The sequence below is a fragment of the Roseibium sp. RKSG952 genome, from assembly GCF_009711355.1.
This window is the reverse complement of sequence record NZ_SMMF01000951.1, coordinates 1-55,345: the sequence shown is the minus strand read 5'-3', so window position 1 is coordinate 55,345 and position 55,345 is coordinate 1. Positions and strand designations below refer to the sequence as shown.

Sequence of the window (55,345 nt, the reverse complement as noted above, 5' to 3'; positions counted from 1 at the left end):
GCAGACGATGCAGTTGCAGGGCAAAACAGTTCTCATTACCGGCGCGAGCAGGGGTATCGGCGCAGAGGCGGGGCGCGTTTTTGCCGCAGCCGGTGCCAATGTCGCTTTGGTGGCTCGCAGCCGCGACCAGATCGAGGCGCTCGCGGCCGCGCTGGGCGATAATGCAATCGCGCTGGCCTGCGACGTCAGCAACTTTGCACAGGTCGAGCAGGCGGTTGCTGATTGTGTTGACCGGTTCGGTGGTCTGGACATCCTGATCGGCAATGCAGGGGTCATCGAGCCGATATTCCATTTATCCAACGCTGATACAGATGCATGGAGTCAGGCGATTGATATCAACCTCAAGGGTGTCTTCTACGGAATGCGTGCTGCTTTACCCATCATGAGAGCGGCAGGCGGAGGTACTGTGTTGACAGTATCTTCGGGTGCGGCATCAAACCCGGTTGAGGCATGGAGCCACTATTGTGCCTCGAAGGCCGGTGCAAAGATGCTGACCGAATGTCTGCATCTGGAAGAAGCACATCACGGGATCCGTGCAATGGGGCTTTCACCCGGAACGGTTGCCACAGAAATGCAGCGTGTGATCAAGGCTAGCGGCATCAACCCCGTCAGCCAGTTGGACTGGGAGGATCACATCCCGGCGGATTGGCCTGCCCGCGCGCTGCTGTGGATGTGTTCTGAAGATGCAGATGAGTTTCTTGGTGCGGAAATCTCGCTGAGGGTGGAAGACATTCGCAAAAGGATCGGACTGTCGTGATCGAACTCACCCAAGACGGTGGTCTGTGGACGGTCACTATCAATAACCCCGACAAGGCGAACGCCTTGACCGAGGCCATGCTGACGGAACTGGCCGAAATCGCCGAGTCGGCGACCGAAGCCAAGGCTTTGATTCTGACCGGTGCTGGCAAAGTGTTCAGCGCCGGCGCAGATCTTGATGAGGCACGTGCCGGGCTTGCGACCTCGGATGTGTGGGAGCGTTTGTCGGGTGCTATTGCAGCCCTGCCGTGCCTGACTGTTGCCGCTCTGAATGGTACATTGGCTGGCGGTGCGAATGGGATGGTACTGGCCTGCGATATTCGTATTGCCGTCCCTTCTGCCAGGTTTTTCTATCCTGTGATGAAACTGGGTTTCCTGCCGCAACCCTCTGATCCTAAACGGATGGCTGCATTGATCGGTCCATCGAGAACCAAAATGATCCTGATGGCAGGGCAGAAAATTTCAGCAGACGAGGCTTATGCCTTCGGACTGGTGGATCGCATCGTTGAACCCGACCTGCTGATGCAAACCGCACGTGACCTCGTTGCTGACAGCGTTGCCGCTGAGCCCAGGATTGCGGCAGGCATTGCGGAGCTATGTGGATGAGGCTTTCCGCATTACACCTGCGTGTTGCCGACCCGGGTCGATTGGCCGATTTCTATCGGGATGTTCTGGGGATGTCGGTATCACACGAGGGGCCAAACCTTCGCGTTGGTTATCCCGGGCAGGATGCAGATCTTTTGTTGATGCCCGGAGGCAACGGGTACAGCCACGACAGGGGGCATCGATATTGGAAGATTGGCATCACGCTGCCGAACGTGGATTTAGCAGCTTCGCATCTACGTCGGATGGGTGTGCCCGTAAGTGAGCCGAACCAGTTTCTGGATATCGGCTATATGTGCCATCTGAGCGACCCCGAAGGCTTTGTCATCGAATTGCTGCAGCATGATTTCGAAAGCAATCGTCCGGTGAAAGCTGGCGATCCGGCTTCACCGTTTTCTGAAGCCTGCATCGGTCAGATCACGCTGCGGACAGGTGATATAGCCTCCGAAGAAACTTTCTGGCGCAAACAGGGAATGCAATTGCTTTCGATACAGGAAGTTGCCCCCTACGGTTTCGATCTGCATTTCTATGCTTTCACCGATGAGAGGCCGCCAAACCCGGATCTCTGGGCCGTTGAAAACCGAGAGTGGCTTTGGAAGCGTCCCTATACAACGCTTGAACTCCAACACGTTCCTGAGGCTCGATTTGTCTCTGTGCCAGAATATCGGGGGATTGAGGTTCAGGGCCTCACCCAGCCGTTGCAGGATGTGCAGGGCGATCCGGTCTTGCCCGGCTGATCATCGCCCGCGTCGCTTGCCCGGAACTTTGGAGCGAAATCCGGGCGGACGTTTGCGAACCCAATTGAGAAATTTCTCGAGGCGAGGGTGGGCGCGCAGGGCATCGACAGTATTGAAACTGCGCGCAAGCTCGGCCTCGGTCAGAGTGGCGTGAACCTCTTTATGACAAATCTGATGTAGCAAAACTGTTGCTCCACCCTTGCCCCCTTTGAGTTTTGGGATCAGATGATGCAGGCTGCCGGTCCCGTCCGGAATGGGGCGGTCGCAAAGTGGGCAGATCGGATCGCTGTTCGTCATGATGACAGCAAATTCGCGCTGAAAACAGAGCAACGCAAGAGGGTGATGATGGCGCAGACCGTGGTGATCGGGGCAGGTCCAGCCGGGCTGATGGCCGCTGAGCAGCTTGCTGATGCTGGTCATTCGGTTCTCGTAGCCGAAGCCAAACCCTCGGTCGCGCGCAAGTTTCTGATGGCCGGGAAGTCCGGTCTGAACCTGACCAAGGATGAGCCGTTCGAGCAATTGATCCAGTCTTACGATCAGGCGCAGAACTGGCTGGGCCCGATCATTGCCGAATTCGACGCACATTCCGTTCAGGGCTGGGCCCAAGATCTGGGGCAGGAGTTGTTTACCGGTTCCACTGGACGAGTATTTCCGAAGGTCATGAAGGCGTCGCCTCTGCTTCGGGCTTGGTTGGCGCGTCTGGGGGAAAAAGGTGTTCAGATCAGAACTCGATGGCGTTGGACTGGCTGGGAGGGTTCTTCTCTGGTGTTTGAGACCTCTGACGACCGCACCGAAGTACAGGCGGATGCGACGATTCTGGCGCTGGGCGGTGCCAGTTGGTCTCGTCTGGGCTCGGATGGTGCATGGGCACCGGTTCTGGCTGACAAAAGTGTTTCGATTGCTCCGTTTGCGCCCGCTAATTCGGCACTCTCAGTAGAATGGAGCGCATATATGCAGGCCCATTTTGGTGCTGCTCTCAAGGCGGTGCGCTGGACCGCCGGAGAATTGGAAAGCCGGGGTGAGGCGACGATATCAGCAAACGGTTTGGAAGGTGGTGGCCTCTACCCTCTGACCCCTGCATTGCGGGACGGGGTGCCGCTTTGTGTTGATCTGTTGCCCGATATAACTCGGGACGAATTGAAGGCCAGATTTGCCAGGAAAAAATCAAAAACTACTCTTTCCCAATGGCTTAAGAATGGGTTGCGCCTTTCGCCGCAAAAGATTGCCCTTTTTCATGAGATGTCAAAGGGCGATCCACAAATGCAGGAAGACCCGGTCAGGATGCTGAAAAAGCTTCCAATCCGCCATGCGGGATTGCGGCCCTTGGACGAGGCTATCTCAACAGCTGGTGGCGTAAAACGATCAGTCATGGATGACGGGCTGATGCTACGCGACTTGCCGGGCGTGTTCTGTGCCGGTGAGATGCTGGATTGGGAGGCCCCGACCGGGGGGTATCTGTTGACTGCGTGTCTCGCGACCGGTCGGTGGGCTGGCAGGTCTGCTGCGGAATGGTTGCAGCAGACCGGTAACGATTAGGCGGCTTGAGCCAGCTCTCCCAACTTGAGATAGGCAGGGCGATTGCGTACCTCTTTGCCGTAGGCTTTCAACACGTCCGAATTCAGCGGGAAACCGGCGGACTTTGCCCAGCTCATGCAATGGATGCACAGGATGTCGGCAATGGTCATGGTATCACCTTGCAGGAAGGGACCTTTGAACCGATCACCCATACGCTGAAAGTTTCGGTCGAATTCCCATTTCGCTGAATCCGAGATCTGCGGTACACGTTTTTCTTCGGGCAAAGCGAACCCGTGGCGCGCAGCGACCCACAAAACTGCGTCAAATTCATCCAGAAGCGCGTGAAACAGAGAATCTTGCGTAGCACGCTCTTTGGTGCCGGCCGGGAAGGTAAATGCACCATGCTTGTCGGCCAGATAGGTCATGATCGCCGAGCTGTCCGAAAATACAGTGTTCCCGTCCACAAGAACCGGAATTTTACCCGACGGGTTCAAAGCCAGCACCTGAGGATCATGCGGTCCGACATTGATGAACTCGTAGTCCTGTCCCAGCTCCTCCAGCAACCAGATTACCCGCGATGCGCGGCTTTGGATGCGACCATAAACTTTGTACATGAGAATCTCCCGGCTGACATGTCTGCGTCCAATCTGAAGTTCAATTGGGAGGCGTCAAGTCAAACGGGAGGTCACCTCAGCGTGAACGGGCCAGCATGGCGATCCGGATCATCGCGCGTTCGACCAACGCCATAGCGGGCGCAGTTTGTCCGGCTGACCGCAGAGACAGGTCCGTATCGGTCAGAACCGTAAGTGCGGTTTGTAGCTTGGGTGCACCCCAACCCTGCGCCTGTCGCAGAATGCGGTCACGCCGTTTGCCATAAACGGGCGGGCGCAGTTTGCCGATGCCTTGTGCAGCCCCACCTGGATCAGAGGCACAGGCATAAAGTGTACGGAAATGCCGGGTTGCACCGATGCATAGGGTTACACCATTGGTCCCCTGCGCCTGCAGGCGCCGGATCAGCGGCCCGATCTCTCCGGCGCGACCTTCGGCCACTACGTTCAGCACATCGTCCAATGCCGCCTCGGTCGAGCGGGGTGCGCAAGCCTCGATATCTTCGACCGTCAATTCCGATTCGTCACCGCGCTTGTAAAGCGACAGTTTTTCAACGGTTTGGGTGAAATCTCCCGGACTTAACCCTGTCGCCAACTCGCTGAGAGCAGACATGGAATCACGTGGGGTGTTCTGCAATCCGGCTTGGTTGAGTACCCGCTCAACCTCGGCCCGCGATGGCGGATCGTCATAGATACCAACCGCATAGGCTGCAGGATTCGCCTCAAACGCCTTGCGGATTTTGGAACTTGGTTTGAGCTGCCCAGCCGTGATGATGATCTGTGCGTCACCGGCTGCCCAGTCTTCAAGCGCCGAGATGATCGCCGGTGCGGCAGCATCTGTTGTGTCTTCGACGAAAACGGCCCGGGGACCAGGGAAAAAGCCAACTGCTTTGACCGCATCCAACAAAAGTGCCGGATCACCGCGCAATTCTGCACCGGGCATTCGGGTCAGGCGCATCTCTTCTTCGGCATTCGGGCCGAGCAGAGATGCCAAGACTTGTTGACGCTTGAGTGCGACGCGCATGGCGTCCGACCCGTAGATCAACAATCCAATCTTGTCCGCGTCAGGCTTAGCGAAATAGCCTTCTGCCTCACGCGGGCTTAATTTCATGTGGCCAGACCGGGATTGGCGTAAAGCTGCGTGACAATCTGATCCGCGAGAATCGTCATCAACCGATCCTTTGCATCGCGTTCATCCGCAAGTGTAGACACGGTTGAACCTGCAGCAGAGTAGGCGACGAAATCAGTCACCGTGCCCGAAGCCAAGATTTGACCGGTTTCCGCTGATTTCAGCGAGTAATCCGCCCGACCATCAATCGTGTAGCGCGTAGTTTCGTTGGTAGGGGTGATAGCGGCACCCCGGACAACGGCCGAAACCTGCACATCCAGATTGTAGTCACTGCCCGATGTCGCACTACGTCCGAGCCGTTGCTCGAGATTCTGGACCAGCAAATAGCTGTCGACCGTATTGGGGGCAGAAACGGCGACCTTTCCGTAAAGGTTCGATCCCGCCCCACCCGGAGCATATACGGGTTGAAAACCGCACGCGGCGATTGCCAGCGGCATCAGCAACAAGGTTCTGCGATCAAACGACGACATTGACGATCCGGCCCGGCACAACGATCACTTTCTTGGGCGCCTTACCATCCAGCGCCTTTTGCACAGCTTCGGTGCTGAGCGCGATTTTTTCAACCTTATCCTTGGCCAGATCCTTGGCCACGCTGATTTCTGCGCGGCGCTTGCCGTTGATCTGGATCGGCAGGGTGACGGTGTCATCAACCAGCATTGCCTCGTCAGCGACCGGCCAAGGAGCGACGGCCACCAGACCTTCGCCGCCCTGATGTGCCCAGATATCCTCGGCCAGATGCGGGGTCATTGGCGACATCAGCTGCGCCAGTGTCTTGATCGCCTGCTTTTGAGCGGCTGCACCTGCTTTGGATTTCGCAAGCGTATTGGTGAATGCATAGAGTTTCGCGATAGCAGCGTTAAAGCCAAAGCTTTCCACACCCAGCGTCACATCGTGGATGGTCTTGTGCATCTCGCGCAGCAGTTCCTCATCCCCTTCGCCTTTCGCATCAGGGTCCATTGCGCCGATCTTGTCGCAGAGATTCCACACCCGGTTCAGGTGTTTAAAGGCTGCTTCCGCACCCGCAGCGGTCCACTCCACGTCACGCTCCGGCGGCGAATCGGACAGAACGAACCAGCGCGCGGTATCGGCACCGAAGGCCGAGATGATGCTGACGGGGTCGACCACGTTTTTCTTGGACTTCGACATTTTGGCCGAGGGGATGATCTCGACCTCGGTGCCGTCAGCCAATTTGCCGTCGGTCACGTCCTCGGGCAGGTGATAGACCGGACGACCGTTGGCATCACGGGTCTGATAAATCTCATGTGTCACCATGCCTTGCGTGAACAGGGCATTGAACGGCTCAATGGCCTTATTCGGCAGGTGTCCGGTGATGTTCATCGCCCGGGCAAAGAAACGCGAATAGAGCAGGTGCAGAATCGCATGCTCGATCCCGCCGATGTACTGGTCCACATTCATCCAGTACTCGGCCTCCGTCAGATCGGTTGGTGTTTCAGCGCGCGGAGCAGTGAAACGGGCGAAATACCAGGACGAATCGACGAAAGTGTCCATCGTGTCGGTTTCGCGCTTGGCCGGTGCGCCGCAAGACGGACACGGGGTATCACGCCAGTTGGGGTGGCGGTCTAGCGGGTTGCCGGGGATCGAGAAGTCTATCGGCTTACCGTTGCCATCGTCATACGGCAGCTCGATCGGCAGATTCTCTTTCTTTTCGGGCACGGTGCCGCATTTTTCACAGTGAACAACGGGAATCGGGCAACCCCAATAGCGCTGGCGTGACAAGCCCCAGTCGCGCAGACGGTATTTGGTGACACCTTCGCCCCAACCGGCCTTTTCTGCGAAATCGACTGTGGCGTTGATTGCCTCTTCACCTGTCGCCTCGGTCAAGCCAGCAAAGTGATTCACCCAGCGGACTTTTTCAGTTTTAGGAGGTACAAAGGCGATCCGGTCGACCGGCGTGTCGTCATCAAGTGCAAAGAATGTATCGACGACCGGCAGGCCATATTTGCGGCAGAAATCGAGGTCACGCTGGTCATGTGCAGGGCAAGCAAAGATCGCGCCGGTGCCGTAGTCCATCAGGATGAAGTTCGCGATCCAGACCGGCAGTTCCCAATTCGGGTCCAGCGGGTGTTTTACGCGGATACCGGTATCATAGCCCAGTTTCTCAGCGGTCTCGATCGCCTCCTCCGTGGTGCCACCCTTGCGGCATTCGGCAACAAATTCAGCGACTTCGGGGTTTTCGGCCTCAAGCTGCTTGGCAATCGGGTGGTCTGGTGAGATGCCGACAAAGGACGCGCCCAGCAGCGTATCGGGGCGAGTCGTATATACGGTGATCGGCTCTTCGCCATCGGTACGTTCGAACCCGAACTGAAGGCCGCGTGACTTGCCGATCCAGTTTTCCTGCATCAGGCGTACTTTGGCGGGCCAGTTGTCCAGTGTATCCAGCGCGTCGAGCAGCTCTTCGGAATAATCGGAAATCTTGAAGAACCATTGGGTCAGCTCGCGTCGCTCTACCAAGGCTCCCGAGCGCCATCCGCGGCCGTTTTCCACCTGTTCATTGGCCAGAACAGTCATATCGACCGGATCCCAGTTCACCACGGCGTTCTTGCGGTAAACCAAGCCAGCATCGAGCATATCAAGGAACAATGCCTGCTGCTGGCCGTAATATTCCGGGTCACAGGTGGCGAATTCGCGGGACCAGTCAATCGACAGGCCCAGCGGTTTCATCTGCCCGCGCATGTCGGCAATATTGCTATAGGTCCAGTCTTTGGGGTGGCCGCCAATGGCCATAGCGGCATTTTCCGCGGGCATCCCAAACGCATCCCAGCCCATCGGGTGCAGCACGTTGTGTCCTGTTGCCAGCTTGTGACGCGCGATCACATCGCCCATCGTATAGTTGCGTACGTGCCCCATATGGATTCGGCCCGACGGGTAGGGGAACATCTCAAGCACGTAATACTTCGGCTTGTCCGCCTTGTGGTTGGCGGTGAAGATTCCAGCCTTGTCCCAGGCTTCCTGCCATTTTGCTTCGATTTCGTTGGCCGAGTAGCGAGACATCGTACGGTCCTTCGTAATGAAAACGCCGGGCATGAACCCGGCGTGGTAATATTGCGATTTGATGCGGGTTACTAGAGCTTGTTGTCCGCAATACGTAGCTGGCGCGCCCGCGACAGGATGGCGTCTTCGACCGCCCGCGTTGTTGCGGCGCTTACCGGAGCACCTCCGCTCGTCTGCAGCGCGACCGACAAAGAGCGTGCTGCAAGGGCCGGATCGCTGATATGCACAGTCGCGCGATAGGATCGGCCTCCACCCGGAGGTGTGCCGTATCCAGTGACGATGACACCGGTAAACGGATCAACCTCCTGAACGGGCAGGAAATTCAGCACATCAAGCGATGCCGCCCACAAGTACCGATTCACCTGGGTGGTCTGTTCGGCGTTATTCGGGCCAAACAAATCCCAGATTGTCGAGCGATTCGGATCATCAAGTTCCGCCTCGGCTGCATTTCCGCCCCCAAGTGTCTTCGGGTTGTAAGCCGGAGGCCCGTCGTTATTACGACCGCAGGCCGAAACGGTGGCAGTCAGTATGATCAAACCCGGAATCGTCAGCAGGCGCATCGTCGGCAGGTCCTGTTTCACTTGTTGTTTATTGCTGAGAGATACTCCTAGAGAAGGAAAACTCCTGCAACAACCCCCAACTTGGCACTTATTAATTAGGGGCACTGCGGGCACGTTCATGTGCCGTCGGGGGGTCGGCGCAGCTTTTCGCACAAATGCACTGTGGCATCCTTGCACCAATCAGGGCTCAATGACGTCGGTGCATTTATAGCAAGCTTGCGCTTTGGGGGCGAAAAGAGCGAAACGATGTCCGTGCTGAGACATGTGCAGCAGGCATATGTCGAGTAGAAATTATTGAAACCGAGGGAAACAAGATGAAAAAAGTTCTCTTCGCAACGACCGCGCTGATCGCGACCGCAAGCGTTGCAGCAGCGGAAGTTAAGTTCAGCGGCTACGGCCGTTTTGGTATCGCGTACAAAGAAGACCGTACCGGTACTGTACCGAACATCGACACCACCACAACTCCGCCGACCGTTGGCACGGCGACTGTTGCAACCGACAACACCATCCTGGTCTCGCGCTTCCGTCTGAACATCGACGGCACCGCAGAAACCGACGGTGGCGTTGAGTTCTCGGCTCGTGTTCGTCTGCAGGCTGACGAAAACGCCAACACCGGTGAAGCCAACTCGGCTGGCCTGAACGGCGCACGTTTCTCGGTCATCTACGGCGGTCTGCGTGTTGACGCGGGTAACGTAGCGGGTTCGTTTGACAACCTGGCAAACTACTACGGTACTGAAATCGGTCTGGAACTGTTCGCAGGTCAGTACTCGGGCGTTGACTACAACTTCCTGGCTTACTCGTCGACCGGTTCGGGCTCGAACGCTGTATTCTTCCAGTATGCAGTTGGCGACTTCTCGTTCGGCGCATCGTACGACCAAGCGACTTTCGCAGTTAACGGTGTTCCGCAGGACGGCGACCGCTGGGACATCAGCGCAACCTATGCGTTCAACAACATCACAGCTGCTCTGGCCTACGGTCAGACCAAAGCAAGCGTGAACAGCTCCAGCACAAAAGAGTCGCTGACTGTATTCACTCTGGGTGCAGAATTCGGCAACTTCACTGGTAGCCTGTTTGTAGCGGACGATGACGTGGTCAACGCTGCTCGCAACGGTACTGCATACGGTGTTTCGGGTGCCTACACTGTTGGTTCCGCAACCACTCTGCAGTTCGTCTACGGTGACGGTTCTGCTGACGACGATAACCAGCAGTACGGCATCGGCGCCATCTACGATCTGGGCGGCGGTGTAACCCTGCGCGGTGGTGTTGGTCGCTCGAAGCGCGGTCAGGGCACAAGCGTGACCCAAGCTGACTTCGGTGCACAGTTCAACTTCTAAGTTGATCTGAACCGCAAGGTTTGAGGGCAGGTCTTAGGACCTGCCCTTTTCTTTTGCGCTGACTTGGTGTTTCTCTGCGCAAAACAAAATTGAGGACCGCGCAATGCCGCTGCAAGAAATCACCGCCCGTATCGCCAAAGCTGAAACCGCAGCTGGTCGCCCGGCGGGATCGGTGAAGCTGATAGCTGTCTCTAAGGTGCAACCGAATGAGCGCGTCGAGGCCGTCCTTGATCAGGGGCATCGTTGCTTTGGCGAAAACCGTGTTCAGGAGGCAGCAGGGAAGTGGCCAGAATTCAAAGAGCGCTATTCGGACATAGATTTACATCTGATCGGCCCATTGCAGACGAACAAAGCCCGACAGGCGATGGAGCTGTGTAACGCGATCCATTCGCTGGATCGACCGAAACTGGCAAAAACTCTCGCCCGGCTCGCGCAGGAAATGGGTTCCTGTCCGGACCTGTTCATTCAGGTCAACACAGGTGAAGAGGAGCAAAAGGCGGGTGTTCTGCCTGCTGATGCGGATGAATTCATTGCTGAATGCCGGGAACTTGATTTGCCGGTGCGCGGATTGATGTGCATCCCCCCTGTCGAGGAGGAGCCTTCTTTGCATTTCGCATTGCTTGCCAAGATCGCTCAGCGAAACGGGCTTGAAGGGTTGTCGATGGGGATGAGTGGAGACTTCGAATCTGCGATCGCGCTGGGTGCCACACATGTGCGCGTGGGATCTGCCATCTTTGGTGAGCGGATTAAGCCGGCGGAATAATCAGGCGGGTACCGGGTGATATCCGTTCCGCGATCCAGTGCAGGTGATCACGTCGAAATGCCACGCAGCCTTCTGTCGAATAGCCTGGCCGCCTCCATTGGTGGATGAAAATCGCAGATCCTTTTCCCGGAACTGCATTGGGCCAGTTCCAATCTGTGATCAGCACAAGATCATACAATGGATCGGATCGTCTTAGACGTTCGTGGCTGAACGGATATGGGGCTGTAACGAGATGATTGTAGCTGCTGTCTGAAACATCATCCGACCAGAGGTCATGTGGCCCTATGGGGCGTGCCCACGGGGCAGGGGGCGTGATCCGGTCAGGTCGATAGAGCATGCCAGCGATTCTATGAACGCCGATCGGGGTCGCGCCATCACCCTCGCGCTTTTGATCGCTCAGCCCACCTTTGCCGATTGAACAGGGAAAGAGTCTTCCTGAAAACCGTACCCCCATTGGGGTCAGAACCAGATCGCCGGGTGTCAAAGCAGATGACCCGATTTCGCCGCCTTTGTAGCCAGATATCCCCGATTGTGGGCTGTTTCACCGACTTTGAGTGGCACACGTTCGGTGACTGCAATGCCTGTGCGTTCCATCATGGAGATTTTGGCAGGGTTGTTGGTCAACAGCCGTACCGAATTGAACCCGAGTGATTTCAGAATGTCCGAACCCAGTCGGAAATCGCGTTCATCATCTTCGAAGCCCAGTCGGTGATTGGCTTCGACGGTATCGAATCCCTGATCCTGAAGGAAATAGGCTCGCATTTTGTTGGCCAGGCCAATACCTCGGCCTTCCTGATTCAGATACAGCAATACACCTGAGCCTTCGGCGCCCATTTGCGCCAACGCACCGCGCAGCTGCGGCCCGCAGTCACATTTCAGGCTGCCCATGAGGTCGCCGGTGAAACAGGCCGAATGCAGGCGAGCTAAGACGGGTTTTCCACGATCAGGTCGCCCGATTTCCACAGCATAATGCTCCTCGCCCCCATCTTCGGGCCGGAATACATGCAATCGGCCAGCCTCGGATACTTCCATAGGCAAACGCGCTGCTACAACCTCATGTAGCGCACTGCGATCTGCAAGGTGTGGTGCGGCAGACGTATGATCAATGCAGGTCAGCCCGTTTGTTGCAGCGAATGCCCGACCATCTTCGACAGGGATAACCACGGCAGCAGGCAGAAGGCGTGCGGATTTCGTCAGCGCAATGGCGATGCGATGCAGGTTGGCGTTGCCCTGCCGCTCTGTCATCAGCGGACCTTTCATAGGGGCATTGAGATCGTCGGATGGGTCGGCGACGGCCTGAACCCAGGCGATGTCTACATCTGACGGAATGATCACACGTGCCAGATCACCATCATATGCTCGCGCCTTGAGTGTTTCCGCCCGACGTCCGGTGATGGCGACAACAGGCTCACCCCCCAATCCTCTTAAATCGGCAAGGCGCTGAGCACTCAAGGTCTCGGAAGCCAGTGCGAGCACGCTGAAACCGCTGTCATCGGTCAGGACCACAGGCACGCCCATTCGCAGATCCGCACGTGCGCGCGCGAGCAGTTCGGTAATGTCAGGGATGAGACTCATCTATGATACCCTATAGCGATCAGGCATTCTCCTAGCCCTTTCTGCAGCAAATGTGAAACATTTCCGCCGCGTCGGACACGAGGCCGTGAGACGATTGCAGTAAATCTTGTTGATTGCATATTCCACGCGCAAGTGATGCAACAGGCTTAGGAGGACCCGAACATGGCTCAGCTCAAGAAAATCCTGCTGGTGGATGATGATGAAGACCTACGCGAGGCGCTCAGCGAGCAACTTGTGATGACCGAGGATTTCGATGTGTTCGAAGCTCATGACGGTCAATCCGCCATGGAACGCGCCCGCGAGGCGATTTACGACCTGGTGATTCTGGATGTGGGCCTGCCGGACACCGATGGGCGTGAACTGTGCCGCCTGATGCGCAAGCAGGGCGTGAAAAGCCCAATTCTGATGCTGACTGGTCACGACAGCGATGCAGATACGATTTTGGGTCTGGATGCCGGTGCCAACGACTATGTCTCGAAGCCTTTCAAATTCCCGGTGCTGCTGGCCCGTATTCGTGCGCAGCTGCGCCAGCACGAACAGTCTGAGGATGCAGTGTTCGTATTGGGGCCGTATACGTTCAAACCCGCGATGAAAATGCTGATCACCGAAGACGATCGCAAGATTCGCCTGACTGAGAAAGAAACCAATATCCTCAAGTTCCTGTATCGCTCGACAGATGGCGTTGTCGCACGTGACGTACTGCTGCACGAGGTCTGGGGCTATAACGCCGGTGTGACAACTCATACGCTTGAAACTCACATCTACCGACTTCGTCAGAAGATTGAGCCTGATCCGTCGAATGCACGCCTTTTGGTCACAGAATCTGGTGGCTATAGGCTGGTTTCTTAACTGGATGTGGATTGAGTTGGCTCAAAGTGATACTATCTGACCCATATTAAGGTTACTTCCATCCCGCACATGTCCGGGTAATGACATGTACCTCCCTGTTGGACTGCCGGGCCTTTGGCCCGGCTTTTTTTGTGATTTGATTGGGCGCAAAGGTCGGTATAAAGCCCAAACACACAATCCATTTATTCACCCACTATCCAACAGCCGTCCTCTCCGAACGAGAAGGTTGTGAATACACGAGGAGCAAGAAATGGGTCTGGTTTGATATGGACTTTCACTAAATCGACTGTACCGATGGGAACTGGAGCATCAAATGGCTCCAGCGCAGTTGCGCCCTCTTGAACATACCAAAAGCCTTGAGCCACAGCCGCCTCAATAACTGCTTCTTTGGACAGGCAAACTTGCTCTACCGAATTCTCATAAAACTCTCTGAATGAGGCGTTGCGATTTCGTTGGTGCTTAAACTTGATAATCTGAAAAGACTGGTAGCCAAGCAACAAAGTCAGACCGAGGAACGACAAAACAACCAGAGCTTTCTTCATTTGATTTATCTACTCAGTTGTCTGTTTGCGTACAAGGCGATACGTCCAAGGGCGACTTCGTCCGTATAGCTTCTTTTTGGTGAGCTTTTCTCATGGTACCCCATCTCACACCACGCTAACCTCTCGCCAAACGCGACAAAGGAAACCGCCGATGCCCTTTACCCTTGCCACCTGGAACATCAACTCCGTGCGTCTGCGCGAGCCTATCGTGCTGAAACTGTTGCAGGAAGAAGCTCCGGATGTGCTGTGTCTGCAAGAGTGCAAATCGCCGGTCGAAAAGATCCCGACCGAGGGGTTCGCCGAACTGGGTTACACCCACATGATTGCGCGCGGGCAAAAGGGATATAACGGTGTCGCCATCCTGTCGCGTTTGCCGATCGAGGAAGTGGGTGACAAGGATTTTGCCGGTCTGGGCCACGCACGCCACATCGCGGGACGTTTGGAAAACGGTGTGACGATCCACAATTTCTATGTCCCGGCAGGCGGTGACATTCCGGATCGCGAAAAGAATGAGAAATTCGGTCAAAAACTCGACTACCTCACGGATATGCGCGATTGGTTCCATGCTGAGAAGCCCGAGAAATCCATCCTGGTTGGCGATCTGAATATTGCTCCGCGTGAAGATGACGTTTGGTCTCACAAGCAGCTGTTGAAAGTGGTCTCGCATACGCCAATCGAGGTCGAAACGCTGGCCGAAACGCAGGATGCAGGTGGTTGGGTCGACATTACGCGTCAGGATATCCCCGAAGGACAGCTTTATAGCTGGTGGTCGTATCGCGCGCGAGACTGGGATGCTGCAGACAAGGGACGGCGCCTGGACCACGTATGGGCAACGCCCGACATTTCGAACGCGGGCCATTCAAGTCGTGTCTTACGTGACGCGCGTGGCTGGGAAAAACCCAGTGATCATGCACCCGTCTTTGCAACTTTCGACGTCTGATCAAAAACGTAATTCGCCAACTCGGCCCTTGGTTTCCGCGCGACGTGGTTGCATATAGGGCGCAAGGACGAACCGGAGAGTGAATGCTATGGACCTTCTGAACGGCGCAGCCAGCCCCGAAGCCACCGATCTGATCAAGGACGGGTCAGAGGCGACCTTTATGGCCGACGTGGTCGAAGCCTCGCAGGAGACCCCGGTAATCGTTGATTTCTGGGCGCCCTGGTGTGGCCCTTGCAAAACGCTTGGTCCATTGTTGGAAGAGGCCGTAACCGCCGCCAAGGGTGCGGTGAAAATGGTCAAGATCAACGTGGACGAGGCGCAGATGATCGCCTCGCAGATGCGTATTCAGTCCATTCCGACCGTTTATGCATTTTTCAAAGGTCAGCCGGTTGATGGTTTTCAGGGGGCTGTGCCCGGGTCCGAGATCAAAGCATTTGTTGATCGCGTGATCGAAGCTGCTGGTGGCGAAAGCCCCGGTGGTCAGTTGGATGATGCGGTGCAGGCCGCCGAAGACATGCTGAACGACGGCGCAGCGGTCGATGCCGCGCAGACCTTTGCTGCAATTCTGGGCGAAGATCCAAACCATGCGGGCGCTTATGGCGGGCTGGTGCGTGCCCATATCGCCCTTGGTGATCTGGAGCAGGCCGAAGCCATCCTGAACGGCGCACCGGCTGAGATTTCAGGTTCACCGGAGCTTGAGGCGGCACATGCCCAGCTAGAACTGGCCAAGCAAGCCGCTGATGCGGGACCGGTGGCTGAATTGACTGCGGCGGTCGAGGCTGAGCCCGACAATCATCAGGCCCGTTTCGATCTGGCACAGGCTTTGCACGCCAATGGGGATGTCGAAGAAGCAGTGGCACAATTGCTCGAGCTGTTCCGCCGGGACCGTGAATGGAACGACGGCGCGGCCAAGACGCAGTTGTTCACCGTTTTCGATGCGCTCAAGCCCAATGATCCCATTGTTCTGAATGGGCGACGCAAGCTCAGCTCGATGATATTTGCCTAATTCCCGTTCAGGACTACACTCGGGTACATGATGCATCCCGCCGACCTGCCGGATATGGTATCCGTTTTTCCATTGCCCGGGGCGCTGTTGCTGCCCCGTTCACGCTTGCCGTTGCACATCTTCGAGCCGCGCTATCTGCAGATGCTGGACGATGCGTTGAAAACGCAGGAACGGCTGATCGGTATGGTTCAGCCAAACCCTTGCCTTAGCAATGAGAACAAGCTGCATCAGATCGGCTGTGCTGGCCGTGTGACGCAATTCTCCGAAACCGAAGACGGCCGGTATCTGATCACGCTGACCGGGATTTCACGCTTTCGGATCAAGTCCGAGCTGGACAGTTTTACCCCGTATCGCCGCTGTCAGGTCTCATGGGATGGCTTTGATCGCGATCTGGGTAAGGCTGAATTGGATGACAGCTTTAACCGTGCGCGGTTCCTTGAGCTTTTGGAGCGCTTCTTTTCTTCGCGCCAGTTGTCGACCGATTGGGACACGTTGAAGGATGCTGACGACGAATTGTTGGTCAATTCGCTTTCGATGCTATTGGATTTCGACCCCGAGGATAAACAGGCCCTGCTTGAGGCACCTTGCCTGCGTACTCGGCGTGAGACACTTGTGACACTGATCGAGTTTTCGCTGCGAGGCGGATCAAATGAGGAAACACTGCAATGACCGATTCTGAATTTGCCTTTGACCGGCACATGCTTGAGGCACTGATCTGTCCGCAGACCCATACGACACTGCATTATGATGCTGACCGGCAGGAACTCGTGTCCAAGGCTGCTGGTCTAGCGTTTCCGATCCGCAATGGCATTCCGGTCATGCTGGTGGATGAGGCGCGCGAGCTCGACTAGATCGCGCGACCCTGCAGCAGTTTGGGCAGATCACCCGTCAGCCCGGCTGCTTCGCGCACAAAGCCCCGGCGCAGGCCCGGCAATGAGCCGACAATCCCCATACCAATATCACGCCCCATCCGCAGGATAGGGTTGTCGTTCGAAAACAGCTTGTTGAACACGTCCGTCGCCATTGCAAGCGCTGCGGTGTCGAAACGGCGCCACTCCTGATATCGTTCCAGAACCAGTGTCGAACCGATGTCTTCACCGCGGCGACCGGCCAGTGTGAGGACCTCGGCCAGAGCGCCAACATCGCGCAGGCCCGCGTTCAACCCCTGACCGGCAATCGGGTGCATGCCGTGGGCTGCATCCCCAACCAGAGCGAGACGATCCGAGATGAATGAATTTGCGATCGTCAAGTTCAGCGGATAGGTGAAGCGATCGCCCTGCAGCCGTATTTCGCCCAGAAAGTCCCCGAAACGGGGCCTCAGAACCTGAAGATAGTCTGCCTCGGACATGGCATTGATCTGGTGAGCTGTCTCTGTACGCTCGCTCCAGACAATTGAGCTGCGATTTCCAGTCAAAGGCAGGATCGCCAGTGGTCCCGGCGGCATGAAAAACTGGTGTGCGACGCCGTGATGCGGCAGGTCGTGTTCGATGGCGCATACGAGCGCGGTTTGGCCATAATCCCAACCGGTTCGCTTGATGCCTGCTCGTTGCGCTGTTCCGCTGCGACGCCCGTCACATCCGACAAGCAGTTCGCCCGCGAGGGTTGTCCCGTCATTCAGCGTGACCGTTGCCCCGGACACATCCGCGTCCTGAGACACAACGGTTTTGCCACTGATTTCCGTAATTCGTTCGTTTTCGGCCATTGCATCCAGAAAGGCGCGGCGCAGATGGCGATCTTCTACCATGTAACCCATGGGGCCTTCTTCTATTTCGGCATGGTCGAAATGCATGAAGAAGGGCGCAGGACCAGCACCGGCATGGCCGTCAGTCACCTTGATTTCTAACATCGGCTGGGCGTAGTCTGCGACGCGCTCCCAAACTCCGATGGCGTCCAGCAATCGCTTTGATGCGAGTGCAAGCGCATAGGCCCGCCCGTCAAAGGCAGCGTTCTTGCGCACCTTCTGAGCCAGAGCATCAATCACGGTCACTGAATGCCCGGTCTGCGCAAGTGCCAGTGCCAAGGCAGGGCCGTTCAGGCCGCCACCAACGATCAGGATATCCGAAGCCTTTGTCATGATGTGCAATATGCGCGCCCTTTCGGGATTGTCCATGTGCGGTCCTGTCGCTACCGTCCCCGAAAGCACAGAATTCGGGAGGGGTGTGATGCAGGATTGGCTGACCATGACAGCGTGTGATCTGGGCCGGGGTATTGGCATGGGGCAGATCGATCCGGTTGAGCTGACGGAGACCTATCTTGCGGCGATTGACGCGCACCCGCATCGGGACCGAATTTATGCCCGCGTAACCCACGATCGTGCCCGGGCAGAGGCGAAAGCCGCGCAGGAGCGGGCGGGGCTTGGGCTTCGCCGTTCCCTGCTGGATGGGGTTCCGATCAGTTGGAAAGACCTCTTCGACACCGCTGGTATTGGGACAGAGGCAGGTTCGGCTCTTCTGAAGGGGCGGGTACCTGATCATGACGCCGTTGTTGTGCGCAATGCCACGGCAATGGGGACGGTCTGCCTTGGCAAAACCCATATGAGCGAGCTCGCCTTTTCCGGTTTGGGCCTGAACCCGATCACCGACACACCGCCTTGTGTGGATGATGAAGATGCGGTGCCAGGCGGGTCATCTTCAGGTGCGGCGGCATCGGTTGCGTGGGGTCTGGCGGCGTGTGGGATTGGTTCGGATACAGGTGGGTCGGTCCGAATTCCCTCTGCGTGGAACAACCTGGTGGGTCTGAAAACAACCGCCGGACGTGTCAGCCTTGAGGGTACAGTGCCGCTTTGCCTGAGGTTCGATACCGTGGGGCCGCTGGCGCGCTCGGTCGAGGATGCAGCGCATATGCTGGCGCTTCTGGAAGGCAAACCAGTGGCCGATTTGCGCGGCTCAACATTGAAGGGCCGCCGTTTTGCGGATTTGCAGAACGTAGCCAAAGACGATCTGCGCGACTCCCCGCGCGAGGCCTATGAGTACGCCCTGCAGTGTTTGCGGGATGCAGGAGCCGAAATCGTCCCGCTCGAAGTGCCTGAATTGAACGAAGCGATGGCCTTGTCAGGTGTTTTGTACACGACCGAAGCCTATGGGCTGTGGCGTGATGTGATCGAGGCCAATCCAGATGCGATGTACCCGGAGATACTGGAGCGGTTCCGCATGGGGAAAGAATATTCCGGTCCGGACTATGTTGCGGCGTGGTCCAGGCTGAAGGCCTGTCGGGCTGCGTGGGATGAGGCGACTTCCGGATTCGATGCGGTTCTTGCGCCGACTGCGCCAATACTGCCACCAAACCTGGATCGGTTGATGAGCGATCATGAGTATTACGTGACCGAGAATCTTCTGGCCCTGCGCAACACGCGTATCGGGAATCTGATGGGTCTGGCGGCGTTGACTTTGCCTACCGGAACCCCGGGGTGCGGGTTGATGATGCTGGGTTATCCGGGGTCTGAAGAAGTCTTGCTGCGCCTGGGATCAGCGGCCGAAACTGCGTTGGCCTGAATGCCACAATCCCCTGATTCGGCACCTCTTTGTCTGGACGAAGCAGGGCGTGCCCTGTAATCTGCCAAAAAAACGGGGCGAAAATGATCCCGGTATTGAGGCAGTAGTTATGAATTTCCCCGAGCGGTTTTCGAACCTACCGGCTTATGCATTCCCGCGTCTGCGCGCCCTGTTGGATCACCATCAGCCGGGCGGTGAAGTCGTGCATATGACGATTGGTGAGCCCAAACACGATTTTCCCGGTTGGGTTACCGACATCATCATGGAAAATGCCGCGGATTTTCGGGGCTATCCGCCAAATGAAGGATCGCCAGAGCTGCGGGCAGCCATCATCGATTGGGTCGGGCGCAGGTATGGCGTTTCCTTAGATGCCGACGCCAACGTCATGGCGCTAAATGGTACGCGTGAAGGCCTGTATAACGCCGCCATGGCACTGTGCCCTGAGCAGAAAAATGGTCAAAGGCCTGTCATTCTTTGCCCGAACCCTTTCTATCAGGTCTACATGGTGGCTTCGATTTCGGTTGGCGCCGAGCCTTACTTTGTGCCTGCCACTGCAACTACGGGACATCTGCCGGATTACGCTGGATTGCCCGAGGATGTGCTGAATCGTACCGCTATTGCCTATATCTGCTCGCCGGCCAATCCGCAGGGCGCGGTCGCATCACGCGAGTATTGGGCTGAGCTGATCCAGCTTGCCGAGAAGTATGATTTTCGCATTTTCGCCGATGAGTGTTACTCGGAGATTTATCGGGAAGAGGCTCCTACCGGCGTGCTGACAGTTGCGCAGGAGCTTGGCGCGGATCCTGAGCGGATCACATTGTTCAACTCGCTTTCGAAACGGTCGAATCTGGCTGGTCTGCGCTCGGGCCTTATTGCTGGTGGGCCGGAAACCATCAAACGGGTGAAACAGTTGCGCGCCTATTCCGGTGCACCTCTGCCAGCGCCTCTGCAAGCTGCAGCGGCCAAGGTCTGGGCAGATGAGGTTCATGTTCAGGAAAATCGCGCGCTCTATCAGGAGAAATACGCCATCGCAGACGAGGTGTTTGCAGGGGTACAGGGCTATATGCCCCCCGAAGCTGGCTTTTTCCTGTGGCTGCCGGTCGAGAGCGGCGAAGCAACCGCATTGAAACTGTGGCAGGAGACCGGCGTTCGGGTTCTGCCGGGCGCATATCTTTCACAAGGTGATCCGGGGCAGAACCCGGGCGAAGAATTTATCAGGGTCGCAATGGTGGCCCCAAAAACAGAGTTGCAGCGCGGGCTGATTACACTCCGCGACTGCATCTATTCGTGAGGTACGAGGGCAAAATGGCATCTTTGAACGCGCGCAATCGCGACCCATTGTTGGACAGCACGACTCAGGCCGCACTTGAGCGGCGCAGTAAGGAACTGATCGGAATTGCCCTGATCCTGTTGGGTTTGGCATCTGCGGCGATGATCTGGTCCTACACGCCCGATGATCCGAACTGGATGGTGTCAACAGATGCACCGGTACAGAACTGGATGGGGCGGATTGGGGCATCGATTGCCGCGCCTTTGTTCATGATCGTGGGCTGGGGCAGTCTGGGTGTTGCGCTGGTGCTTATCGGTTGGGGTGTCCGTTTCACGGGCCATTTCAGCGAAGAGCGCGCTGTCGCCCGTTTGATTTTTGCACCAATCTGGATTGCGGTTGTATCAGTATATGCTGCGACGCTGGTGCCGGGTGCGGAGTGGCGTGCAACACACAGCTATGGCCTTGGCGGTCTATTCGGCGACACCGTAATGGGTGCTTTGCTGACGCTTTTGCCAATCTCCTCACACTTTCTGGTCAAGCTGATGTCTCTGGCCATGGCTGTAGGCATGTTGGCGCTTGGGGTATTCGTACTCGGCTTTAGCAAAGTTGATGTTCAGCGCGGGTTCCGCGCCTTCCTGCTGGGTCTCGTGATGTCATATGACATGATGATGAAACTTCTGGGCCGTGGAGCCACTGCGACTGCCCAGGCGGCCCGTGAACGTCGGGCGCAATGGGAAGAACGCAAGGCAGCGCGTGCTGAACCCGCACTGGCCACGTTTGATGATGAGCTGGCCTACGCCGACCCCATCTTTGAGGAACCGGAGATTGAGCAACCCGAACCAGTGGCCAAAACGGGGCTGTTGGCGCGGATGCCTGCTCTGATCCGTCGCCCCGAACCTATGCCAGAGCCGGAATTGGTGGATCCCGAACCGGTCCAGGGCTATGATGAAATGCCGGGCGAGGACCGTATTCGCTCAAAAATCTCGGCAGCCGTGCGCAACCGCAAAGTTGCAACAGGAGAGCTGACCCCTGAACCCGATCCCAATCTGCCGCTGACCAAAGGCCGGGGCAGAGGGCCGGACCCGTTGATCCTGAATTCGATGCAATCGGGCGAATTGCCTGTCGAGCCGCCGCTCACATCTGATGGATTGCCGCCAGAGCCACCGATGACGGCGATGGAAGCACCACAGTGGGAACAGCCTCAGATCAACGAATACGCGCCCGAACCGGACTACGCGTCTGAAGCTGGTTATGTTCAGGATGATTTGTCGGATCCGGGCTACGACGACGAGGCGGTGTTTGAGGAAGCAGTTGAGCCTGTAGCCCCCGCGGCACCAGCGATGAAAATTCCCGTTGCCGAGCCACGCAAGCCGGTTGTAGCTCAACCAGTTCGCCGGAATGTTCTGCCATCCCGCCGTGCGCAGGCCGAGGCGCAGCCTACCTTGTCCTTTGAAGAGCGTCACTCGGATTTCGAACTGCCGCCACTGGGCTTGTTGACCAATCCGACCGGCATTCAACGCCACCATCTGAGTGATGAAGCGTTGGAAGAAAACGCTCGGATGCTGGAAAATGTTCTGGATGATTACGGCGTAAAGGGCGAGATCGTCAGCGTCCGTCCTGGCCCTGTGGTCACCATGTACGAGCTGGAACCTGCGCCGGGCCTGAAAGCCAGCCGTGTGATCGGTTTGGCGGACGACATTGCCCGCTCGATGTCAGCCCTTTCGGCACGTGTTTCAACGGTGCCGGGCCGCTCGGTCATCGGTATCGAACTTCCGAACGAAAACCGCGAAATGGTTGTTCTGCGCGAGATTCTTGCAAGCCGTGACTTTGGCGATGGCAATCAGGCATTGCCGCTTGCACTGGGCAAGGACATCGGCGGTGACTCGGTCGTTGCCAACCTTGCCAAGATGCCTCACCTCCTGATCGCGGGTACGACAGGTTCGGGTAAGTCGGTTGCGATCAATACCATGATCCTGTCGCTGCTGTACAAGCTGTCGCCGGATGAATGCCGCCTGATCATGATCGACCCCAAAATGCTGGAACTTTCGGTCTATGACGGCATTCCGCATCTGCTGTCGCCGGTCGTTACCGACCCCAAAAAGGCGGTTGTTGCCTTGAAATGGGTCGTGGGCGAGATGGAAGACCGCTATCGCAAGATGTCCAAGATGGGTGTGCGTAACATTGCGGGCTATAATGGCCGTGTGAAGGATGCGCTGGCCAAGGGTGAGATGTTCAGTCGTACAGTTCAGACCGGCTTCGACGATGAAACCGGCGAACCGATGTTCGAGACCGAAGAGTTCGAGCCCAAGGCCATGCCCTATATCGTGGTCATCGTCGACGAGATGGCGGACCTGATGATGGTTGCAGGTAAAGAAATCGAAGCCTGTATCCAGCGTCTGGCACAGATGGCGCGTGCCTCAGGCATTCACCTGATCATGGCCACGCAGCGCCCGTCGGTGGATGTGATCACCGGTACGATCAAAGCGAACTTCCCCACCCGGATATCTTTCCAGGTAACCTCGAAGGTCGATAGCCGCACCATTCTTGGTGAAATGGGTGCAGAACAACTGCTGGGGCAGGGTGATATGCTCTATATGGCCGGCGGTGCTAAGATCACGCGCTGCCATGGCCCGTTTGTTTCGGATGAAGAAGTCGAAGAGGTTGTGAACCACCTCAAGCAGTTTGGTCCGCCGGACTATATTGGTGGTGTCGTTGATGGTCCTGCCGAGGACAAGGCCGATAACATCGATGCGGTTCTGGGGCTCAACACAGGTGGCAATACCAACGGTGAGGATGCACTGTATGATCAAGCGGTGGCGATTGTGATCAAGGATCGCAAATGCTCGACCTCGTACATTCAGCGGAAACTCGCCATTGGCTACAACAAAGCTGCGCGACTTGTTGAGCAAATGGAGGACGAAGGCGTTGTTTCGGCGGCAAATCACGTCGGTAAGCGCGAAATCCTCGTTCCTGAGCAGTAGGATATTTAATAACTAGGGCAAAGCGCTTATCTGGTAGCTTATGAAACAGATTGCCTTTGCCCTTGCATTTACACTGGTTGCTCCGGCGGCCTGGGCTGCTGATAAGCTGCCTCTCTCTCAGATTTCCAACTACCTGAACAATATGAAGACGGTTCAGACGACGTTCACGCAAGTGAACGACGACGGATCGCTCAGCACAGGTAAGCTGTGGCTGCAAAGACCGGGAAAGATGCGGTTCGAATACGATCCGCCCAACAGTGCTGTGGTACTTGCGCGCGCTGGTACGGTGATGATTTTTGATCCTAAGTCCAATCAGCCACCCGAGCAGTATCCGCTAAAGCGTACACCGCTATCGTTGGTTCTGGCCCGGAACGTGAACCTGAATCAGGCCAATATGGTCGTGGGGCATGATTTTGATGGCACAGCGACTGTTGTGACTGCACAGGATCCCAAAAACCCGGAATCGGGTCGCATTGAACTGATGTTCACTGGTGAGCCGATCGAACTGCGCAAATGGGTTATTCATGACAATGCAGGCAGTCAGACAACCGTTTTGCTTGGCCCGTTGAACGAGACAGGGTCTGTGGATCAGAGCCTGTTTTCCAACAGAAAAAGAAGCGGGTCAGTTGATCGCTGACCCGCAAGGGTACTAACTAGTATCTGCAGCTGGCCAACTGGGCCTGATAAAGCTGCGCGCGGGCGTCAACATCGTTGGCTACCCGCAGCAGCCACGACTTGTTGTTGTAGGTACCACGCGAGAAGCCAGTATGCCCTTCGTGATATGCCAGATACTGATTGCGCGTATCGCTGGGGTGGATACCGTTCCGCTCATAGCTTTTGTTCATGTACCAGCCGACAAAGTCAGATGCGTCACGAATCCGATCCCGCTTCGCGCGGCGTTTCCCGGTTTCGCGTTGATACTCATCCCATGTTCCGTCCAGTGCCTGACTGAACCCATAGGCACTGCTTTGACGTCCCATGGGGATCACGCCCAGTACGTATTTATGTGGGGTGCGTGCATCATGCCGATAACGGCTTTCCTGATAGATCGTGGCCATCTGAACATGCACGGGAACACCCCATTTGCGTTCGGTGCTTTTGAAGGCCTTGATGAAATCCGGACGCTCGCGCGCAATGCTGCAGGCGTCATTCAGATTGCTGGGGGGTCGTTGAGACCCGCCCCCGCAGGATGCCAAAAGAAGCACCCCGAAGAGTACGAAAAGAATTCTGCTCATGTGCCTCGTGCCTTTTTTCGGCATTCTAGCGCAAATTGACCGCTTAGGAAATCACAATCGTTACAAAACCATAGCCAGAACGACAGGTAATGCGGCCACTGAAAGCAGTGTCGAGACCATAACCATTCCGGCAACCGCGTCCGAGTTGGCATTGAACCGCTCAGCCAACAGATATGAGGTCACCGCAACCGGCGTACACATCTGTACGACAAGTACACCAAACGCGATCATTTCGAGTTCAAAGGCAACGGCGATTCCCCACCCCAAGGCAAAGCACACTGCCAGCTTAAGCATCGACAACCAGACTGCTTGACCCAGGCTGTGGGTTGTCAGGCGCGCGATCGCGACCCCAACAGTAATCAGCATCATCGGAACCGCCATCTGCCCCAGCAAATCCAGCGTATTTGTCAGGAACAAGGGTGTTTCCCATCCGCGCCACAGAAACAGGGCACCCAGCAATGTCGCCCACACCATGGGTTCACGTACAACTTTGCCAAATGCACCTTTTCCCGCGACCAGATAGATGCCGTAAGTGAATGAAAACAAAGCCGTAACGGCCAGGAAAATCACCGCATACCCAAGTCCGGCCTGACCAAATGCAAAGATGCACAATGGTAGGCCCAGATTGCCGGTATTCCCAAATATAAGCGGAGAAAGATATGTGCGTTGCTCGAGCTTCAGCACGCGAACCAGCACCCAGAAAACGACAGCCAGAATAAGATTGGCTGCAATGGTTGCGAGCGTGAACCGGGATAGATCCCCACCCGGGATTTCGGTCTGCATCAGGGCGACGAAGATCAGGCTGGGCACCGCCAATGTCATCGCAAAACGTGTAACGAACTGAAGCCGATACTCGAATCCCAGCTTAACCCACGTGAATCCAATCCCTGACAACAGGAATACTGGGGCCACGATTTCGAACACTGTCAGTATGAGGTTCACAGACTGTTTCCCTGAATTTCAGATCAATGATTGGCAATCCGGCCCGGAAAGATGTAGTAACGTGTTTGGGGGCTGAAACAATGCTGAAGACACATGCCAAGTACCGCCTGGGTCAGGTGGTTCGACACAAAAAACATCCCTTCCGAGGGGTGATTTTTGACGTGGATCCGGAATTTGCAAATACCGAAGAATGGTATCAGGCGATCCCGGAAGACAGCCGTCCGATCAAGGATCAACCGTTCTACCACCTGTTGGCCGAGAACGATCAATCCTTCTATGTGGCTTATGTTTCTGAACAAAATCTGGTTGAGGACCAATCCGGTGAACCGGTGGACCATCCGGATATCCCAGATATGTTTGGACCATTCGAAGACGGGTCGTACCCGCTGCACTTCCAGTTGAACTGATTTGACCTGTTGAAATTGACGCCTTTGGGTTTTCATCAATAGCCTAGGGCGCAACCGTCTTTTCGCGGGTCACTTGCACCTTCCAGAACTCCGTCTTCACGGATTCGTATGGCCTGAGCTCCGCCTAATGGCGTTTCCCTGACCTCAACATTGTGGCCAAATTCGGATAATTGTCCCGAAACTTGATCTGAATAGCCTCGTTCCAGTTTCAAAGCGCCATCTTCGACAAAGGCGCGTGGCGCATCCACTGCTTGTTGCAGTTCAAGGCCAAAATCGGTGAGGTTTGACAAGAAGCGCGCATGGCCAGTTGGCTGATACGCGCCGCCCATTACACCAAATGGCATCGTAACCTTGCCGTTCTGGCGCAACATGCCGGGAATGATGGTGTGCATTGGACGTTTACCGCCACCAAGCTCGTTAGGGTGCCCCGCCTCGAGTGTGAAACCGGCCCCCCGATTTTGCAGCAAAATCCCGAACTTGTCAGAAGCAATCCCCGACCCGAAGCTGTGAAAGATGGAATAGATGAGTGATACGGCCATACGGTCCCGGTCCACGACCGTGATGTAAACCGTGTCTTTGTGAACCGCCTCGGTCAATGGCGCTGCGGCTGCCATCGCTTTTTGTGGATTGATCAATGCAGCCAGTTCTGCGGCGGTTTCTGGCGCCAGAAAATGCTCCATTCGGGTGGTGTAGTTCGGATCCGCGATGAATCGGTCCCTTGCATCATAGGCAAGCTTGGTTGCTTCGGCCTCGATATGAACGCGCTCGGCGCCCCATGGATCCATCCCGGCCAAATCGAAATGCTTCAAGATATTCAGTAGAAGGATTGCAGTTGCGCCTTGACCGTTTGGTGGGTGCTCGACGAGTTCCGTGCCGCCATACTCGCCACTGACCGGTTGGGTTTCACTGCACTTTGTATCTGCGAAATCCTTGGCCGTGTGTACGCCACCTTTGGCTGTCAGGGTGGCGATCATGTCATCAGCAATTTCCCCTGAATAAAATGCATCCCGACCTTCTGTGGCAATTCGCCGTAAGACTTCTGCCTGCCCGGGTGAGCGGAAAACTTGCCCGATTTTGGGCGCTTTGCCGTTGATCAGATAGTGGTCTCGCGCCGCACCTTGCAAGGTTGAGACCCCGGTTGCCCAGTCAAACGCCACGCGCGGGGCGACGGGCACGCCAATCTCAGCGTACTGAATAGCTGGTTGCAGAATGGTATCGAGACCCAGACGTCCTTCTGTTTCTGCCAAATAACAAAATGCATCCACTGCGCCGGGTATGGTGACTGCATCAGGGCTGTTCAGCGGCACAGCAGACAGACCTTGAGCACGCAGCGATTGCGCTGTCGCGGCGGACGCGGCCCGGCCCGATCCGTTCAAAGCGCGAATGTTATTTTCACCGGGGCGGTTATAGAGCACAAAGCAATCACCGCCGAGGCCGGTCATCTGAGGTTCGCAAATACCCAGCAACACCGCGCCTGCAATTGCGGCATCCATCGCATTGCCACCTTGAGCCAGAATATCCAGAGCTACCTTAGCCGCCAGTGGATGAGATGTTGCGCACATCCCCTCAGTCGCCAGAACCTCGGATCGGCCCGGCATGTGCAAATCACGCATGATACCGCTCTCCCTTTGAACACGCCGACACTAGAACGCGCTTAAAGTTTGTCCAGTCATTTCAAGGAGAAGTTCCTCGGCGCCGTTCACTGGGTGGGGGCTGTGACACAAGGCGCCGAGGGAAGCTATCTGAGCTACATTCTGTTTTTCACATTTGTTTGCGGCGCGACAATGGTGCGAAAACGGCGTTATTGTGGCCATTCGATGCCGCTCTTACAGGTCAAATCGCAAGCACAAATGGTTGTTACCGTCATACCGTTCGTAGCGAATTTCGCTTGTAAGCTGGTGGATCAGGAACCAGCCAAATCCGCCTTCTGGCAGGTTCTGAATGCTTGATCCCAATGCCGCCGGTTTGCCGTCAGGAATGCGCAGGCCGGGCAACGGAGCACCGCTATCCGAGATCACGATTTCCAAACGTTCTTTGCAAAGGCGGCAATTCACCTGCACATTTGCCGGGGCTATTCCCGAATAGGCATGCTCGACAACGTTATTGATGGCCTCTGCAAGGGCAATCTTGACGTCATCGGTTTTGTGTTCAGGCAAACCGTTTTGGGTCAATCGCGCGCTAAGCGTCGCAATCCCAATGCTTGCCTCCGCTTCGACTGCCGGAAAGCTCAGCTCAAGGCATTTCTTGTCACACTTGCGGTTCACACCCGTCAACTCCCGCCGACTATTGTTCCACCGCCGTCGAAAGGGCGCTGTCCATGGTTGGATACAATCTGAAAACGGTGTCCATGCGCGTTAATCGAAATACCTTTTCAACAACCGGATGAAGCCCGGCCAGATCCAGAGTGCGCCCGTTGCCGAGTTGCTTCATCGAGGCGACTATCGCTCCCAGACCACTGGAATCGATGAATTCGACAGAGCTCAGGTCCAGTATGACGCGTGTGGGTCCGCCTTCGGTTTGGCATCGCATGTCCTCTTTGAATTGGATGGCCATGGCGGCATCAATCCGATCCGCGCGAACTGTAATAACCTGCGTCGTGCCGGTCGTGCTGCTGGTCAGAGCCATTGGCGCCACTCTCCAAAACTGAAAAAACCTCGTAGAAATACGCTAGACGGCATTTCTTACCATTCGGTATTCAACTCATCAAAAGAGGAGGAGTTGAGATGAAAGAGGTCGTGATCGCCGGTGCCGCCCGGACGCCGATGGGTGGGTTCCAGGGTATGTTTGATGGGGTTGCCGCTGCTGATCTGGGTGGGGCCGCTATCCGCGCAGCTCTCGACGGTGCGGGTACATCGACAGTAGACGAAGTGCTGATGGGCTGCGTTCTTCCGGCCGGACAGGGTCAGGCTCCGGCTCGGCAGGCTGGATTCGCAGCGGGACTTGGCGAAGAGGTGCCGGCCACCACGCTGAACAAGATGTGCGGATCGGGCATGAAGGCGGCAATGATGGCCTTTGACCAGATTTCGCTAGGCCATGCGGCTACGATGGTTGCTGGCGGAATGGAGAGCATGACCAACGCCCCGTATCTTCTGCCCAAAATGCGCGGCGGTGCCCGGATCGGCCATGGCCAGGTCGTAGACCATATGTTTCTGGATGGTCTGGAAGATGCCTATGAAAAAGGCCGTTTGATGGGGACGTTCGCGGAAGACTGCGCTGAAGCCTACCAATTCACACGCGAGGCGCAGGATGAGTATGCGCTTAGGTCGTTGTCGAATGCACTGGCTGCGCAGGAGAGTGGAGCTTTCGATGGTGAAATCGCCTCGGTTCTCGTCAAAAGCCGCAAAGGTGAAACTTCTCACGATGCAGATGAACAGCCCAAATCTGCCCGCCCTGAGAAAATTCCGACGCTGAAGCCAGCCTTCCGCAAGGATGGCACCGTGACAGCTGCCAATTCCTCGTCAATCTCAGATGGTGCAGCCGCACTGGTTTTGGCTTCCGCAGACGCGGCCGAGGCAAAGGGATTGACGGTGCGTGCAAGGATTGTCGGACACGCCAGCCATGCGCAAGCGCCGGGTCTTTTCACAACGGCCCCCGTTCCTGCTGCCCGGAAACTTCTTGATCGGATCGGTTGGAGTGCTGATGAGGTTGATCTTTGGGAAGTCAACGAAGCCTTCGCCGTTGTTCCGATGGCGTTCATGCATGAAATGGGTCTTCAGCGCGATAAGGTAAACGTAAACGGTGGTGCGTGTGCACTGGGCCATCCTATCGGTGCGTCCGGTGCTCGCATCATGGTGACACTGCTGAACGCGCTTGAGAAACGCGGACTCAAACGAGGTGTGGCTGCCATTTGCATCGGGGGTGGTGAAGGTACGGCCATCGCGATCGAACGTGTTTGACGCCTCGGCTATTTCCAAATACTTCCGGATCGAATGAAACCGGGTTTGGGAAAGGGAAGTCCTTTCCCAAATCTATCAAGAGCATTGCCATGACCGCCGATTACGACACGCTTGCAAAGACAATCGCTGCACTGACTGAAGGTGAAACCGATGAAGTCGCACTCATGGCGACTGTTACCTGCGAAGTGCACCATTCGGATGATCGGTTCGACTGGACGGGTTTCTATCGTGTGACTGAACCGGGTCTATTGAAGATAGGGCCTTATCAGGGCGGGCACGGCTGTCTTGTCATTCCATTCGAGCGCGGTGTTTGCGGTGCAGCTGCTCGCACAGGTGAAACGCAACTGGTGCCGGATGTGGATGCATTCCCGGGGCACATTGCCTGCGCGTCATCGACACGTTCAGAACTGGTGCTGCCGGTTCGGAATGCCGCGGGCGAAATCATAGCGGTCTTTGATATCGACAGTGATCAGCCTGATGCCTTTACCCAAGCTGACGCAGACGCGATTGGTGCGATTTTGTCGACTGTGTTTGCCTAGTCATAGACGATGATTCAAAGGTCTGAGAAAACGCTGCGCGTGGATACCGCGTGAGCGATTGAGCGGTTTCTGATACAAGCGCTGCAGGTTCAAGTATTGGAGAACACAATGCGTTTGATGATGAAATTCACGATTCCGGTTGAAAAAGGAAACGAGGCTGAGCGCGACGGTACATTGGTTAAGGCGATTGCCGGGCTGATCGAAGAGGTCAAGGCCGAGGCGTCTTACTTCGCGCTCGAAGATGGTAAGCGCATGGGTATCATCATCTTTGAAGAAACAGATCAGGCCCGGATGCCTAAGCTCAACGAACCGCTGTTTGCAGCGCTCAACGCATCAATTGAAATTCAGCCAGTACTTACAGCGGATGATTTGCAGCGTGCCTTGTAAGGCATGATTGCTCGCCTTTGATCACGATTGTAGCGATAAAGCGCCTGACGCTATTAAATAGTAAGTCGCCAACTGAATAGCAGTGATCGCGAATAACCAGACAGAAAAGCTGCGCTTGCGGGTCTTGTGCTGAAAAATCCAGCGCCCGACCAGAGCGCCGGGGCTTCCGCCCAGAGCGGCCAGCCACAACATCCTGCGTTCCGGTATCCGTCGCTTCTTGCGACGAGCACGCAGCTTGTCCCAGCCAAAAGCCAACAGTGTCAGCCCGTTGATGGCCCAAAGATACATGATCGCGATCCACATGCGCCGGACATAGCCAATGCCTATGATCGCAGCAAATGAAAAAACGCTTGGTTTTTTCACCGATTCGAGGCATCGTGAAAAACGAGGAGAAAATTTCACGAGATTCGGAGCGGTTCTTGAACGACCAAGCCCCTCATAGCGCGACACTTGGTGCCGATATCCGTGCTTTGAGAAAGGCGCGCGGACTGACACTTGCCGAGATAGCTGCCAAGCTTGATCGATCAGTCGGTTGGTTCAGTCAGGTTGAACGCGACATGTCAGAGCCCTCGATCTCTGATCTGCGGCAGATTGCTCAATGTCTGGGTGTTCCGATGTCGATGTTGTTCGCACATTCGGCTGCACCTGCTGACGAACAGGGTCATATTGTTCGCGCGGGATCACGCCGTCCCATGGGTTCGGGCGAAGAAGGGCTAATCGAAGAGCTGCTTTCACCCGATCTGACCGACGATTTCGAGATGGTGCATTCCACATTTCAGCCGCACTCCCATATGCAAACCCCGGCGAACCGCCCCACGCAGGAAGTCGGCTATTTGGTTTCTGGCCAGCTTGATCTGAAAATCGGAGATCGCGAATACACCGTTGGTCCCGGCGACAGTTTCCGGATCAAGCACGAGCCCTACCAATGGTCCAACCCCTATGACGAGCCTGCTGTTGCAGTCTGGGTCATCGCTCCACCGGTGTACTGATGAGCTTTGAGGCGTGGACCATATTTGCGGTTTTCTGGGTGGTATTCGTGACCACCCCGGGCCCGAATGCAGTCAACTGCATCTCAAACGGGATGAGCCTGCCGTTCCCCAAGGCGATGCTGGGCGTGCTGGCGATCCTGACACAGGCCAGTGCATTTCTGATCTTGTCGGCGTTAGGCATAACCGCATTGATCGCGGCCTCTCCGACAGGGTTCTTTATTGCCAAGCTGATCGGTGCCGGCTTTCTGATCTGGCTGGGTGTTCGCGGTTGGATGAACGCGACTAAACCGGCTCCTGCAACGGAACGCCCTGCGCGCCACGTCTATCTGCATGCGCTGGCCGTTGCCACAATCAACCCAAAAAGTGTTGCCGGTTACCTTGCTGCGTTTTCGCAGTTCGTGCAGCCCGATGTGCCGATCTGGCAGCAAATGACGGTCATCATGCCGACCGCTTTGTTCATCACAACGCTCAGCTACACAGGCTTCACACTACTGGGTGCCCTGATGGGCAAAGCAGCGCTGGGCGCGGTGTTCAACATCTGGGTGCGCCGGGTCATGGCGACGTGTTTCATCATCTACGGTGTGTTGCTGGGAACCAGCACCACGCCCGCAGCAAGAGGATAAGGTAATGCATACTGGTTCTTGTCTGTGCGGTTCGGTGGCTTTCACGATTGAAGGAGAGCTGTCGCCACCATCAGTTTGCCATTGCGGCCAGTGTCGCAGGCAATCGGGCCATGTCTGGGCCTCGACCTGGACTCATCAGGACAATCTGAGCTTTACGGCCAGCGATACGCTTAGCTGGTTCCGCGCCTCGGATATTGCCCGGCGCGGATTCTGCCGGAATTGCGGTTCATTCCTGTTCTGGCAGCACAATGACGAAGACACGATTTCGATTTCCATGGGAGTGCTGGATGCACCTACCGGACTGAAACTCGCCCGCCACATCTTTGTGGCTGACAAGGGTGACTACTACGACATCACGGACGACCTGCCTCAAGAGGCGCAATAACAGGAACTGAAAGACATGAGTGATTTTCCGACGAAAGCCCGCGTGGTCATCATCGGTGGCGGTGTGGTGGGGGCCTCCTCGCTCTACCATCTGGCCAAAAAGGGCTGGACTGACTGCGTTTTGCTGGAAAAGAACGAGCTGACTGCTGGCTCGACCTGGCACGCGGCTGGTAACGTGCCTACCTTCTCGACCTCTTGGGCGATCATGAACATGCAGCGCTACTCAACCGAGCTGTATGCGCGCCTTGGGGAAGAGGTCGACTATCCGATGAACTATCATCAGTCCGGCTCGATCCGTCTGGCACACAGCAAAGAGCGGATGCAGGAGTTCGAGCGCGCATGCGCCATGGGCCGCTATCAGGGCATCGAGATGGAGATGTGGACGCCGGAACAGGCCAAGGACCAATACCCGTTCCTTGAAACCCACGACCTTGAGGGCGTGCTGTTTGACCCAAGCGATGGTGACATCGACCCGGCGCAGCTGACGCAGGCGTTGGCCAAAGGCGCCCGCGACATGGGTCAGAAGATTTTGCGGTTCACCCCTGCGACCGGTGTGACGCAGAAGGAAGATGGCACATGGACCGTGCACACCGAAAAGGGTGATATCGACTGTGACTATGTCGTGAACGCGGCCGGATACTATGCGCAACGTGTAGGTGAATGGTTCAAGCCGTTCGGCGGGCGAACCGTTCCTGCGATGGTCATGAGCCACCAGTATTTGTTGACGGACGAAGTGCCTGAAATCGAAGCCTGGTCGAAGGAAAACGGTGGTAAGAAACTGCCGCTGCTGCGTGACGTGGATATCTCTTACTATCTGCGGCAGGAAAAGAACGGCTTCAACCTTGGTCCGTATGAGCCCAACTGCAAGGGCCATTGGATGACCGAGGATGATCCGATGCCCGAAGACTTCAGCTTCCAGCTGTGGAACGATGATCTGGACCGCATCGAGGATATCGTCACCGACGCGATGGAGCGCGTGCCGCTGATGGCGACATCGGGCGTTGGTCGTGTGATCAACGGACCGATCCCATACGCCCCGGACGGTCTGCCGCTGATTGGTCCGATGCCGGGTGTTCAGAACGCATTTGAGGCACACACATTCACCTTCGGTATCGCGCAAGGTGGTGGTGCCGGCAAAGTGCTGGCCGAGTGGATTGTCGATGGTTTCACCGAGTGGGACATGTGGGCCGTCGATCCGCGCCGCTACACCGACTACACCGATCAGGACTACTGCAACCAGAAAGGACTGGAAGTCTACGGCAACGAATACGCCATGCACTTCCCACACCACGAATGGCCTGCAGCGCGCGACAAGAAACTGTCGCCGGTGCATGCCAAGGTTAAGGAACTGGGTGGTGTCATGGGTGCTTACAACGGCTGGGAGCGTGCCAACTGGTTCGCGCAGCCCGGTGATGATGTAAGCGAGGAAAGCACTCACACATGGGGTCGTTCCGGCCCTTGGGAGCAACGGATCAAGGAAGAATGCGAGGCCGTGCGGGATCATTGTGGCGTTTTGGATTTGCCAGGCTTCTCGCGCTTCATGGTCAAAGGAGAGGGTGCCGCTGAGGCATTGCGCGGTCTCGCAACCGGTGGGTTGCCAAAAGTAGGCCGGATGAACCTGATCTATGTCTCGGACGACCGTGGCCGCATTCTGACCGAGATGTCCTGTATCCGTCTGGGTGATGACGAGTTCATGATGATCACAGCTGCAACTGCTCAGTGGCATGATCGGGACATCCTGATCAATGCTATGCCTGCCAGCGTCACAGTCGATGATGTGACCACAACCCGTGACACGCTGATCGTGACCGGTCCGAAATCGCGAGAGATCCTGTCGGGTCTGACCGATGCAGATCTGTCGACCGGATGGCTGACCCACCAATCGGCAACTGTTGCTGGCCAGCCTGCCTATCTGATCCGCGTTTCCTTCGCCGGAGAGTTGGGCTGGGAAGTGCACGCCCTGAACGAGCATATGCCCGCGATCTATGGGGCAATCATCGATGCAGGCGCCAAGCCCTTTGGAATGTATGCGCTCAACAGCCTGCGCATCGAAAAGGGATACCGCGCGTGGAAAGGCGATCTGTCGACTGACTTCTCGCTGCTCGAAGGTGGTCTGGGTCGGTTTGTTAAACTCGATAAACCGCAGGACTTCCCCGGCAAGGCTGCAATCCTGAACGAAAAGCAGCAGGGCGCGAAGAAGCAATTCGTAACCTTGCTGGTCGATGCCAAGGATTGCGACGCGCCGTACATGTCCTGCATCTGGCATGATGGTCAGATCGTTGGCGAAACCACCTCTGGCGCATGGGGCTATCGCATCAACGCGTCAGTCGCGCTGGGCATGGTTCGCCCTGATCTGGCGGTGCCGGGTACCGAGCTTGAGGTCGAAATCTACGGCGAAAAGTGCCGCGCTGTGGTACAGGAAGATCAGCCGCTCTGGGATGCTGAAAACGAGCGGCTCCGCGCCTGATCGCGATAAGGAGGCCTCCATGGGCACAAGGTACGCCAAACTGGGACCCGGTGAGGGTCCCAACTATGACTGGGAAAACGATCATACCTTTGTCAAAGTGTCCGGTCAGGACACCGGTGGCGCCTATACGCTCATGGAGGACAATCTCAAATCCAGCTTTGCGCTGGGTTTGCATCGGCATGATACGCATGCCGAGACCTTTTACTTTCTTGAGGGCGAGGTCGATTTCTATGTCGACGGGGATTGGCATCGCTGCACGCAAGGGACGACAATGCATGTTCCGCCCGGCGTACCGCATGCCTGTCGCGTCGCCAATAACGCTCCGGCCCGGATGCTGATGATCTTTCAGCCTTCGGGTTTCGACGGGTTTCTGGCTGAACTTGCAACAATGACTGAGGCTGATTTTGCAGACGAGGCCAAGATGGCCGAACTCAACAGTCGCTATGACATCATCCCCATGGGACCGGTTCCCGCGCATCCCGACGACACTGTCTGAAAGGGACGTCATGGCAACACCAAAGACAATGTCCGGAGTTTACCTGACCCGTCACGGCGGGCCGGAGGTGCTGGAATGGAGGGACGATATCCCTGTTCCAACGCCCGGACCCGGTCAGGTTCTGGTCAAAGTTGCTGCAGCAGGGGTCAACAACACGGATATCAATACCCGGATCGGGTGGTACTCGTCTGATGTGACGGCTGCGACGGATGCTGTTGAACAGGATGTTGAGGCAGGCGGTTGGGGCGGTGCCCTAGCTTTTCCTCGCATTCAGGGTGGTGATCTGTGTGGGATGGTTGAGGCAGTTGGACCGGGTGTTTCCTTTAATCCTGGCCAGCGAGTTACCTGTCCTATCAATTTGCCGCGCCCGCGCCCCGGAAATCCTCAGGGGTTCATTGCGTTGGGTTCTGAGATCGACGGTGCATTTGCCCAATATTGTCTGGTCGAAGCGAACGATCTCTATGATGTTTCAGCATCCCCGCTGACTGACATCGAAATTGCTGCAATCCCGTGTGCCTTTGGGACTGCTGAAAACCTGCTGACACGCGCAGGCGTAACCGCAGGACACAAAGTTCTGGTTACCGGCGCATCTGGCGGTGTGGGGTTGGCTGCTGTGCAGTTGGCGGCGTTACGCGGTGCCGCAGTCTGGGGGGTGACCAGTTCAACCAAGGCGGATTTTGTCATAGGGCAGGGTGCAACGGACACATTTGCCCGCGATGCCAACCTTCCCAAAGAGATGTTCGACGTTGTGATTGATGTCGTTGGTGGACCTGCTTGGCCCGGTCTCATACGCGCGGTGAAGCCCGGCGGGCACTATGCCGTGTCCGGCGCGATTGCCGGTCCGATTGTCGAGGCAGACCTGCGCGAAATCTACCTGCGTGACATTACCATCCACGGATGTACCCACCAGGCCTATGAGGTCTTCGGCCGTCTTGTCGGGATGATGAACGAAGGCCAGATCAAACCCCTGATCTCAAAAACCTATCCGTTGAACGAAATTGCGAAAGCGCAGGAGGATTTTCAATCCAAGGCGCTTGCGGGAAAACTTGTCCTGATCCCTTAAGGAGGCTGATCCATGGCTGACATAACTCTGCTCGACGGTTCGATCGGTCAGGAGCTGGTACAGCGCAGCGGTGACAGAGCGACACCGCTTTGGTCGACGCGTGTTATGATTGATTACCCCGATTTGGTCGGTGATGTTCATGCTGAGTACTTTCGGCGGGGTGCGACCATAGCCACGACCAACACCTATGCGGTGCATCGGTCACGCCTCGTACGCGTTGGAATGGAAGATCAGATGGATTCCCTGATCGACACGGCAGTTTCGCAAGCCGAAAAGGCGCGTGAGGGGGCTGAAGGTCGTATCGCCGGATCACTTGGTCCGTTGCTTGCCTCGTATCGCCCGGATCTGAAACCGGATCCGGACGAAGCCGCAGAAAGGTACTCGGAAATCGTTCGTAAGATGGCGGATCGTGTCGATCTGTTTCTCATCGAAACCGTGTCGTCATTGCAAGAGGCGGAAGGTGCGCTGCGAGGAACTCAGGGCTGTGGCAAGCCTGTCTGGCTGGCGTTGACCGTTATGGATGAAGACGGCACCCACCTGCGTTCAGGTGAGGCGCTAGCTGATATCATTCCGGTGATTGAACGTTTTGATGTCGAGGCCGTTCTGATCAACTGCTCCCGACCCGAGGCGATTCCGGCTGCGCTGGCCATAGTTTCGGAAGCGGGTCGCCCGTTTGGCGCTTATGCAAATGGGTTCACGCGCATCTCCGAGGGGTTTCTGAAGGACGCGCCGACTGTCGATGCGCTTGAGCAACGCAAAGATCTCGGACCGGAAGCCTATGCAGAACACGCGATGACGTGGATTGCCCAAGGCGCAACGATTGTGGGTGGATGCTGCGAAGTTGGCCCAGACCACATCGAAACACTAGCCCAAAACCTGCGCAATGCCGGGCATCGAATCGTTTGAGGAGAGGATGATGGCTGACAATAAAAGGCCGGATGAATCGCCAAACAAGACGAAGCAGAAACACTTCGATATTCTGGTGGCGCCGGGATATGTGCTGCTGGAATTGGCCTCTTTGGTCGAGGTCATACGTCTTGCTAACCGCGTTTGCCCACATCCACCTTTTACCTATACCTATCGTTCGATCAGGGGCGGGCCGATTGAAAGCAGCAGTGCTGCAATGATTTCGACCAAAAGCGTATCTGCACAGCCGGATGCGGATTATCTGTTCGTGATTGGCAATTCTGATCCGGATCAGCCGGATCTCTCGCTTGGCCGAATTGTATCGGATTACACTTATCGTGGCGCGCAGGTGTTTCTGCTGGCCGAGGCGGCCAGTCGCTACATCAAAGAGCAAGGGACAGCTGATCTGGCAACCCATTGGGAAAATGCATCATTCCTGCGGGAACGCGGTGCTCAGTTTGAAGCCAAGCTGTCAATCGCAACCGAACAGGGAGGGGTCGTCACCTGTGCAGGGATGGAGGCCACGACGGATATTGCTTTGGCCGTGATCGGGCGTCACATTTCCGGCCCGGCCAAGATGACGGTCGCCGACATTATGTTGCATGAGAATATTCGCGACTTTTCGTCAATGCAGCCATTTTCGGGTGCCAAAAACACCGCAACCGGAGACGCCAAGCTGGATCAGTGCATCAAGCTTATGCAGGCAAACATTGAAGAGCCTTTGCCGATCAACCGGATCGTTGAGGAGCTGCATCTTTCAAACAGGTCGCTTGAGCGAAAGTTCAAATCGTTTTTCGGAACAACTCCCAACGGATTCTATCGTGAAATGCGTCTGGCCAAGGCCAACAATCTGCTTCTGAACACGACCATGAGTGTTCGCGAGATCGGACTCGCCTGCGGTTTTCCCAACGGATTCTCTTCTGTCTACAAGAGTTACTTTGGCATTACGCCATTTGTTCTGCGGCGAGAAAAGCGGCAAGCCTCACATCGGTGATTATTACGGATGCTCTGACGTTTTTGATGGGTTTTCTGTCGGCAATTCGTGTCAGTCAGAATTCAGCTAAAATTCGGAGTCTTCACCATGGTTGATCTTCCTACCAAAGCCCGCGTGGTCATTGTTGGCGGCGGTGTGATCGGATGTTCTGTTGCCTATCACCTGACGAAAAAGGGCTGGACTGATGTTGTCCTGTTGGAACGCAAGCAGCTGACGTCCGGTACGACCTGGCACGCGGCGGGTCTGATCGCGCAGCTGCGGGCAACAGCGAACATGACCAAGCTGGCAAAGTACAGTCAGGAGCTCTACGGCTCGCTTGAAGAAGAGACTGGCGTCGCTACCGGCTTCAAGCGCAACGGCTCAATCACTGTGGCACTGACCGATGAGCGCAAGGAAGAGATTTACCGTCAGGCAGCTATGGCTCGCGCCTTTGGTGTCGAAGTTGAAGAGATTTCCAACGAGCGTGTGCAGGAACTGTATCCCCATCTGAACCTCGAAGGGGTCAAGGGCGCTGTTCATCTGCCGCTCGACGGTCAGGGCGATCCGGCCAATATTGCGCTGGCTCTGGCCAAAGGTGCGCGTCAGCGTGGCGGTATCGTCAAGGAACGCGTGAAGGTCACCGATATCGTCAAAGACGGGCGCAAAGTAACCGGCGTCGACTGGGTTGCCGGTGATGGCAGCGCCTCGGGTCACATCGAATGCGATATGGTTGTGAACTGTGCTGGCATGTGGGGGCATGAAGTTGGTCGTATGGCCGGTGTTAACGTACCGCTACACGCATGCGAGCATTTCTACATCGTGACCGAAAATATCGACGGACTGTCCCAGTTGCCGGTTCTGCGGGTTCCAGACGAATGCGCCTATTACAAGGAAGATGCCGGGAAAATTCTGCTGGGCGCATTCGAGCCCAACGCCAAGCCTTGGGCCATGGACGGTATCCCGGATACGTTCGAGTTTGACCAACTGCCCGAAGACTTCGATCACTTTGAACCGATCCTCGAAGCGGCCTGTAACCGGATGCCGATGCTGGCCGAAGCAGGCATTCATACCTTCTTCAACGGTCCTGAATCCTTCACGCCGGATGATGCGTATCACTTGGGTCTGGCACCTGAGATGGATAATGTCTGGATCGCGGCAGGCTTCAATTCGATCGGTATTCAATCTGCCGGTGGTGCGGGTATGGCGCTGGCCGAGTGGATGGATACCGGAGAGAAACCCTTTGATCTGGGCGATGTAGACATCAGCCGGATGCAACCGTTCCAAGGCAACAAACAATACCTGTTTGAGCGTTCGAAAGAAACGCTGGGCCTGCTTTATGCCGATCACTATCCCTATCGTCAAAAGGCCACGGCACGTGGTGTGCGCCGTACTCCGTTCCATCACCACCTGAAAGAACAGGGCGCTGTATTTGGCGAGCTTGCAGGTTGGGAACGTGCCAACTGGTTTGCGAATGAAGGGCAGGAGCGGGAGTACCAGTACAGCTGGAAGCGTCAGAACTGGTTCGAGAATTCGGCCGCTGAACATAAGGCCGTGCGCGAAAACGTTGGCATGTACGACATGTCTTCGTTCGGTAAGATCCGGGTCGAAGGCCCGGATGCCGAAGCATTCATGAACTACGTGGGTGGCGGCGACTACTCGGTGCCGAACGGCAAGATCGTTTACACCCAGTTCCTCAACCGGACAGGCGGGATCGAAGCTGACGTTACTGTAACGCGTCTGACTGAAACGTCGTATCTGGTGGTTACCCCAGCAGCGACTCGTCTGGCGGATCAGACCTGGATGCAGCGTCACGCGGGCAACTTCAACGTGGTCATCACTGATGTGACAGCGGGTGAAGGTGTTCTGGCGGTGATGGGCCCCAACGCACGCACTCTGCTCGAGAAGGTTTCACCGAACGATTTCACCAACGCGACCAATCCCTTTGGCACTGCACAGGAAATCGAGATCGGCATGGGCCTGGCGCGTGCGCACCGTGTTACGTATGTGGGTGAGCTTGGTTGGGAAATCTATGTCTCCTCCGACATGGCTGGTCACGTGTTCGAAACCCTGCACGAAGCGGGGCAGGACATGGGACTGAAACTGTGCGGCATGCACATGATGGACAGCGCTCGGATCGAAAAGGGCTTCCGCCACTTTGGCCACGACATCACCTGCGAAGATCACGTTGTTGATGCGGGTCTTGGTTTTGCGGTCAAGGTGGACAAGGGCAGCGACTTCATCGGCCGAGAGGCAGTGATCGCGCGCAAGGAAAGCGGCCCGAAAAACCGTCTGGTCCAGTTCAAGCTGACCGAAGCCGAACCACTGCTGTTCCACAACGAGCCGATCATCCGTGACGGTGAATACGTCGGCTATCTCAGCTCGGGCAATTATGGTCATACGCTGGGTGGCGCCATCGGTCTGGGTTATGTGCCTTGCGAAGGCGAAAAAGCGGCCGACGTGCTGGCATCGACCTACGAGATCGACGTTTGCGGTGTGAAAGTGAAAGCCGAGGCTTCGCTGAAGCCGATGTACGATCCAAAATCCGAACGCGTGAAGGTCTGATCCTTCACGGTGAATAGTTGAGCGGGGCGCTTAGCGCGCCCCGTTTTCGTTTGTGGTTCACAGATCGCCGTTGACCACAACTTATCAATTTTCTTGATACCCCACCTCACAGTTTTCGCAGTTCCCTTACCCGCTCGACGTGCCGTAAAGACAAACGGTATCATGCGGAGACAAACCATGACTGAACCTGTGAAACCAGAGAATGTCGACACCCCTAAGGGTTTGGCGCTGGCCATTACGGCCTACCTTCTTTGGGGGTTCCTTCCGCTCTACATGAAGGCAATTGCGCACATCTCTCCGGTCGAGGTCGTGGCGCACCGGATCATCTGGTCGATCCCCATCGCGGGGCTATTGCTGATTGCGCTGGGACGTACCCGTGATCTGAAGGCGGCTTTGCGCAATCCGAAAATGCTTGGAATGGCCTGTCTGACTGCAGCCCTGATCTCGGTCAACTGGGCGATTTATGTTTGGGCAATCGCCAGCGGCAATGCGTTGGATGCAGCGCTGGGCTACTATATTAATCCTCTGTTCAGCATCGCGCTGGGCGCGATCCTTCTGCGTGAGCCGCTGAACCGAACGCAATTGGCAGCTGTGGCACTGGCTGCGCTGGGCGTCCTTGTTCTGGTGCTTGAGGCAGGAAAACTCCCCTGGGCCGCATTGGGTCTTATGGTCAGTTGGGGTTTCTACGCTTTCTTCAAGAGGTCGCTTCCGATCGGTCCCAATCAGGGTTTTCTGCTTGAAGTGCTGATCCTGCTGATCCCGGCGCTCGCCTATGTCACATGGTTGGGTGCGCAAGGCACCGGGCATTTCGGCGCCGCAACGACTGATACACTTTTGCTGGCCGGTGCGGGCGTGGTGACTGCAGTCCCGTTGTTGATCTATGCGAATGGGGCCAAGCTGGTGCGCCTGTCGACAATGGGCATCCTGCAGTACATTGCACCAACCATGATCTTCATCACCGCGATCACACTGTTCGGAGAACACATTGACCGGGGCCGCATGATTGCGTTTCCCATGATTTGGGCTGCACTGGTAATCTATTCTATTCCGATGGTGCGGCAGATGCGGGCTCAGCCCTGATCGCGGATGATCTGCGCCACTTCCTCTGCCCAGATCGCGTAAGCCTTTGGGCTTGGATGATATCCATCCGGTGCGGCCAGTGCCGGGTCATCGGGTAAACTCAGCGAAAGATGACGGGCTTGCGTAAAAGACGCCGCAACCTGCTGCAACCCGTGATCAAGCCGACCTGCCTGTCTACCTAGTACCCAGGCCAATGGTTGTGGCAAGGCTGGAAACCGGTGCATCTGAGGAACGCCGGTCAGCACTATGCGACGGGTTCCCAGGGTTTCAGTGAGCAGCTTCAGCAACCGGGTTTGCCTGTGCATGAACTGTGCTTTGGTCACCGCACGGGTGACATCATTCACACCCAGCGCGGTTACAGCGACATCGTAACGACCTTCGATGTTTTGCAACCGTTCAATGGTGTCACGGGTGGTATGGCCGGTGGTAGCCTCCAGCCGCCACTCGACCGTGTAGTGTTTGCCCAGTTGCCGCACCAGTTGGCCGGACAAAGCCTGCTTTTGGGTTCCGGCACCGACACCTGCGGCAGAGCTGTCCCCGGCGAGCAGCAATCGCAGCCGTGGCCCTCGCCCTTCGCGCCCTTCGCGTGGGCCTGTTGGTTCCGGGAGCAATTGCGCATTGCGCCGAACGGACAGGCCCTGCGCTGCCAACAGCGGCAACAAGGGAACACGTAGGATCTGATCAGCGGCGATAGGGCCGGGCATTGTCAGGACAAAGCTTCGCGATATTCAAGGAAACGGGCATCGGTCATAACCCGGGCATTCATAGCATCCCGCAACACACCGATCGTTTTGTAGGGGCGCATCACCACCTCGAACTCCTGGATCAATCCATCCTCATTGAGTGTGACCAGATCGACGCCAATGGCATCCAGCTCTCCGACCTTGCACTGAAACTCAAGCGCCCAATCGCTACTCTGTCCCATGATCCGGCGATAGCGAAAGTCCGAGAACACCTTTCCCACATGGCCGAGCACAGCTGCCACCGGCGCACGACCGGTCCATGTTTTATAGTAGGTTGGCGGCATAAAACGTACATCTTCGGCCAGCAGCTCGTGGATCAGGTTTTCGTCTCCTTTGGCGACAACCTCCTGCATTCGCTCAATAGTCGGGTGCATGAATTCTCCTCTCCGTTAGGGCCAGATTTGCCTAAGCCAGGGGTCTGGGCAAGGACGACGTTGCGAGAGGTTGCGCGCTGCGCTAGGCAGGCGCGCATGAGCGAGACCTATAATCCCCCGACAACCCCGTTGGACGTGCTGCATGAAGATGCGCAGTTGATTGTGGTGAACAAACCCTCTGGCCTGTTGTCTGTGCCGGGGAGGGGAGAGCATCTGGCCGATTGCCTGCTAACCCGCGTTCAGGCTGCGTTTCCTCAGGCGTTGCTGGTGCATCGTTTGGATCGGGATACATCTGGTGTAATGGTTTTTGCGCAATCACCCCATGCGCAACGCCATCTGAGCCTACAGTTTGAAAAACGTCAGACCCGCAAGACCTATGTCGCGCGGGTCTGGGGCAGTGTCGAGCCCAAGACAGGGACGGTTGATTTGCCGCTGATTATCGACTGGCCAAATCGCCCTTTGCAGATGGTGTGTCACGAAACCGGAAAGCCCGCGGTGACCGACTGGCGCGTGGTAAAGCATGAGGGCGATACCACGCGCATTCGCCTGTTTCCCAAAACGGGTCGATCACATCAGTTGCGCGTCCATATGCAGGCGCTTGGGCATCCGATACTGGGGGACCCATTCTATGCTGATGGCCCGGCTCGGGATTTCGAACGGTTAATGCTGCATTCCGAAGAACTGCGATTGAAGCATCCCGAAGATGGCATGTCGATGAAGTTTAGGGCAGCAGCAGATTTCTGAGCATCGCTAGGCTGTGCTGCTCCACAACATTTTCAGATTTCCCAGCGAGAATCGTTTGGTTCGTTTTTTGGGGCTAGCGAACCGTGGCTGCCGATCAGCCATAATCTCGCGCTCAATCTCATAAGCGCGCAGCGTATGATCCTGCGCCCAGCGGCCCAGTTGCAAGGTCATCATGACGTGATTGTCCCGGCTTGGCATATCCAATCTCCTTTCTTGTGTTTGACCAAGCTTCGCCCATCACTCCTGACACCACCTTGTCAGGGGGGTGTGCTAAAGTGTCAGCAGACCGCTAGGAGTGAGACATGCGCCGTTCGACCCGTTTGTTCGAGATCATTCAGATTCTGCGCGCAGCTGATGCGCCGGTGACGGCTGAGGCCTTGGCGGACAAGCTCGAAGTGTCGGTGCGCACGGTCTATCGCGATATTGCTGCCCTGCAATCCCAGCGTACGCCGATAGAAGGCGAAGCTGGTGTGGGATATCTGATGCGGCGCGGCTATGATCTGCCGCCACTGAATTTCGACGCGGAAGAGGTTGAGGCGCTGTGGGTGGGTTTGTCGATGCTGGCCCGAACGGGTGACAGTACCCTGCAGCAGGCAGCAGACCGCGTGTGTCGCAAGATCGAGGCGCTGCGTGATCCGGCCGACTGGCTACAGGTTGCGCCTTGGGGGGCGCCGCTTGATGATCCGGAAAAGGGATGCGTGCCCGTTGTGAACTATCGCGAAGCCATCCGGGCCGAGCAGAAGATTCGCATCACCTATGTAAATGCCAAGGATGAACGTACAGAGAGGATCGTGCGGCCTGTCGCGCTGATCTACCATATCGAATGCACCATGCTGGCTGCTTGGTGCGAGATGAGGAATGGATTTCGCCATTTTCGCACCGACCGGATCTGGTCCTGCGACCTTATCGACGATCACTTTTGCGGACAGGGACAGCATCTGCGTTCCATCTGGCAGGAGCAGAACCAATGGGAGACCTATGCTGCCGCAGAGTAGACGGCAGGTATTTGCCGATCTCACTGCATTGTTGCTTGAGCCCGCTTATGACTGCCATGCTATACTGCGCCAAAGAGGCAAACCCGGCTAACGGGTAGTGGAGCAGAAGGTGATTCCATGACGATTTCCAAGTTTGTTCTGTCGGCAGGACTGTGTTCGGCTCTTGTTCTGGGCGCATGTACCGACCCGGGTACGCTGACTGTACAGAACGATCCGAACCAGAACGCAAAACAGGGTGCTCTGCTTGGCGGCCTGATCGGTGCCGGCGTCGGCGCCATTGCAAATGATTCAAACCCTGGCTTGGGTGCTCTGGCGGGTGCAGCGGTTGGGGCGGCCGGTGGTGGCCTGATCGGCAATCAACTGGACCGACAGGCGGCTGAGTTGCGTCAGCAATTGGCCAATGATGGCATCACAATCGTAAATGCGGGCGACCGGCTGATTGTGACAGTACCAAACGACATTACTTTTGATACGGACAGTTCAACCGTGCGTCCGGCGCTGCGGTCAGACTTGGTTCGGGTCGGTCAGAATCTGGTCAATTACCCCAACTCGAACGTCCAGATTATCGGCCACACGGACAGCGATGGTGAAGCCGCCTATAACCTGCGTTTGTCAGAACGACGCGCAAATGCGGTGGCGGACATTCTTCAGGCAAATGGTGTCAGCTACAGCCGCATCACAACAGTCGGGCAGGGTGAGAATAACCCGATCGCTTCGAACCTGACGGCAGAAGGCAAAGCTCAGAACCGTCGGGTTGAAATCGTAGTTGTGCCCAGCGGCAACACGTAATCCTGACGCAGGCGCTATGATCAAAGGGGGCCTGCCAGGCCCCTTTTTTGCACAGTGACTGCGCGTCAATTGGGCTGCAGTGCGGTAATGACTTGGCTAAACTACCGGAAATTTGACTGACGGAGTTCCCCATAATGTCTGAACCAATCCTTCTGGCCCTGTCCGGCTCGCTGCGCCAAAGCGCAACCAACCGCAAACTTGTGCGCGAAGCAGCACGGCTGTTTGAGCCCGGAACCTACATCGAGGCTGATCTGGACTTGCCTTTGTATGATGGTGATCTGGAAGATGGCGAGGGGATCCCGGAAAAGGTTCAGGTGCTGGCTGATCAGATTGCGCAGGCCCATGCTGTGGTCATCTCGACCCCGGAATATAACAAGGGCCCGTCTGGCGTTTTGAAGAACGCGCTGGACTGGGTGAGCCGGACGGATGGGCGGCCATGGGCGGACAAGCCAGTTGCCGTCATGTCCGCTGCCGCAGGCCGGGCAGGTGGTGAACGTGCCCAGATGATCCTGCGTGCCTATATGGTTCCGTTCCAACCCCGGATTCTGCAGGGTCCCGAGATTCATATTGCCGACAGTTCGAATGAGTTTGATGAAGAGGGCAAGCTGACAAATGAGCGATATGAGAAATCGCTTCACTCCCTGATGAAAAAGCTTCGTGCCGAAGTGAGGTTCTGACCATATCTTGCCGCTTGTTCCGCCATCCGACGAGACCTAAGCTGCCGGTATGACGAACAAAACACCGACCGAAACGCAAAGCGATGTAATGGATCCTGCCCGGGCTGCCGCCTTTCAGGTGGCGCTGGGGCAGGCAGCTTCGATCGCACACGGGTCGCCGCTTCCGCCGTTTTTCCACCAGCTCTACTTCTGGTCCCCTCAACCGCCTTCCGGATTGGGAAGGGATGGGCACCCGAAGGTTGGTGGGACCGGGTTGATCCCGGACATGGGATTGCCGCGCCGCATGTGGGCCGGCGGGCGATTGCAGTTCCAATCCCCCCTGATGGCGGGGGTCGAGGCAGAGCGTCGGTCGATGCTGGAGAGCGCAAGCTCTAAAACCGGAAGAACCGGCCCGCTGGGTTTTGTCACGCTCAAGCATGAAATCTGGCAGAAGGGTACTTTGCGTCTGACCGAGTGGCAGGACCTCGTCTATCGCGAAGATCCTGTCCCTGACGCAACGAAGCCGACCCCGCCCAAGGCCCGGGTCGATGAAACGGATAGCCGCGAAATCAGCTTCGATTCCACATTGCTGTTTCGCTATTCGGCACTGACGTTCAACGGTCACCGTATCCACTATGATCTGGACTACGCCCGCGATGTCGAAGGGTATGCCGGGCTGGTGGTTCACGGACCGCTATTGGCCCAACATCTGATGCTGCTTGCGACCGAAGTTATGGGAGCCTTGGCCGAGTTTTCATTCAGGGCATCGTCACCGCTTATGCATTTTGAAACCGCTCTGTTCTGTCGCAATGGGCAAGACCTATGGGTACGCGGCCCGGATGGTCGTCAGTGCATGCAAGCAGTGGCAATACCGCGATCAGAGTGAGGCATCGGGTCTGAAATCTTCGGGGATCGTATCGCGGTCCTCCAGAACCAGATCTGCCATCACCTCTGCGACTTTTGGGGCCATGCCAAACCCGATCTTGAAACCACCATTTGCGATGAATTGCCCCGAATAAACGGGGTGCTGACCCAGCATTGGCGCCCGGCTCTTGCTGCGCGGTCTGACACCGGCCCAGCGTTCTATAACTTCGGCGCCGTGCAACACCGGGACTGCGCGCATCGCTCGCTCGATCACGTCATCCAATGCATCGTCTGTGCCAGTAGGGTCATTATACTCGCGTTCCGATGTAGAGCCGATTGCCAGAGTTCCATCGGCGTGGGGGACGATATGGATCGCATCCGCGAATAGCTGAGGTACCTTGCCCGCATCAAACCGCAGCAAAGCCGCCTGTCCTTTAACACCGTTCCCAACGGTTTTACCAAGGGCTTCGCTAAGCTCCTGCAGCCCGGCGACTCCGGTCGCGTGAATGATGCGCCCCTTGTCCTGCGCTTCTGTCACAACTTCAACTCCCATCACCGCGAGAGCGGCGACCAGAGCAGCACATGCGCGGCGCGGATGCATACGTGCTGTCAGAGTGTCATGAATGACATAACCGGTCGGGGTTGGAGGGCACCATGCACCTTCCGCAGCCGCTTCGACCACACGCCATTCCGCTTTACCGTGCCAAAGCTCTTGCGCCGTGACATGACGTTGTTGTGCAAGTTCCAGACTGCGCTGATCCGGGATCGGTTGAATGCGGCCCAGACGAGCGTAGCCGGGCGACACACCTCCGGTCGCTTCGACCTGCTTCCAGAATGGTTCGGCCATGATCAGGCTTTCAAACTGAAACGCCTTTTTGGCATTCCAGTTTTCAGGAACATGTGGGGCCAATGCGCCGACCAACCCCCCGCTTGATCCCGCGCCGGGGCCGAAGGGGTCAACAATCTGTACCCTTGCGCCGCGACGGGCGCAGGTCCAGGCGATGGACAGGCCGAAAATTCCTGCACCGCGAACCGTCACATCGACCATTGCCAATCCCCTTTTCCTTCTTCAGTGTCGCGTCGCTTAGCTACAGGAATACCCGATGGCAAACCAGCGCGCCAAATTGACTTGGACGGAGGACCAGATTCCCGTCTCAGACCGTTTCGACGACCCCTATTACTCGCTTCAGAACGGGCTGGAGGAAACACGCCATGTCTTTCTGGCGGGGAATGATTTGCCAGCGCGTTTTGTACCCGGATTCCGGATTGCCGAGCTGGGATTTGGCACTGGCCTCAATATGCTGACGGTCTGGTCCGAGTGGGAGAGATCAGGGCAAACCACTCCTTTGTCTTTCACCAGTTTTGAAGCTTTCCCAATGGCGGTAGAAGACATGGATCGCGCGCTGCAAGCTTTTCCCGAGTTGTCGCCTTGGAGCGAGAGATTCCTGGCAGCCTGGAATGGCAAAACATGTGATCTGGATACGCTTCATCTGGAGGTCATCGAAGGTGATGCACGCCAGACATTGTCCTGCTGGACGGGCAGTGCGGATGCCTGGTTTCTTGATGGATTTTCTCCCGCGAAGAACCCCGAATTGTGGGAAGCAGATCTGATGCAGCAGGTTGCGGATCACACAGCGACGGGTGGAACGGCTGCGACCTATACCGCTGCTGGCTTCGTCCGCAGGGGACTTGAAGAGGCTGGCTTTGCTGTTACGCGATGTTCCGGATATGGCCGTAAGCGGCACATGACGCAGGCAGTCAAAGCATGACACAGCAGAACAACAGCCGCGCAGGTATCGCTCTGATGATTGCGGCAACCATCGTCTTCGCACTACAGGACGGCGTTTCGCGTCATCTGGCAGGCACCTACAATACCTATATGGTCGTGATGATCCGGTACTGGTTCTTTGCTGCCTTTGTTATAGCGCTTGCAGCGCGTGCGCCGGGTGGTCTGAAGGCAGCCACACAGACAAGCCAACCGGGTCTGCAGATTCTGCGTGGTGTGTTGCTGGCGGGTGAAATCTGTGTTGCTGTTTATGGTTTCACTGTCCTTGGCCTGATCGACAGTATGGCCGTTTTCATTTGCTACCCACTGTTGGTTGCGGCGCTTAGCGGACCGGTACTGGGCGAAAAGGTCGGTTGGCGCCGGTGGGCGGCTATCGGGGTAGGATGCATCGGTGTGCTTATCATCCTCGAACCGGGCGTTGGGGTGTTCAACCCCTGGGCAATCATACCGCTGATTTCGGCCCTGATGTTTGCAATTTATGGACTGTTGACCCGATATGTTGCCCGGCGTGACAGCTCAGCCACCAGCTTTTTCTGGACAGGTATTGTCGGTGCGGTCGCGATGACCGCGGTGGGCATGTGGTTCTGGGAACCGATGGCCCGCCCGGACTGGCTGTGGATGGCGTTGCTTTGCGTCAGTGGTGTGTTGGGTCACTGGTTGCTGATCAAATGCTACGAGATGGCCGAGGCCAGCGCAGTACAGCCCTTTGCCTATTTCCATCTGGTTTGGAGCGCCATTCTGGGCATCTCGATCTTTGGCGAAACGCTGCGACCTGCAGTCGTAATTGGCGCTGCATTGGTGGTCGCAGCCGGGTTGTTCACCCTATGGCGCGAAAGACGACAGGGTTGAGCCGATCAGTTCTTCTGTGAACGGAACGGGCAAGGCAGGTTGACCCAGTCGTGCCCGATAAACCGGCAGACTTTCGGAGACCCGCATCACATAGTTCCGGGTCTCGTTGAAGGGGATCGTTTCGATCCAATCCACCACGTCAATCTCTCCGGCGCGGGGATCGCCATAGCGCTCCATCCATGAGATGGGTCGCCTTGGTCCTGCATTATAACCTGCAGCCATCATGACAATGTTGCCGTTGAAATCCTCGGCCAACCCAGCCAGGTAGTTTGTCCCCAGTTTGGCGTTGTACTGCCAGTCAGTGGTCAGTCGACCGGTCTGATGGCCGCTGAGGATACCCAGGTCCTTTGCGACCAGTTTCGCAGTGGCTGGCATGACCTGCATCAGTCCACGGGCGCCGGCCCCGCTGATGACGACCGGATCGAATTCGCTTTCACGACGGGCAATGGCCAGCGTCATCTCTTTGGCCATTGGCAGGCCCATATCAGCCACCGGATGCACCGGGTAATAGGCTGCAGGCAGGACAACACCGGTTTTGGCGGCGCGCTTGGCGATCATGACGGCGAGGTGGGGCTCTTTCAGCTCAAGCGCGAGATCCCCAAGCTGATTGGCCTGAACCTGATCAAGTTCTTCGACCAGATGTGTCAGAAAGCGTTCGGACAGGTTTGGCTCCCCGGCTGCATGCAGAAGCAACCCGGCTTCCAACACGCTGGATTTCGTGAACTCGGCCTGTTTCCAATGGGGGGCGCGGCGCGGGTTCGCCAATTCGCTGTCGAATGGGCGACCGATCTGCTCGGCTGCAAGCAGACCATAGAATGAGGTCTGATAGTCAGCTCCGACCGCATAGGCCTCATAGGCTTTCTCGGCGTCACCTTGCGCGGCATAGGCGCGACCCAGCCAGTACCCGCCACGGCCTTTGGAGATCGGTGATGCAACAGCGTCCGAGAAATTCTGGAAATGCCGCACAGCTGTCGCCGGATCATCCAACTTGCGGAGAGCAAGGAATCCAGCCAGCCACTCCAGGTCGGCATAACCATAGCCCATTTCAGGCGTCATGTGGTGATTTGCGGCGATGGCATAGGCGCGGTTTGCGTCCCCGTTGCGCATTTCCAGCCGGGCCAGCCGGCGTCGCCCTTCGGCCCATTTATCCGGTTCGCCCAACGACTTTGGGCTGGTCGAGCGTTCCAGCATCAGATCGATTGCGCTGTCATCCAGTTCTTTCCGATCCCGCCAAACGAAACGGTCGAATGCCAAGCCCGGCGATGATGTGAGCGATTTGGGTATAGCCGAAATCTTGCTGTCTACACCTGGCGCACGTTCCTGCAGCGCAATGCGCGCTTCGGCCAGTTTGCGTTGATCGGAACTTACAAGCGGCAGCATCCGTTTGGCGCTGACCAGATGACCATCCCATAACAGACGATCCAAGCGCGCTTCGTGATGTGGTTTCAGCAACTTGCCGAAGTTTTCCAGATAGTCACCCTGCAGTCCCGACCCCATGGGCATCGTGCGCCATGCAGCCACGATATCTGCCTCAGCATCACCCTGACGCCCCTTAGCCATCAGGGCTACGGCATAGTTCAGGGCCCCTTCGGCGGATTGCGGAGGCGTGTCCGAATAGAACTTTAAGGCCCGATCCGGGTCAGCACCGGTGAAGGAGGGTTCGCTCTTGCGGCGAAGCCACGCCAGACCGGGCCAGTCAGGACGGCGGTCAAGAAACACAAGCACGTCGCCCGAACTGCCAAAACCCTCGCGCAGCCAATGCCAGACAATGATGTCGCGCGAGACAGAGCCACGCGCCCCTGCCACCCGCAGTGCTTCGTTCCAATCGCCTTTCCGCATTTGATACAGCGCGGCGCGCAAATCCGCAGCCGCATCGGCGCGGGCAGCCTGAACCTGCAACACCGAAGCCAGAATCACGGCGATCATAAGTGACAGAATGCGTGTCATCCCTTGCATTTCCCAACCAACCAAGGATACAGCCATGCAGGATAAACCTTGCGCCACCGGGATCAACTCACAAACTCAAAATCGTGACAGGCCGGGACGCAAAATCTGCAAACTGCACGCTAAGGAGCGCTCCATGTTCAAAGGCTCGATGCCAGCTCTCGTCACCCCGTTCCGCAACGGCGAGTTGGACCTGGATACGCTCAAACAATTGGTGGAATGGCAGATTCAGGAAGGTTCGACCGGACTTGTGCCTGTTGGGACAACCGGTGAAAGCCCCACGCTGAGCCACGAAGAACACGAGGTCGTGGTCGAAGAGGTTGTGAAAGCGGCGGCAGGGCGCGTGCCGGTCATCGCAGGTGCTGGATCCAACAATACCGTCGAAGCAATCCGCTTTGTGCGATTCGCCCAAAAGGTTGGTGCGGCGGCGGCTCTGGTTGTGACCCCCTACTATAACAAGCCGACCCAGAAGGGACTGATCACGCATTTCCGTGCACTGCACGACTGCGCGGATATTCCGATCATCATCTACAATATCCCGGGTCGTTCTGTCATCGACATGACACCTGCCACGATGGGCGAGCTGGCTCAGTTGCCACGTATTATTGGCGTCAAGGATGCCACCGGTGATCTGGCGCGTGTCAGCCAGCAACGTGCCAGCTGTGGCGCGGATTTCTGCCAGCTGTCTGGTGAAGACGCGACGGCGCTGGGCTTCAATGCGCATGGGGGTGTGGGTTGTATCTCGGTCACTGCCAATGTTGCGCCCAAGCTTTGCGCTGAATTCCAGCAGGCGACGCTGAATGGCGACTATGCGAAAGCGCTGGAGTATCAGGATCGTCTGATGCCTCTGCATGAGGCCATCTTTATCGAACCCGGTCTCGTGGGTGCCAAATACGCCCTCAGCAAGTTGGACCGTTGCAGTGAAGAGGTTCGTTCGCCGCTGACTACACTTGAGGACAGCACAAAATCGGCCATCGACAACGCCATGGCGCACGCCGGACTGGTGTAAATTCAACTGTCAGGGTCTGCTGGCTAAAGCAGGCCCTGTTTATCCAGCAGATCTTCCAGATGCTGAGTTTTGTCCGGATTGCGGACCATGTAGATCTCCGCAATTTCTCCATCCTCGATCTTCAGTGATGTTGCCTGTAATGAGCCTCCTGGCTCGCGGTTGATGATTGCGGGCAAACCATTCAACCAACAAAATGCCCATCGGAATGAACGTGGTGCTGACGGCTTTCGTGCCAGCCCGGCAAAGAAACGGATGACTTTGTCCCGTCCGTAGATCGGGTTCAGAGTCGCTATGATCTTTCCACCACCGTCCGAGTGAAGTTGAACATCGCGCGCCAGAAGAGCAGTCAGGTGCTTTGTATCTCCACTTTTTGCAGCACTGAAAAACGCTTTGGCCAATTCCTCACCGTGTTCACGTTCAACCCGAACCCGTGGCTTGACCTGTTCGACATGTTTGCGCGCACGGCTGACGAGTTGACGACAACTGCTCTGACTGCGTGTGAGCGTTTCTGAAAGCTCTTCATAAGAGTGCTCGAAAACGTCATGAAGAAGGAAGGCCGCGCGTTCGAGCGGTGACAAACGTTCCAATGCCATCAAAAGCGCGACCGAAACATCGCGATCCAGCCGCTCTGTCGAATCGTCAGTGATCAGAGGTTCCGGCAACCACTCACCGGGATAGGTCTCACGTATCGTTCGTGCTGCGCGCAGTTGGTCGAGACACAGGCGCGTTACGATCCGGATCAAGTAACCCGTTTTATCTCGTACCTGATCGAACTCGACCCGCTGCCAGCGTAGATAGGCATCTTGTACGATGTCTTCAGCGTCGCTGACCGATCCGAGCATGCGATATGCAACCGCGAAAAGTCGCGGTTGCATATCGACAAAGGCCTGTTGTTTAGACTGTGGACCCGTCTGTGTCACGCTGCTGTGGCCTTAGTGGTGTCGGGGTGAGGAACTGCAAATCCGATCGCCAGACGATTCCACGCATTGATGGTGGTAACCACCAAAGTCAGTGCGACCTGCTCGTGTTCCGAAAAATACTTCGCCATCGTCTTATACACATCGTCCGGAGCCCGATTGGTTTCAACGCGGGTCAGGGCTTCGGCCCATGCAAGAGCGGCGCGTTCACGTTCTGAATAAAGCGAAGACTCATGCCAGGCGTTCAGAAGGTGCAGGCGATCTTCGCTCTCACCATTGGTTCGGGCGTCATGCGTGTGCATGTGAATGCAATAGGCGCAGCCATTGATCTGTGAAACTCTGAGTTTGACGAGTTCATTCAGACTATGCTCCAACCCTGAGGCCCGCAGACGTTCCTCCATGTCGAGCATTGGTTGCAGCAGTTCAGGTGCGACGGCAAAATGATTGATCCGGGGGGACATCGAATTCTCCTGTTTTGATTTGAACAAAAACAGGACGGGCGAGCCACCGGGTTTGTGACATGGTTAGTAAAAAAAAGAGCCTCGTTACCGAGGCTCTTAGTCAGATTATCGTTTTCCGTAGTACAACCCGACCACATGTTCGGCCTGAGCAAAGAACAGCCAGCGCGAGACCACAACCCCGGTCAGATGTGACAGTACGGCAAGCAGTGCAAAGACATGCTTGATCGCGACCCCTGCGACCGGTGTCAGGATCAGCAGTAAGGGCAGGACAAACGCAAGAACGAATGAAATCACACGCAGCTTCTGAGCGTGTTTGCGGCCCACGACATGGACGAATTCACGCAGCAGATAGTTGGTTCCGGTATGCGGTGGTTCGAACGCCCGAACGGTGCCACGATCCCCAAGACCAGTTGCTGTGCCCAGATTGGTGCCGGAGCTTGCCAAGGCCTGATCACCCTTGGCCCAGTAAGCCAGCTGAATTGCACCGGCTATTGCAAGCAGCCAAGGAGCTAGTGTTTCAGCTCCTGATAACAGCGCACCGCCCGCCAGGCTAAAGGAGAGAAACATGGCTGGTGTAAGATTCATGTTCCAGCG

General features: G+C 56.5%; 59 protein-coding genes and 1 pseudogene. 37 read left to right on the top strand and 23 right to left on the bottom strand.

Going from position 1 to position 55,345, the window contains the following annotated elements:
* Positions 1 to 7: 7 nt before the first annotated feature.
* From E1297_RS33665 to E1297_RS33645, 4 genes are all read left to right on the top strand, one after another.
* On the top strand, positions 8 to 757 hold the full coding sequence (locus E1297_RS33665) for an SDR family oxidoreductase (protein WP_155145837.1): 750 nt from the start codon (positions 8 to 10) through the stop codon (positions 755 to 757).
* On the top strand, positions 754 to 1,362 hold the full coding sequence (locus E1297_RS33660; protein WP_209016163.1) for an enoyl-CoA hydratase/isomerase family protein: 609 nt from the start codon (positions 754 to 756) through the stop codon (positions 1,360 to 1,362). The genes E1297_RS33665 and E1297_RS33660 overlap by 4 nt, the downstream gene beginning before the upstream one ends.
* Entirely contained in the window at positions 1,359 to 2,096 is a 738-nt protein-coding gene (locus E1297_RS33655) for a VOC family protein (protein ID WP_155145835.1), read from the top strand. Before E1297_RS33660 ends, E1297_RS33655 begins: the two co-directional genes overlap by 4 nt.
* 228 nt (positions 2,097 to 2,324) lie before the next feature.
* On the top strand, positions 2,325 to 3,632 hold the full coding sequence (locus tag E1297_RS33645) for a TIGR03862 family flavoprotein (RefSeq protein ID WP_244327983.1): 1,308 nt from the start codon (positions 2,325 to 2,327) through the stop codon (positions 3,630 to 3,632).
* On the opposite strand, the gene E1297_RS33640 is transcribed toward E1297_RS33645, so the two are convergent.
* The 5 genes from E1297_RS33640 to E1297_RS33620 all read right to left on the bottom strand — a co-directional run bounded on the left by E1297_RS33640 (position 3,629) and on the right by E1297_RS33620 (position 8,920).
* Complete coding sequence (locus E1297_RS33640) at positions 3,629 to 4,225, bottom strand: glutathione S-transferase family protein (protein ID WP_155145830.1); 597 nt, start codon at positions 4,223 to 4,225, stop codon at positions 3,629 to 3,631. The two genes, E1297_RS33645 and E1297_RS33640, sit on opposite strands and share 4 nt — an antisense overlap.
* Before the next feature lie 76 nt (positions 4,226 to 4,301).
* A complete protein-coding gene (gene holA / locus E1297_RS33635; protein WP_155145829.1) occupies positions 4,302 to 5,330 on the bottom strand; it encodes a DNA polymerase III subunit delta in 1,029 nt (342 codons plus the stop codon).
* The gene (lptE, locus tag E1297_RS33630; RefSeq protein WP_155145827.1) at positions 5,327 to 5,818 is read right to left on the bottom strand and encodes an LPS assembly lipoprotein LptE; all 492 of its coding nucleotides are present in this window, start codon (positions 5,816 to 5,818) and stop codon (positions 5,327 to 5,329) included. Before lptE ends, holA begins: the two co-directional genes overlap by 4 nt.
* Entirely contained in the window at positions 5,805 to 8,360 is a 2,556-nt protein-coding gene (gene leuS, locus E1297_RS33625; RefSeq protein ID WP_155145825.1) for a leucine--tRNA ligase, read from the bottom strand. The genes lptE and leuS overlap by 14 nt, the downstream gene beginning before the upstream one ends.
* 71 nt (positions 8,361 to 8,431) lie before the next feature.
* On the bottom strand, positions 8,432 to 8,920 hold the full coding sequence (locus E1297_RS33620) for a DUF3576 domain-containing protein (RefSeq protein WP_155145823.1): 489 nt from the start codon (positions 8,918 to 8,920) through the stop codon (positions 8,432 to 8,434).
* A gap of 314 nt (positions 8,921 to 9,234) precedes the next feature.
* Here E1297_RS33620 and E1297_RS33615 point away from each other — a divergent pair, with 314 nt between their 5' ends.
* Complete coding sequence (locus E1297_RS33615; protein ID WP_155145821.1) at positions 9,235 to 10,254, top strand: porin; 1,020 nt, start codon at positions 9,235 to 9,237, stop codon at positions 10,252 to 10,254.
* 103 nt (positions 10,255 to 10,357) lie between these two features.
* A complete protein-coding gene (locus E1297_RS33610; protein WP_155145819.1) occupies positions 10,358 to 11,017 on the top strand; it encodes a YggS family pyridoxal phosphate-dependent enzyme in 660 nt (219 codons plus the stop codon).
* On the opposite strand, the gene E1297_RS51370 is transcribed toward E1297_RS33610, so the two are convergent.
* Together E1297_RS51370 and ribA are read right to left on the bottom strand one after the other, a co-directional pair.
* The gene (locus E1297_RS51370; RefSeq protein ID WP_368669778.1) at positions 11,001 to 11,471 is read right to left on the bottom strand and encodes a L,D-transpeptidase; all 471 of its coding nucleotides are present in this window, start codon (positions 11,469 to 11,471) and stop codon (positions 11,001 to 11,003) included. The two genes, E1297_RS33610 and E1297_RS51370, sit on opposite strands and share 17 nt — an antisense overlap.
* Positions 11,472 to 11,497: 26 nt before the next feature.
* Positions 11,498 to 12,592, bottom strand: coding sequence for a GTP cyclohydrolase II (ribA, locus tag E1297_RS50490; RefSeq protein ID WP_155145815.1), 1,095 nt, complete (start codon positions 12,590 to 12,592; stop codon positions 11,498 to 11,500).
* A 162-nt stretch (positions 12,593 to 12,754) separates the two neighbouring features.
* Between ribA and E1297_RS33595 the strand changes: the two genes are divergently transcribed.
* Positions 12,755 to 13,441 carry a response regulator transcription factor gene (locus E1297_RS33595; RefSeq protein WP_120634046.1) on the top strand — a complete coding sequence of 229 codons (687 nt, stop codon included), beginning with the start codon at positions 12,755 to 12,757 and terminating at the stop codon, positions 13,439 to 13,441.
* 182 nt (positions 13,442 to 13,623) lie between these two features.
* Here E1297_RS33595 and E1297_RS33590 read toward each other — a convergent pair whose 3' ends face one another.
* Entirely contained in the window at positions 13,624 to 13,983 is a 360-nt protein-coding gene (locus tag E1297_RS33590; protein WP_155145813.1) for a hypothetical protein, read from the bottom strand.
* Positions 13,984 to 14,134: 151 nt separating this feature from the next.
* Here E1297_RS33590 and E1297_RS33585 point away from each other — a divergent pair, with 151 nt between their 5' ends.
* From E1297_RS33585 to E1297_RS33570, 4 genes are all read left to right on the top strand, one after another.
* Positions 14,135 to 14,923 carry an exodeoxyribonuclease III gene (locus E1297_RS33585; protein ID WP_155145811.1) on the top strand — a complete coding sequence of 263 codons (789 nt, stop codon included), beginning with the start codon at positions 14,135 to 14,137 and terminating at the stop codon, positions 14,921 to 14,923.
* 88 nt (positions 14,924 to 15,011) lie between these two features.
* Positions 15,012 to 15,929 (top strand): thioredoxin, encoded by a 918-nt coding sequence (gene trxA, locus E1297_RS33580; RefSeq protein ID WP_155145809.1) that lies wholly within the window; start codon positions 15,012 to 15,014, stop codon positions 15,927 to 15,929.
* 27 nt (positions 15,930 to 15,956) lie between these two features.
* Positions 15,957 to 16,598 carry an LON peptidase substrate-binding domain-containing protein gene (locus E1297_RS33575; RefSeq protein WP_155145807.1) on the top strand — a complete coding sequence of 214 codons (642 nt, stop codon included), beginning with the start codon at positions 15,957 to 15,959 and terminating at the stop codon, positions 16,596 to 16,598.
* Positions 16,595 to 16,780 (top strand): Trm112 family protein, encoded by a 186-nt coding sequence (locus tag E1297_RS33570; protein WP_155145805.1) that lies wholly within the window; start codon positions 16,595 to 16,597, stop codon positions 16,778 to 16,780. Before E1297_RS33575 ends, E1297_RS33570 begins: the two co-directional genes overlap by 4 nt.
* On the opposite strand, the gene E1297_RS33565 is transcribed toward E1297_RS33570, so the two are convergent.
* Positions 16,777 to 18,039, bottom strand: coding sequence for an FAD-dependent monooxygenase (locus E1297_RS33565; protein ID WP_244327982.1), 1,263 nt, complete (start codon positions 18,037 to 18,039; stop codon positions 16,777 to 16,779). The two genes, E1297_RS33570 and E1297_RS33565, sit on opposite strands and share 4 nt — an antisense overlap.
* 52 nt (positions 18,040 to 18,091) lie before the next feature.
* Between E1297_RS33565 and E1297_RS33560 the strand changes: the two genes are divergently transcribed.
* From E1297_RS33560 to E1297_RS33545, 4 genes are all read left to right on the top strand, one after another.
* Entirely contained in the window at positions 18,092 to 19,420 is a 1,329-nt protein-coding gene (locus E1297_RS33560; protein ID WP_155145803.1) for an amidase, read from the top strand.
* A gap of 109 nt (positions 19,421 to 19,529) precedes the next feature.
* Positions 19,530 to 20,711 (top strand): aminotransferase class I/II-fold pyridoxal phosphate-dependent enzyme, encoded by a 1,182-nt coding sequence (locus tag E1297_RS33555; protein WP_155145801.1) that lies wholly within the window; start codon positions 19,530 to 19,532, stop codon positions 20,709 to 20,711.
* Positions 20,712 to 20,725: 14 nt separating this feature from the next.
* Positions 20,726 to 23,671 carry a DNA translocase FtsK gene (locus tag E1297_RS33550; protein WP_155145799.1) on the top strand — a complete coding sequence of 982 codons (2,946 nt, stop codon included), beginning with the start codon at positions 20,726 to 20,728 and terminating at the stop codon, positions 23,669 to 23,671.
* Between the two features lie 40 nt (positions 23,672 to 23,711).
* Complete coding sequence (locus tag E1297_RS33545; RefSeq protein ID WP_155145797.1) at positions 23,712 to 24,308, top strand: outer membrane lipoprotein carrier protein LolA; 597 nt, start codon at positions 23,712 to 23,714, stop codon at positions 24,306 to 24,308.
* 16 nt (positions 24,309 to 24,324) lie between these two features.
* Here the strand turns inward: E1297_RS33545 and E1297_RS33540 are convergent, their stop codons facing one another.
* Both E1297_RS33540 and E1297_RS33535 read right to left on the bottom strand, forming a co-directional pair.
* On the bottom strand, positions 24,325 to 24,906 hold the full coding sequence (locus tag E1297_RS33540) for a lytic transglycosylase (RefSeq protein ID WP_155145795.1): 582 nt from the start codon (positions 24,904 to 24,906) through the stop codon (positions 24,325 to 24,327).
* Between the two features lie 60 nt (positions 24,907 to 24,966).
* Positions 24,967 to 25,848 (bottom strand): AEC family transporter, encoded by an 882-nt coding sequence (locus E1297_RS33535; protein WP_209016162.1) that lies wholly within the window; start codon positions 25,846 to 25,848, stop codon positions 24,967 to 24,969.
* An 80-nt stretch (positions 25,849 to 25,928) separates the two neighbouring features.
* Here E1297_RS33535 and hspQ point away from each other — a divergent pair, with 80 nt between their 5' ends.
* Positions 25,929 to 26,255, top strand: a complete 327-nt coding sequence (gene hspQ, locus E1297_RS33530; protein ID WP_155145794.1) for a heat shock protein HspQ — start codon at positions 25,929 to 25,931, stop codon at positions 26,253 to 26,255.
* A gap of 35 nt (positions 26,256 to 26,290) precedes the next feature.
* Here the strand turns inward: hspQ and E1297_RS33525 are convergent, their stop codons facing one another.
* The 3 genes from E1297_RS33525 to E1297_RS33515 all read right to left on the bottom strand — a co-directional run bounded on the left by E1297_RS33525 (position 26,291) and on the right by E1297_RS33515 (position 28,880).
* A complete protein-coding gene (locus E1297_RS33525) occupies positions 26,291 to 27,868 on the bottom strand; it encodes a gamma-glutamyltransferase family protein (protein ID WP_155145791.1) in 1,578 nt (525 codons plus the stop codon).
* 213 nt (positions 27,869 to 28,081) lie between these two features.
* Positions 28,082 to 28,519, bottom strand: a complete 438-nt coding sequence (locus E1297_RS33520; protein ID WP_209016161.1) for an ATP-binding protein — start codon at positions 28,517 to 28,519, stop codon at positions 28,082 to 28,084.
* A gap of 19 nt (positions 28,520 to 28,538) precedes the next feature.
* Positions 28,539 to 28,880, bottom strand: coding sequence for an STAS domain-containing protein (locus E1297_RS33515; protein WP_155145788.1), 342 nt, complete (start codon positions 28,878 to 28,880; stop codon positions 28,539 to 28,541).
* Positions 28,881 to 28,978: 98 nt separating this feature from the next.
* Here E1297_RS33515 and E1297_RS33510 point away from each other — a divergent pair, with 98 nt between their 5' ends.
* From E1297_RS33510 to E1297_RS33500, 3 genes are all read left to right on the top strand, one after another.
* Positions 28,979 to 30,151, top strand: coding sequence for an acetyl-CoA C-acyltransferase (locus tag E1297_RS33510; protein WP_155145786.1), 1,173 nt, complete (start codon positions 28,979 to 28,981; stop codon positions 30,149 to 30,151).
* 89 nt (positions 30,152 to 30,240) lie between these two features.
* Positions 30,241 to 30,690, top strand: a complete 450-nt coding sequence (locus E1297_RS33505; RefSeq protein ID WP_155145784.1) for a GAF domain-containing protein — start codon at positions 30,241 to 30,243, stop codon at positions 30,688 to 30,690.
* 108 nt (positions 30,691 to 30,798) lie between these two features.
* Entirely contained in the window at positions 30,799 to 31,077 is a 279-nt protein-coding gene (locus E1297_RS33500) for a DUF3303 family protein (protein WP_155145782.1), read from the top strand.
* Between the two features lie 21 nt (positions 31,078 to 31,098).
* Here the strand turns inward: E1297_RS33500 and E1297_RS51365 are convergent, their stop codons facing one another.
* Complete coding sequence (locus E1297_RS51365) at positions 31,099 to 31,527, bottom strand: DUF1294 domain-containing protein (RefSeq protein WP_368669774.1); 429 nt, start codon at positions 31,525 to 31,527, stop codon at positions 31,099 to 31,101.
* Here E1297_RS51365 and E1297_RS33490 point away from each other — a divergent pair.
* The 10 genes from E1297_RS33490 (at position 31,497) to rarD (ending at position 42,620) form a co-directional block, all read left to right on the top strand.
* Positions 31,497 to 32,066, top strand: coding sequence for a helix-turn-helix domain-containing protein (locus E1297_RS33490; protein ID WP_155145780.1), 570 nt, complete (start codon positions 31,497 to 31,499; stop codon positions 32,064 to 32,066). The two genes, E1297_RS51365 and E1297_RS33490, sit on opposite strands and share 31 nt — an antisense overlap.
* Positions 32,066 to 32,689 (top strand): LysE family translocator, encoded by a 624-nt coding sequence (locus tag E1297_RS33485; RefSeq protein ID WP_155145778.1) that lies wholly within the window; start codon positions 32,066 to 32,068, stop codon positions 32,687 to 32,689. Before E1297_RS33490 ends, E1297_RS33485 begins: the two co-directional genes overlap by 1 nt.
* Before the next feature lie 4 nt (positions 32,690 to 32,693).
* The gene (locus tag E1297_RS33480) at positions 32,694 to 33,074 is read left to right on the top strand and encodes a GFA family protein (RefSeq protein WP_155145776.1); all 381 of its coding nucleotides are present in this window, start codon (positions 32,694 to 32,696) and stop codon (positions 33,072 to 33,074) included.
* Between the two features lie 15 nt (positions 33,075 to 33,089).
* Complete coding sequence (locus tag E1297_RS33475; protein ID WP_155145774.1) at positions 33,090 to 35,540, top strand: FAD-dependent oxidoreductase; 2,451 nt, start codon at positions 33,090 to 33,092, stop codon at positions 35,538 to 35,540.
* Between the two features lie 19 nt (positions 35,541 to 35,559).
* On the top strand, positions 35,560 to 36,036 hold the full coding sequence (locus E1297_RS33470) for a cupin domain-containing protein (RefSeq protein WP_196223465.1): 477 nt from the start codon (positions 35,560 to 35,562) through the stop codon (positions 36,034 to 36,036).
* 10 nt (positions 36,037 to 36,046) lie between these two features.
* Entirely contained in the window at positions 36,047 to 37,099 is a 1,053-nt protein-coding gene (locus E1297_RS33465; RefSeq protein WP_155145770.1) for an alcohol dehydrogenase family protein, read from the top strand.
* Between the two features lie 12 nt (positions 37,100 to 37,111).
* Entirely contained in the window at positions 37,112 to 38,005 is an 894-nt protein-coding gene (locus E1297_RS33460) for a homocysteine S-methyltransferase family protein (protein ID WP_155145769.1), read from the top strand.
* 10 nt (positions 38,006 to 38,015) lie between these two features.
* Entirely contained in the window at positions 38,016 to 38,999 is a 984-nt protein-coding gene (locus E1297_RS33455; protein WP_155145766.1) for a GlxA family transcriptional regulator, read from the top strand.
* A gap of 87 nt (positions 39,000 to 39,086) precedes the next feature.
* The gene (locus tag E1297_RS33450; RefSeq protein ID WP_155145764.1) at positions 39,087 to 41,540 is read left to right on the top strand and encodes an FAD-dependent oxidoreductase; all 2,454 of its coding nucleotides are present in this window, start codon (positions 39,087 to 39,089) and stop codon (positions 41,538 to 41,540) included.
* Positions 41,541 to 41,717: 177 nt separating this feature from the next.
* The gene (rarD, locus tag E1297_RS33445; protein ID WP_155145762.1) at positions 41,718 to 42,620 is read left to right on the top strand and encodes an EamA family transporter RarD; all 903 of its coding nucleotides are present in this window, start codon (positions 41,718 to 41,720) and stop codon (positions 42,618 to 42,620) included.
* Here the strand turns inward: rarD and E1297_RS33440 are convergent.
* Complete coding sequence (locus tag E1297_RS33440; RefSeq protein WP_155145760.1) at positions 42,611 to 43,324, bottom strand: SGNH/GDSL hydrolase family protein; 714 nt, start codon at positions 43,322 to 43,324, stop codon at positions 42,611 to 42,613. The genes rarD and E1297_RS33440 overlap by 10 nt on opposite strands.
* Positions 43,325 to 43,326: 2 nt before the next feature.
* Positions 43,327 to 43,737 (bottom strand): nuclear transport factor 2 family protein, encoded by a 411-nt coding sequence (locus E1297_RS33435; protein WP_155145758.1) that lies wholly within the window; start codon positions 43,735 to 43,737, stop codon positions 43,327 to 43,329.
* Positions 43,738 to 43,833: 96 nt separating this feature from the next.
* On the opposite strand from E1297_RS33435, the gene E1297_RS33430 reads away from it, so the two are divergent.
* Positions 43,834 to 44,481, top strand: a complete 648-nt coding sequence (locus E1297_RS33430; RefSeq protein ID WP_155145756.1) for an RluA family pseudouridine synthase — start codon at positions 43,834 to 43,836, stop codon at positions 44,479 to 44,481.
* A gap of 6 nt (positions 44,482 to 44,487) precedes the next feature.
* Here E1297_RS33430 and E1297_RS33425 read toward each other — a convergent pair whose 3' ends face one another.
* Positions 44,488 to 44,679: a hypothetical protein gene (locus E1297_RS33425; RefSeq protein WP_155145754.1), complete on the bottom strand. Its 192-nt coding sequence runs from the start codon at positions 44,677 to 44,679 to the stop codon at positions 44,488 to 44,490.
* 104 nt (positions 44,680 to 44,783) lie between these two features.
* Between E1297_RS33425 and E1297_RS33420 the strand changes: the two genes are divergently transcribed.
* The 4 genes from E1297_RS33420 (at position 44,784) to E1297_RS33405 (ending at position 47,807) form a co-directional block, all read left to right on the top strand.
* Positions 44,784 to 45,476, top strand: coding sequence for a YafY family protein (locus tag E1297_RS33420; RefSeq protein WP_155145752.1), 693 nt, complete (start codon positions 44,784 to 44,786; stop codon positions 45,474 to 45,476).
* Between the two features lie 117 nt (positions 45,477 to 45,593).
* The gene (locus E1297_RS33415; RefSeq protein ID WP_155145750.1) at positions 45,594 to 46,265 is read left to right on the top strand and encodes an OmpA family protein; all 672 of its coding nucleotides are present in this window, start codon (positions 45,594 to 45,596) and stop codon (positions 46,263 to 46,265) included.
* Between the two features lie 134 nt (positions 46,266 to 46,399).
* Positions 46,400 to 46,942, top strand: coding sequence for an NADPH-dependent FMN reductase (locus E1297_RS33410; protein WP_155145748.1), 543 nt, complete (start codon positions 46,400 to 46,402; stop codon positions 46,940 to 46,942).
* 49 nt (positions 46,943 to 46,991) lie between these two features.
* Positions 46,992 to 47,807 carry a MaoC family dehydratase N-terminal domain-containing protein gene (locus E1297_RS33405; RefSeq protein WP_155145745.1) on the top strand — a complete coding sequence of 272 codons (816 nt, stop codon included), beginning with the start codon at positions 46,992 to 46,994 and terminating at the stop codon, positions 47,805 to 47,807.
* Here E1297_RS33405 and E1297_RS33400 read toward each other — a convergent pair.
* A complete protein-coding gene (locus E1297_RS33400; RefSeq protein WP_155145997.1) occupies positions 47,799 to 48,833 on the bottom strand; it encodes an FAD-binding oxidoreductase in 1,035 nt (344 codons plus the stop codon). The two genes, E1297_RS33405 and E1297_RS33400, sit on opposite strands and share 9 nt — an antisense overlap.
* A 55-nt stretch (positions 48,834 to 48,888) precedes the next feature.
* Between E1297_RS33400 and mnmD the strand changes: the two genes are divergently transcribed.
* The gene (gene mnmD, locus E1297_RS33395; RefSeq protein ID WP_155145743.1) at positions 48,889 to 49,554 is read left to right on the top strand and encodes a tRNA (5-methylaminomethyl-2-thiouridine)(34)-methyltransferase MnmD; all 666 of its coding nucleotides are present in this window, start codon (positions 48,889 to 48,891) and stop codon (positions 49,552 to 49,554) included.
* A complete protein-coding gene (locus E1297_RS33390) occupies positions 49,551 to 50,420 on the top strand; it encodes a DMT family transporter (protein WP_155145741.1) in 870 nt (289 codons plus the stop codon). The genes mnmD and E1297_RS33390 overlap by 4 nt, the downstream gene beginning before the upstream one ends.
* Here E1297_RS33390 and E1297_RS33385 read toward each other — a convergent pair.
* The gene (locus tag E1297_RS33385; protein WP_155145739.1) at positions 50,394 to 52,367 is read right to left on the bottom strand and encodes a lytic transglycosylase domain-containing protein; all 1,974 of its coding nucleotides are present in this window, start codon (positions 52,365 to 52,367) and stop codon (positions 50,394 to 50,396) included. The two genes, E1297_RS33390 and E1297_RS33385, sit on opposite strands and share 27 nt — an antisense overlap.
* A gap of 133 nt (positions 52,368 to 52,500) precedes the next feature.
* Here E1297_RS33385 and dapA point away from each other — a divergent pair, with 133 nt between their 5' ends.
* The gene (gene dapA, locus E1297_RS33380) at positions 52,501 to 53,373 is read left to right on the top strand and encodes a 4-hydroxy-tetrahydrodipicolinate synthase (RefSeq protein WP_155145736.1); all 873 of its coding nucleotides are present in this window, start codon (positions 52,501 to 52,503) and stop codon (positions 53,371 to 53,373) included.
* A gap of 23 nt (positions 53,374 to 53,396) precedes the next feature.
* Here the strand turns inward: dapA and E1297_RS33375 are convergent, their stop codons facing one another.
* The 3 genes and pseudogenes from E1297_RS33375 to E1297_RS33365 all read right to left on the bottom strand — a co-directional run.
* Positions 53,397 to 54,293 carry a sigma-70 family RNA polymerase sigma factor gene (locus tag E1297_RS33375; protein WP_368669772.1) on the bottom strand — a complete coding sequence of 299 codons (897 nt, stop codon included), beginning with the start codon at positions 54,291 to 54,293 and terminating at the stop codon, positions 53,397 to 53,399.
* Complete coding sequence (locus E1297_RS33370; protein ID WP_155145732.1) at positions 54,290 to 54,751, bottom strand: carboxymuconolactone decarboxylase family protein; 462 nt, start codon at positions 54,749 to 54,751, stop codon at positions 54,290 to 54,292. Before E1297_RS33370 ends, E1297_RS33375 begins: the two co-directional genes overlap by 4 nt.
* A gap of 105 nt (positions 54,752 to 54,856) precedes the next feature.
* Positions 54,857 to 55,345: pseudogene (locus tag E1297_RS33365) on the bottom strand (dimethyl sulfoxide reductase anchor subunit); the annotation flags it as partial.

Excerpts from the sequence above, each read along its gene's own strand:
- E1297_RS33515 (WP_155145788.1), bottom strand. The coding sequence starts at position 28,880 with ATGGCTCTGACCAGCAGCACGACCGGCACGACGCAGGTTATTACAGTT.
- E1297_RS33460 (WP_155145769.1), top strand. The coding sequence starts at position 37,112 with ATGGCTGACATAACTCTGCTCGACGGTTCGATCGGTCAGGAGCTGGTA.
- E1297_RS33510 (WP_155145786.1), top strand. The coding sequence starts at position 28,979 with ATGAAAGAGGTCGTGATCGCCGGTGCCGCCCGGACGCCGATGGGTGGG.
- E1297_RS33400 (WP_155145997.1), bottom strand. The coding sequence starts at position 48,833 with ATGGTCGATGTGACGGTTCGCGGTGCAGGAATTTTCGGCCTGTCCATC.
- E1297_RS33385 (WP_155145739.1), bottom strand. The coding sequence starts at position 52,367 with ATGACACGCATTCTGTCACTTATGATCGCCGTGATTCTGGCTTCGGTG.
- E1297_RS33455 (WP_155145766.1), top strand. The coding sequence starts at position 38,016 with ATGGCTGACAATAAAAGGCCGGATGAATCGCCAAACAAGACGAAGCAG.
- E1297_RS33500 (WP_155145782.1), top strand. The coding sequence starts at position 30,799 with ATGCGTTTGATGATGAAATTCACGATTCCGGTTGAAAAAGGAAACGAG.
- E1297_RS33610 (WP_155145819.1), top strand. The coding sequence starts at position 10,358 with ATGCCGCTGCAAGAAATCACCGCCCGTATCGCCAAAGCTGAAACCGCA.
- E1297_RS33575 (WP_155145807.1), top strand. The coding sequence starts at position 15,957 with ATGATGCATCCCGCCGACCTGCCGGATATGGTATCCGTTTTTCCATTG.
- E1297_RS33550 (WP_155145799.1), top strand. The coding sequence starts at position 20,726 with ATGGCATCTTTGAACGCGCGCAATCGCGACCCATTGTTGGACAGCACG.
- E1297_RS33480 (WP_155145776.1), top strand. The coding sequence starts at position 32,694 with ATGCATACTGGTTCTTGTCTGTGCGGTTCGGTGGCTTTCACGATTGAA.
- ribA (WP_155145815.1), bottom strand. The coding sequence starts at position 12,592 with ATGAGTCTCATCCCTGACATTACCGAACTGCTCGCGCGCGCACGTGCG.
- E1297_RS33585 (WP_155145811.1), top strand. The coding sequence starts at position 14,135 with ATGCCCTTTACCCTTGCCACCTGGAACATCAACTCCGTGCGTCTGCGC.
- rarD (WP_155145762.1), top strand. The coding sequence starts at position 41,718 with ATGACTGAACCTGTGAAACCAGAGAATGTCGACACCCCTAAGGGTTTG.
- E1297_RS33475 (WP_155145774.1), top strand. The coding sequence starts at position 33,090 with ATGAGTGATTTTCCGACGAAAGCCCGCGTGGTCATCATCGGTGGCGGT.
- E1297_RS33440 (WP_155145760.1), bottom strand. The coding sequence starts at position 43,324 with ATGCCCGGCCCTATCGCCGCTGATCAGATCCTACGTGTTCCCTTGTTG.
- E1297_RS33485 (WP_155145778.1), top strand. The coding sequence starts at position 32,066 with ATGAGCTTTGAGGCGTGGACCATATTTGCGGTTTTCTGGGTGGTATTC.
- E1297_RS33390 (WP_155145741.1), top strand. The coding sequence starts at position 49,551 with ATGACACAGCAGAACAACAGCCGCGCAGGTATCGCTCTGATGATTGCG.
- E1297_RS33465 (WP_155145770.1), top strand. The coding sequence starts at position 36,047 with ATGGCAACACCAAAGACAATGTCCGGAGTTTACCTGACCCGTCACGGC.
- E1297_RS33615 (WP_155145821.1), top strand. The coding sequence starts at position 9,235 with ATGAAAAAAGTTCTCTTCGCAACGACCGCGCTGATCGCGACCGCAAGC.
- dapA (WP_155145736.1), top strand. The coding sequence starts at position 52,501 with ATGTTCAAAGGCTCGATGCCAGCTCTCGTCACCCCGTTCCGCAACGGC.
- E1297_RS33645 (WP_244327983.1), top strand. The coding sequence starts at position 2,325 with ATGCAGGCTGCCGGTCCCGTCCGGAATGGGGCGGTCGCAAAGTGGGCA.
- E1297_RS33415 (WP_155145750.1), top strand. The coding sequence starts at position 45,594 with ATGACGATTTCCAAGTTTGTTCTGTCGGCAGGACTGTGTTCGGCTCTT.
- E1297_RS33620 (WP_155145823.1), bottom strand. The coding sequence starts at position 8,920 with ATGCGCCTGCTGACGATTCCGGGTTTGATCATACTGACTGCCACCGTT.
- E1297_RS33545 (WP_155145797.1), top strand. The coding sequence starts at position 23,712 with ATGAAACAGATTGCCTTTGCCCTTGCATTTACACTGGTTGCTCCGGCG.
- trxA (WP_155145809.1), top strand. The coding sequence starts at position 15,012 with ATGGACCTTCTGAACGGCGCAGCCAGCCCCGAAGCCACCGATCTGATC.
- E1297_RS33540 (WP_155145795.1), bottom strand. The coding sequence starts at position 24,906 with ATGAGCAGAATTCTTTTCGTACTCTTCGGGGTGCTTCTTTTGGCATCC.
- E1297_RS33525 (WP_155145791.1), bottom strand. The coding sequence starts at position 27,868 with ATGCGTGATTTGCACATGCCGGGCCGATCCGAGGTTCTGGCGACTGAG.
- E1297_RS33470 (WP_196223465.1), top strand. The coding sequence starts at position 35,560 with ATGGGCACAAGGTACGCCAAACTGGGACCCGGTGAGGGTCCCAACTAT.
- E1297_RS33655 (WP_155145835.1), top strand. The coding sequence starts at position 1,359 with ATGAGGCTTTCCGCATTACACCTGCGTGTTGCCGACCCGGGTCGATTG.
- E1297_RS33420 (WP_155145752.1), top strand. The coding sequence starts at position 44,784 with ATGCGCCGTTCGACCCGTTTGTTCGAGATCATTCAGATTCTGCGCGCA.
- E1297_RS51370 (WP_368669778.1), bottom strand. The coding sequence starts at position 11,471 with ATGGGGGTACGGTTTTCAGGAAGACTCTTTCCCTGTTCAATCGGCAAA.
- hspQ (WP_155145794.1), top strand. The coding sequence starts at position 25,929 with ATGCTGAAGACACATGCCAAGTACCGCCTGGGTCAGGTGGTTCGACAC.
- E1297_RS33560 (WP_155145803.1), top strand. The coding sequence starts at position 18,092 with ATGCAGGATTGGCTGACCATGACAGCGTGTGATCTGGGCCGGGGTATT.
- E1297_RS33590 (WP_155145813.1), bottom strand. The coding sequence starts at position 13,983 with ATGAAGAAAGCTCTGGTTGTTTTGTCGTTCCTCGGTCTGACTTTGTTG.
- E1297_RS33565 (WP_244327982.1), bottom strand. The coding sequence starts at position 18,039 with ATGGACAATCCCGAAAGGGCGCGCATATTGCACATCATGACAAAGGCT.
- E1297_RS33595 (WP_120634046.1), top strand. The coding sequence starts at position 12,755 with ATGGCTCAGCTCAAGAAAATCCTGCTGGTGGATGATGATGAAGACCTA.
- E1297_RS33430 (WP_155145756.1), top strand. The coding sequence starts at position 43,834 with ATGAGCGAGACCTATAATCCCCCGACAACCCCGTTGGACGTGCTGCAT.
- leuS (WP_155145825.1), bottom strand. The coding sequence starts at position 8,360 with ATGTCTCGCTACTCGGCCAACGAAATCGAAGCAAAATGGCAGGAAGCC.
- E1297_RS33405 (WP_155145745.1), top strand. The coding sequence starts at position 46,992 with ATGACGAACAAAACACCGACCGAAACGCAAAGCGATGTAATGGATCCT.
- E1297_RS33410 (WP_155145748.1), top strand. The coding sequence starts at position 46,400 with ATGTCTGAACCAATCCTTCTGGCCCTGTCCGGCTCGCTGCGCCAAAGC.
- E1297_RS33665 (WP_155145837.1), top strand. The coding sequence starts at position 8 with ATGCAGTTGCAGGGCAAAACAGTTCTCATTACCGGCGCGAGCAGGGGT.
- E1297_RS33435 (WP_155145758.1), bottom strand. The coding sequence starts at position 43,737 with ATGCACCCGACTATTGAGCGAATGCAGGAGGTTGTCGCCAAAGGAGAC.
- lptE (WP_155145827.1), bottom strand. The coding sequence starts at position 5,818 with ATGTCGTCGTTTGATCGCAGAACCTTGTTGCTGATGCCGCTGGCAATC.
- E1297_RS33450 (WP_155145764.1), top strand. The coding sequence starts at position 39,087 with ATGGTTGATCTTCCTACCAAAGCCCGCGTGGTCATTGTTGGCGGCGGT.
- E1297_RS33640 (WP_155145830.1), bottom strand. The coding sequence starts at position 4,225 with ATGTACAAAGTTTATGGTCGCATCCAAAGCCGCGCATCGCGGGTAATC.
- E1297_RS33555 (WP_155145801.1), top strand. The coding sequence starts at position 19,530 with ATGAATTTCCCCGAGCGGTTTTCGAACCTACCGGCTTATGCATTCCCG.
- holA (WP_155145829.1), bottom strand. The coding sequence starts at position 5,330 with ATGAAATTAAGCCCGCGTGAGGCAGAAGGCTATTTCGCTAAGCCTGAC.
- mnmD (WP_155145743.1), top strand. The coding sequence starts at position 48,889 with ATGGCAAACCAGCGCGCCAAATTGACTTGGACGGAGGACCAGATTCCC.
- E1297_RS33570 (WP_155145805.1), top strand. The coding sequence starts at position 16,595 with ATGACCGATTCTGAATTTGCCTTTGACCGGCACATGCTTGAGGCACTG.
- E1297_RS33425 (WP_155145754.1), bottom strand. The coding sequence starts at position 44,679 with ATGCCAAGCCGGGACAATCACGTCATGATGACCTTGCAACTGGGCCGC.
- E1297_RS33370 (WP_155145732.1), bottom strand. The coding sequence starts at position 54,751 with ATGTCCCCCCGGATCAATCATTTTGCCGTCGCACCTGAACTGCTGCAA.
- E1297_RS33505 (WP_155145784.1), top strand. The coding sequence starts at position 30,241 with ATGACCGCCGATTACGACACGCTTGCAAAGACAATCGCTGCACTGACT.